The organism is Piscirickettsia litoralis, assembly GCF_001720395.1.
GTDB classification, from domain to species: Bacteria; Pseudomonadota; Gammaproteobacteria; order Piscirickettsiales; family Piscirickettsiaceae; genus Piscirickettsia; species Piscirickettsia litoralis.
In genome coordinates, this window is the sequence record NZ_MDTU01000001.1 from 1375495 (window position 1) to 1433165 (window position 57671).

The following is a 57671-nucleotide window of genomic DNA, read 5'->3' on the forward strand; positions in this document are numbered from 1 at the left end:
ATTCAGCGCTTTAGTAGCGATATCATTATTCCTCAGTATCTAGCACTGATAGAGCGATCCAGGTATAAACCTAAGACTTAAGAAATAATCAGGATAAACCCCTTGACTTTATAAGAAGATTTACATAAAATCTTCCCTCGTTGGCAGATCCCCGATAGCTCAGTTGGTAGAGCAAATGACTGTTAATCATTGGGTCGCAGGTTCGAGCCCTGCTCGGGGAGCCACTTAAAATTTTGATAAGATTATTCCCTGATAGCTCAGTTGGTAGAGCAAATGACTGTTAATCATTGGGTCGCAGGTTCGAGCCCTGCTCAGGGAGCCACTTTCTCGAAGAAACTCCTAATTTTGTATCCCTTACTTCTTGCTACTTTTTTTCATTCATTAGTCACTAAATTCTTCAGCTGCTTGATATGCGCTTGCTGATCCAATTGATACCAATCAATAAAATCACTAGTCACGTTAAATTTTTTCTGTACGGCTTGCTGGATGACTAAAGCAATAGACTCTGGTGTCACTTCATTAACCACCAACCCCAAACCATCAGCAATCAGTTCTTTTGCACCAACCTTGCTGGAGATAATCACCGGTGTCCCACACGCCAGAGCTTCTGGCACAACCAAGCCAAAAGGCTCAGAATGAGAAGGCAACACCATAAAGTCAGCTGCAGTGTATAAACCCGGCATATCATCAACAAAGCCCAAAGAGCGAATATTGCTCGCAGTAACATCAATGGGGTCACCTGCAATCAGTAGCTCAAATTGCCCCTCAGGCAGCAGCTTCATTGCTTCGATTAACTCGTAGGTTCCTTTGCGTTTATGCCCTGTTGAGGGAATCACCAACGTTACTTTTCCTAGGCTACAACCAAATTGCTCCCTTAGTGCTGCTCGATCAGCCTGTCGAGAGCGACTAAATCGCTCAGTATCTATCGGCGGATAAAGCATTTTCACTTTGTCTTCTTTTAATGAATATAGCTCAAGCAAGTCTTGTGCAATTTTCTTTGAGTGAGCAATGACATACTTGACCTCATTAAAACCACGCATTTCAAAATATAAACGCATGCCGCCTAATACGCCTGATCTTTTATTGAGGTCTCGAAGATAGGCAAGATAACTCCCTCCACAAACCATCAAATCCTGCCCCCAAGAGCGCATTAAGCTGATAGAAAGATCATACTCAGACCAATCAATTCGCTTCATCAGCAAGGTAAATACATATTTTCTTAATTTTCTGGGCAACCACCACAGCTTCGTTTGCTTGACGGTTAATCCCACCGGAATCTGTAGGTTCCCATCTTTTTTATAGACATAAAGATCAACAGTATCACCGGCCGCCCGAAACCCATCGATCAAATCGAAAAGATAACGCTCCATCCCCCCTTTGCGTTTATATTGATGATGAACAATAGCAATTCTCATTATTATTCCCTGTTATTTTTTGATTGTTAGGCGGCAAGAAAGCAAAACGATAATAAAACGGTGCTTGCCCAGGCTTAGCACGCAACCAAGATACTTTACTAACGGGCAATACAATTAAATTAGGATAACGCTCTAATAAATATTCAGGGAAACCTGCGCGAGGATCCGGTGAGTCTTTAGTCATTAAAATAAAAGCTGCGCCTTTTTCTCTAAAGTCTTTCATATTAACCCACGGGCTCCAAGTTGAATCCCAACCAATCAAAGCCTGCGGTCGATCCTTTGAATAACGCGCCATATAACTCACCGCCTTATTTGGCCCTGCCACATAAGATAACTTAGTTTGATAACGTTGGTACCAATCTGCTGTCATTTTTGCAGCAATTTCTCGTACAGGGAAATTTGCGCTGCTGTGAGAACCTCTTTTCGTTAAGGACAGAGTGTATCCCAAGCCGATTAATAGTGTCACAACGGCCACAGCGATTAAAAAGCGCTCTAGCTTCGCACAAGTTAGATAGGGCTGAATCATCGCCACCACCACCAGCCCCCAAAGCGACTGAATCGGTGTACCCCACATGGTGTTTAGCTTCCAACCAAAAGCAATAGAAGCTAGCAGTGTCAATACAAATGGCCCAAAACCAACTATCCACAAAAAATTCTGATCAAAAGCGTTTAGTTTTTTCTTTTGGTTAATAAAACCACAGCTAAGATCAAAACTCGGTGACCCTAACCAATCACTCTTGCCTTTCTTGCCCATCACCACAAAAGCAAAAAGTACACAAGCACCTAAAAACGTAAACAATTGAGCAAAGAAAAAATGCAAGGCATAGCCGATATGCCGCTCTAGAAAACTTGCGTGATTATCAACCTTACCAAAGGAATATGTCAAAGTGATGTAATCATGATGCGGCAGCCAAATAAAATGCGGTGCGATAACAACACTAAAGACCAATAAGGCAATATAAACCCCTTTAGACTTAAAACAAGCTCGCCCTGTAGGAGTAGAGAGCATAAAAATCAGCATGGCCAATAATGGCAAAGCAGTATAATACTTTGCCATTAGACCTAAACCTGAAAAAATACCAAGCAAAATCCAGTGTTTTAAGCGATTTGTTGTGCAAGCTCGATACAAATAAAGCGCCATCAACGGCCACAAGGCAATTTCACAAACATTATCATTAAAATCCACGGCCGCAATATTGTAATATTGCAAACCGAATAAAACTAGAACAGCAATTAAAGCCAGCCAAGGCGATAAAATTATTTTACCAAGACGCCAAACTGACCAAAACGCAGCGCCCACAGCAAGCTGTGAAAACAAATAAATCGACCAATCATGGTTATTGCTAATCGTTAAAGCAAGACGTGTTAGCCAGGCATTAAGCCAAGGGTCTCGCGTATAGCCCCAGGTTAGGTACTGCCCCCACATCGCCCCTTCAGTAGAGTCCATCGGCGTGACGTGACGCACAACAGTCGGCAATAAAAACCACAATAACATCTCTGCGAGCACGAAGGTCCAAAACCAGCGCGTAGGTGACCACTGTTTAAAATTCACATCATACTCCTAAAAACTGGCCCTGATTATGCCCTATCCACTGTAAAGGAAACGACCTCATCAAGCCTTTCACTCTCTGTCGCTAACATCACCAAACGATCCACCCCCAAGGCGACTCCTGCACACGCTGGTAGCCCCGACTCTAATGCCGACAATAATCGCTCATCCAGGGGAATATCACGAGGTAAATTATGATGCTGGCGCTCGATCAAATCATTTTCAAAACGTCGACGCTGCTCTTTCGCATCGGTCAATTCATGAAAGCCATTCGCAAGCTCAACACCATTCACATAAACTTCAAAACGCTCAGCAACAGCGCCGCCTTCTTTTTCATTCACTTTTGCCAAAGCAGCCTGGGAAGCAGGAAAATCAAATAAAAAACAAGGCTGACTCATACCCAAGTGAGGCTCTATATATTCAGCTAGTAATAATTGCAACCAGGTATCTTTATCTGCCTGATCTAGCCCAATAACTGTTAAGCCTTTATTATCCGCACAAACCTTTAATTCATCTAAACTTGCCTGATGTGGGTTTAAATCTAAATATTTTTCAAAAGCCATTTGATAGCTTAAATATTCGGCTTTGCCACATTTTAATATCAACTGCAAAAAGTTCATCCATCTCAGCCATCAGCTCAATATGACTAAAGCCAATACGATACCATTCAAGCATGGTGAACTCAGGGTTATGATAACGCCCCTGCTCATCTTGACGAAAGGATTTACAAACCTGGTAAATCGACCCAAAACCTGCAGCGAGCAGACGCTTCATGGCAAATTCGGGCGAAGTCTGCAAATACATTTTCTGCCCTGAAAGCCCCACCTGAATCGAGTGTAATTGCACATCTGTTACTGTCGCCTGCGAAAGCAGAGGGGTTTCAACTTCTAATACATCACGCTCTGCAAAAAATTGCCGGATCTGTGCTAAACACTCGGCACGTTTTTTTAATTTAGAAGCTGTTGCATTGGGCTGCCATAAAGTCATCATTACTCTATTTTTTAAATCAATTTAAAGTAGAAAGAAAATATAAATATACATACAAGCGCATGAGAACAAAAAAGAGCAATCAACATTGCTCTTTCTTTTCATCAATGACTTATAGTTAAGTCAACTTATTTGCTAACGCGACCGACATATTCGCTTTTGCGTGTATCAACTTTTACTGTTTCACCAATCTGAACAAATAAAGGTACACGCACAACCGCCCCCGTTTCGAGTGTCGCAGGTTTTCCACCGCTGCCCGAAGTATCCCCTTTTAGACCAGGATCAGTATCCGTCACTTCCAGCTCAGCAAATTTTGGTGGTTCAACGGATAAAGGTTGGCCATTCCAAAGCGTTAACACACACTCTTCTTGGCCTTTCAGCCACTTCTCAGTCTCACCTACACCTTCTTTATTCATCACATACTGCTCAAAGCTGTTCGGCTCCATAAAGTGCCACTCTGCGCCATCGCTGTACAAGAATTGCACGTCGGTTTCCATCACATCCGCCGCTTCTACAGACTCACCCGACTTATAAGTACGTTCTAAGACACGACCTGTTTTCAAGTTACGCAGCTTCACACGATTAAAAGCTTGTCCTTTCCCAGGCTTCACAAATTCATTTTCAATAATCGAACAAGGGTCATTATCAATAATTAACTTTAGACCACCTTTAAATTCGCTGGTATTATATGTTGCCATTTACACCTCTTTCAAAATCTACACAGGGCTATAATACTGGATGGTTAGCATAATACACGGTTCTGTCCCGAAAGTGCAGGGGCAAGCTTGGCAAAGTGAACTAAAAAGCGCATTTAGATGCCCAAAAAAGCTATTAAGTTATTTAGAGCTTGATCCTGAACGCTACCTGGCAGGAGCCAAAAGAGGTCACCAACTCTTTCAAACCGTCGTGCCATTAAGCTTTGCTAAACGCATAGAAAAAAGCAACCCACACGACCCTTTACTACTGCAAGTTTTGCCCACAGAGCAAGAAACAGCGCTAATCCCAAGCTACAGCCCTGACCCGCTTCAAGAAAATAATTACAGCCCAGTCAAAGGGTTACTTCACAAATATCATAACCGAGTCCTATTTATCACCAGCGGCAACTGTGCCGTCAATTGCCGTTATTGCTTTCGTCGCCACTTCCCTTATGACGAGAACAATCCAGGCAAAACTGGCTGGTTAAAAGCGATTGATTATATTAAGAATCACTCTGAAATAGACGAGGTCATTTTAAGCGGTGGCGACCCTCTCAGCCTAAAGGATAGCGCGCTTGATTGGCTTATCCAACGGCTTGAAACAGTAGCTCATTTAAAATATTTAAGAATACACAGCCGCTTCCCTGTTATGATTCCAAGCCGTATCACCGATGGCCTGATTGATGTTTTAAGAAAAACTCGCTTTATCAGCACGCTAGTCATTCATAGCAATCACCCGCACGAAATCAGTGATTCAGTCAGTACAGCATTATTAAAGCTTAGAGATTCAGGAATAACCGTGCTTAATCAAGGCTTGTTATTAAAAAACATCAATGATAGCAGTGAAATTTTAATCGATCTTAGCCATCGCTTATACCAATCCGGTGTATTGCCTTACTATTTACACTTATTTGACCCAGTACAAGGTGCTGCTCATTTTGATACAACAAAAGAAAAGGCTAAAACATTAATCGAAGAGATGATGAGAAAATTACCCGGTTACCTGGTCCCTAAGCTGGCCTATGAAGAGCCAGGCCGTGCTTATAAAGTTACATTAACGCCCTTTAATTAGACCGGCTGCTGCTCCTTCACCCCTTCACTGCCATCTTGATCAATATCCTCTTCATGCTCAGCGGCGTCAATTGCAGAAGCATCAATAGTAAATTGGTTCACCAGCTTCATTAAGTGCTTAGCCCCTTGCGATAAATCTTTAGCCGACTCAGAAGCATCATGCGTTCCATCTTTCAGCTGATCAATTTCTGATAAAGTCTCTTGCATGTAGTTTTTCACTTCAGTGGTCGATGCTGTTTGTTCAGAAACCGCCGCCGCAATCTCATCGGTCGCACTTGTTACATCTGTAATAGAAGTCACGATCTCATCAAGCATCTCTCCGGCACGCGTGACTTCCTGGACCCCTGCATCCACGCGCTTTACGCCCTCATTCATCTGTTCAACCGACTGCTGAACTTCGGTTTGAATCGAACGTATCACAGGAGCGACCTCATCTGTCGCCTCTGCCGTGCGTATAGCAAGCTTTCTCACCTCATCTGCCACAACCGCAAAACCACGACCCTGCTCCCCAGCACGCGCCGCCTCAATGGCTGCATTTAGAGCAAGCAAGTTAGTTTGACTTGCAATCGTATTAATCGTCTCTATCACACTATTAATCGACTCACCGAGCTCACCCAGAGTACGAATACTCGTCGCACTTTTATTCACCGCATCACTGATGCTATGCATGCTTTCGATGTTGTTCTTAACGATACTACCGCCAGATTGAGCCGTCTTTACCGACTGAGTTGCTTGAGTTGCCGCTCCTCCAGCGAGCTTTTCTACATTAGCGATCGAGCGCTGAACTTCGGCAACAGAATCACCAACAGAGCGCAAGCGATCAGCCTGCACATCCATATGGTCAGCAAGCTCACTGTTAATTGTCTCGATGCGATCAGAACCACGGTTAATACTCGTCGCTCTACTGGCAACAGCCGCAATAATTGTATGAATTTTATCAACAAATAAATTAAAGCCCTTACCTAAGTCACCGATCTCATCCGCTGATTTTGTTTCAACACGCTGAGTCAAATCGCCTTCTCCTGCGGCAATATCATTAATTGCATCAGAGATTTGTTGAAGCGGCTGAATAACAATTCGACGCAGCAATAACGATAAGCAAAGCAACAAAACGATATTTAAGATAATAATTTCAAAAACTATTGCCACCAATCGAGAATTTAACTTAGCAATCACCGCACTTTTATCAATGTATAAAAATAATTCACCTAAGTTATTGATCTCACCATCGCTATCATAAATAACCGCTTGTTTTTTCATCTCATAATTGAGTTTTGTTTTTTTCGACGAATGGCTTTAGTTTCTTACCTTCCTTATAGAAACCAAAACGAGGCTCATCAGGAGCCTTAATCGCAATCCCTGCAACTGATTTTGACAACATTTCAGACTTTAATAGAGCGGCAAGTTGCTCTTGGTCAGCATTCCACATCGGTTCTGCAGAGCTACGCGCCAAACGATTAGCAGTGAGCTTCATCTCATCACCCAACTGCTCAAATAGGGTCGAACGATAGTCTCGATAGCTTAAAATTCCAGAAATGATCAATGTCGCCGTCAATACCACAATGAGCGCTGCGTAAATTTTCAGCTGTAAGCTCTTCCCCAAACCCCACATAAAACGCACTTCCAATGTTATGCACTGCGACTAACAACAATTATCGGCACATGACCCAATTATCTTTAAGCCTAGACTAAAAATAGGCAAAAATGCCAGACAGCATCACGGCAACTGACTGGCACCTCGACTCAATTGAAAGGCTTTCTGGCTTAACTTATTGGTTCTGCCTGCTCGAACTCACCACCAACAGGATTTTCCAACGCACTCGTCGCTGTTTTAGCTTCTTCCATTTCCTCAATGTACTGCATCGTTTTGCCAACGAGTGCTTGTGTTCCCACACCATCTAAGGCTGAGATTTCAAAGACAGGTCCTTGCCAACCAAGCCCTTCAAGAATATGTGCAATCCATTCTTTTTGCTGATCCTCAGGCAATAAATCTGTTTTATTCAGCACTAACCAACGTTCACGAGCAGCGAGTTCTGGGCTGTACTTTTCAAGCTCTGCCACAATCGCTCGTGCAGCATCCACAGGATCGTCATCAACAGGATTAACGTCAACCACATGCCAAAGCAAACGCGTCCGTGCCACATGGCGCAAGAACCTTAACCCTAGACCTGCACCTTCTGCTGCTCCCTCAATGAGACCCGGGATATCTGCAACCACAAAACTCTGGCTCACACCGACACGAACCACACCTAAATTTGGATGCATCGTTGTAAAAGGATAGTTTGCAACCTTAGGCTTAGCCGCCGAAATCGCACGAATCAGGGTGGACTTGCCAGCATTTGGATAGCCTAATAAGCCGACATCGGCCAGCACTTTTAGCTCAAGCTTAAGTTTACGCACCTCACCTGGCGTCCCATTCGTGCATTGGCGTGGCGCACGATTTAAACTACTTTTAAAGCGCACATTACCTAAGCCTCGAAAGCCGCCTTGAGCCACCAATAAACGCTCACCATCCTTAACCAGCTCACCTAAAGTTTCCTCTGTCTCAACATCAATAACCACTGTTCCCTGAGGCACTTTAAGGACAAGGTCATCACCACATTTACCAGTACAGTTACGCGTCTGACCTTTCTCACCGTCTTCAGCAAGGTATTTGCTCACAAAACGAAAATCGGCCAAGGTGTTATAGGCTCGATCCGCTTCTAAATAAACACTGCCACCGTGGCCACCATCACCGCCATTCGGCCCGCCGTACTCGACATATTTCTCACGACGAAAGCTGCAAATACCATTGCCACCTTTACCTGCATGGACTGTAATCAGCGCTTCATCGACAAATTTCATCTCTTATTACCCTAATTTCTATATAAATAAGCTACAAGCTCAACAGATTCAATAACACAATACGACTATTTAACTCATGTAAAGTTCAAATTTTTTAAGCTTCATTAAGCTTTTAAACACAAAAAAGCCCCATCAGATAGGGGCTTTTTAAACGCATGTAATGCCTGTTTTACTCAGCAACGATGCTCACAAACTTGCGCTTGTGTGGACCTTTGATTTCAAACTGAACACGACCATCTGCCTTAGCAAATAGGGTGTGATCCTTACCACAGCCTACATCAGTACCGGCGTGAAAACGTGTTCCGCGCTGACGTACTAAAATGTTACCTGCTTTTACAACTTGGCCGCCGAAGCGTTTCACGCCTAAGCGTTTCGATTCCGAATCGCGACCGTTCCGGGTACTACCACCGGCTTTTTTAGTTGCCATGACGAACTACCTCTTAATTAACCTTGAATTCCGGTGATCTTAACCGCAGTATACCACTGGCGGTGACCCATTTGACGACGTGAGTTTTTACGACGACGGAATTTGATGATCTGAATTTTACGGCCTTTAGCATGCTCTAAAACTTCAGCTGTAACTTTCGCATTCTCAACAGTTGGTGTACCTACCTTTAGGCTCTCACCTTCACCCACCATCAATACTTGATCAAATTCAACACTCGCGCCTTGATCTTTTTCAATTTTTTCGATTTTGAGGATCTGGCCCTCTTTAACTCGATACTGTTTTCCGCCGCTCTTGATGACCGCGTACATAACCCTAGACTCCAAATATGGAAGCACACCCGATTCAGCTTAAATAGAGCGCGCATCAAAATTTCTAAATATTTAAGCGAAGCTATTTTATAGGATATCTAAAAAGGATACAACCCCTTTCCTTTTCCCCCTGAGCTCGTTAACATAAGCTTAAATTGGGTAGCTTGCTGTCTGTAAAATTACAGCCTGTGTGCAAATACTATACATATTAAAATGGCTAGAACATAGAGTATGTCAATTACACTAAAAGAAGTTAAGCAAATTGTCAGCGAAGATTTAGCAGCAACAGATCAGCTTATTATTGAAAGCTTGAGTTCTGATGTCGCGCTCGTTGATCAAATCGGCCACTATATCACAAATAGCAGTGGTAAACGGTTACGTCCTCTACTCGTTCTTCTTGCTGCAAAATCAGTCAATTACAATGGTAAGGCCCATATAAAATTAGCCGCCGTCATCGAATTTATCCATAACGCGACCCTACTTCATGATGATGTTGTAGACGAATCCGATATGCGTCGTGGCAATAAAACAGCTAATGTAGTATGGAATAACGCAGCTAGCATTTTAGTCGGCGACTTTCTTTATTCACGCGCCTTTCAACTAATGACTGAAGTTGGCATCATGCGCGTGATGCAAGTGCTTGCAGATGCGACCAATCAAATTGCTGAAGGCGAGGTCTTGCAGCTTATGCACTGCAACAATCCAGATACCTCAGAGCAAGACTATTATAAAGTCATTGAACGTAAAACAGCCACACTCTTTGCGACCGCCTGTAAGCTTGGTGCCATTATCAACGATAATGACAGCGATACTGAAAACGCATTAGGGCAATATGGCTTACACTTAGGCAATGCCTTTCAAATCATAGATGACGTTCTCGACTATTCAGCAGACAGCAACGCCATGGGCAAAAACTTGGGAGACGACCTAGCCGAAGGCAAACCGACACTGCCCTTAATTTATGCGTTAGCAAACAGCCAAGGCACCGCACAACAACAAATTCATCAAGCCATTACCAGCGGTGGTCTGGAGCATCTTGAGCAAATTCTACAAACAATTAAGCATACTGGCGCACTCGGTTACGCAAGAGACCAAGCCCATCACCAAGCCTCCCTTGCAATCAGAGCACTCGAACCACTGCCATTAACACCCTATAAACAAGCACTGGTTCAAATTGCCGAATTATCACTACAGCGTAACAGCTAAAAACTCATTTTTAACCATTAATAATTAGCAATCACATGAAAACCCTATCAGAATCCAACAAAAATAGACTACTAAACAGTATTCGCAATATTCCAGACTACCCAAAGCCTGGCATTTTGTTTAAAGATATTTCCACCTTACTCAATGACCATACTGCGTTTTCTCTACTCATTGACCATCTTTGTGATTATTATCAGGATCAAAAAATCGACTTTGTCGCTGGCATCGAAAGCCGTGGCTTTATCTTCGGTGCAATTTTGGCCTATAAGCTAAACGCAGGTTTCGTTCCTATTCGCAAACCCGGCAAGCTACCCAGCCAAACCTATCAAAGCGAATACGCGCTCGAGTATGGCACCGATACTTTAGAAATCCATCAAGACGCTTTTCGTGATATAAAATCTGCAAAAGTATTAGTCACCGATGACCTGATCGCGACAGGCGGTACAGCGCAAGCGGCACTAAAACTCATTGAAAAAGCCGGTGGGCAGTGCATAGGCGCATGCTTTGCTATCGCACTACACACTCTGCCAGGCTATCAAGCCCTCTCCAAGCTCACTTCTGTTTACAGTGCATTAGACGGCTAAGATGGCAAAGCCATAGATCTCACGGTATAGTGTAATTATAAGCAGTTAATAATCAGTGCATTGCACATGGATGATAAATATTTACGCTATACCTTAATCATGCTGATAACCGGCCTATTTTCTGGTTATAGCCTTGCCCAAACCACGATACATAGCGAAACACCTTCCCGCACCAACCCAGCGGAGCTGATCGATAATGCAAGTACACTAATTAAGCAAAAACGCTATAAACAAGCGAAAGCCATCTTTCAACTCATAAACCCCCAAACACTGCCTGCTGAAACACGCTTAACTTATTTACTAAAAAAAACACAATTATACTTAGCAAATCACCAAGCCAAGCAGGCTTTAAGTACTTTACAACAGCTTTCACCCCAACGCTTAACCGCCAATAACAAGCGCCAATATTACGAACTCAAAGCCAGTGCGTATAGCCAAGTTAATAATGTATTTGAAACGATTAAAACTAGAATCTCTTTAGGGGATTGGTTAGTCAGTGCAGATGAAATTAAACGCAATCAAGCCATCATCTGGAACGAAGTTGGCCAACTATCAAAACCAGCATTAAGGGAACTTAACCCGAACATTCCCGGCGACCCCACCAGCGCCTGGATGGCCCTTGCATTGATCTACAAAACCCATGAAAAACACCCAGAGCAATTACAAGACCAACTCAAACAATGGCAAAAAGCCTTTCCACAAACATTATCCATTGACACTTTGCCCTATGAAATTCAATCAGCACTCTCAAAGCGTTTTTGGAAAATCAATAAAATCGCCTTATTGCTTCCAAGCACTGGCCCTTATAAAGAAGCAGCCAAGGCAATAAAGCAAGGCGTTCTCACCGCCTATTATCAATCTATGGGCGCGCGGCCCACTCTAGAAATTTATGATACAAATAGCGGTAAACAGGCTTACTCTGTTTACCAACAAGCCATTAAAGAAGGAGCGAACCTCATTATTGGCCCACTCAGTAAACACGCCGTTCAAAGCCTTCAATACCAAAAAATATCCATCCCAACCCTTGCTCTCAATAAGCCAGGCACGAAGCCGAACACTCCTTACCCTCGAGACCTCTACTATTTTAGCCTATCGCCCACCTACGAAGCAGAACAAGCCGCAGATCGCGCCTGGCAAGAAGGTTATCAAAATGCAATCATGCTAACGCCAAATACGGTTCACGGAAAAAGCATTGCCACAGCATTTAAGACGCGCTGGCAAAAGCTCGGCGGCCAGATAAAAAACAGCATGGTTTTCTCATCTCCTCAAGCCATCCATTATGGCTTGAGCAGCCTACTTAAAGTCAGGCAAAGTCAAGATCGTTACAGAAAATTAAGCCGCTTATTAGAAAGCCCACTGCAATTCCAGCCACGCCCAAGAAAAGATATCGATTTCTTATTTTTCGCTGCACGCAACCAAGAAGCGATGCAAATCAAACCACTACTACGCTTTTATTTTGCCGACAAACTTCCTGTCATCAGCTTATCCAATGCCTACACTGGCAATACCGCCGTTAACAGCGATTTAGACGACATTAAAATCATGATCACCCCCTGGTCTTTGGCTAACAACAATAAACTGCAACAACAACTAAACTATGCGAGCCAAATTTGGAATAACACTCTGCGCAATAACAATCTGTTTGCTTTGGGTCTGGATGTCTATGATTTGGCTATGCATATTAACCGAATCCAGAACCATCCGAACTATGTGATGAGAGGCATGACCGGAACACTCAGTCTAAGCCGTCACAATATTATTCGCCCCCACTTAACCTGGGTCACTTATAAAAACGGCAAAGTCCAGACTCTTGTCCAACCTGGAATTCTATCTTCTCGTGCGTACTAAAGGATTTAATGCAGAAAGACAAGCATTGAATTATCTTAAAAGGCAAGGCTTAACCCTCATCTCTCAAAACTACAGCTCACGCTTTGGTGAAATTGACTTAATCATGCAAGGAAAAGCAGAAATCATCTTTATTGAAGTGCGCTATCGAAAAAATAACAACTTCGGTAGCCCTGCGGCAACAGTCAACTTTAAAAAACAACAACGCATTATTAAAACCGCTTATAGCTACCTAAACTCATTGCCCTTCACCCCTCCATGTCGTTTCGATGTCATTGCGATCACAGCCTCAGAACTCGAGTGGATTCAAGACGCTTTTCAGGTATAATCATGGATTGATTAAACAAAAGGTTAAGCAGGCAATATGATAGAGCGGATAGAACAACAATTTCATGAAAGTATTGCAGCCAAAGAGCAAGCTTTAGCCGAATTACCCACAATTATTGCAGGCGCTGCTGCTCTGATCGTGCAAGCCCTCATTGACGGCCATAAAGTTTTAACTTGTGGCAATGGCGGCTCGGCGGGTGATGCCCAACACTTTTCATCAGAAATGCTTAATCGCTACGAGAGAGAACGGCCAGAGCTTCCCGCAATTGCATTGACAACAGACACATCAACTTTAACGGCAATCGCCAATGATTATGATTACAATCAAGTATTCTCCAAGCAAATTCGAGCCTTAGGCAACAGCGGTGATATCTTACTTGCCTATACAACAAGCGGCAATTCTAAAAATATTTTAACCGCCATTCAAGCCGCTCAAGAGCGTGATATTAAAGTCATTGCAGTAACCGGCCGTGATGGCGGCGAAGTTAGCAAAATGCTAAGCGAAGAGGACCTCGAAGTGCGCGTGGCAGCCGATAAAACCGCTCGCATCCAAGAAACACACTTGCTTATTACTCACTGCTTGTGTGATGCGATTGATAATACTTTATTTGGCAACAGCTAAATAAACCACCATAGAAACAATCATTCAGTTACATTTTTGCAAGAATTAAGCAACATAAAAAAAGAGCGTTAACGCTCTTTTTTATTTAACAACTCGTAAAAAGGATCGGTCCGTCTTCTTTACGGTTCCAGCACCCTTCGACGCTTGTTCAGGTGGCGGTGCAATATCACGCCCATCCCCTTCGTTTACCCACATACCTGGGCCATCATCACGAGAATACACACCCATATTATTCTCACGCGCATACAAAGCAAGCACCGCATTAATCGGCACATAAATACGACGCAACACACCACCAAACCCCGCAGAAAAGTGAATACAGCTCTCTTCGATTTCCAGCTCATTCACCGCAGCAGGTGCGAGATTTAAAATAATCTTGCCCTTATCAATATACTCTTCGGGCACATCAACATCGTCGAGTGTCGCATCCACCAACAAATAAGGCGTTAACTGATGAGCCACGATCCAGTCATAAGAAGAACGAATCAAATAAGAACGTAATAATGCCATACCCGCTCCCCTTTAATCACGATATTCACGTTCAAGGTCAGAAAGACTTGCTTGAAAAGCATCACGCGCAAATAAACGATCACAATAGGCGTTCAATGCTTTTGATCGGGCAGGAATTTCAACTCCCAAGCGCGGCAAACGCCACAATAAAACACCTAAACTGCAATCGACCAAAGTAAATTCTTCACTTAGAAAATACTCTTTTTCAGCAAATACCGGCTCAAGCGAGACCAAACTTTCTTGCAGTGCCTTACGCGCTTTTTTCACTTCAGTAGCACTGCCTGACATAATTTTTGCCATGTGCGTATACCAGTCGTAATCTATACGGTGCAGCATTAAACGGTTTTGTGCACGTGCGACTGGATAAACAGGCATCAGCGGTGGATGAGGGAAACGCTCATCTAAATATTCCATAATAATCCGTGATTCATAAAGAACCAGGTCACGATCAACTAAGGTAGGCGCTTGGCCGTATGGATTAAGATCAATTAAATCTTCAGGTTTATTATTTAGGTCAACTTCAATAATTTCAACAGCCGCTCCTTTTTCAGCCAACACGTGACGCACACGATGTGAAAACGGGCACTCTTGATTCGAATACAGCGTCATGACAGAACGCTTGCTTGTTACCGTTGCCATACTCCCTCCAAAAGAGATCATTTTAATGATCTTACTATAAGTGATTCAAATAAAAAGCCCTGCACTTGAAAAAGAACAGGGCTTTTTTAGACTTTGAATAAAGGCAGCTCACATGATTATAAAAACACGGCCACCCCAATAACAAAGTATAAGTCGTTTAACGCTTAGAGAACTGTGTCGCACGACGTGCTTTACGAAGACCCACTTTCTTACGCTCAACTTCACGAGCATCACGAGTCAAGAAGCCTGCTGTACGCATTTTAGAGCGCATCGTCTCATCGTAATCAACAATTGCACGAGCAATACCGTGGCGAATCGCGCCAGATTGACCTGTCGATCCACCACCTGCTACAGTGATATAAACGTCGAATTTTTCTGTCATCTCAGCAAGCTCTAATGGCTGACGAACAACCATGCGTGCTGTTTCACGACCAAAATATTCATCAAGTGGACGCTTGTTCACAGTCACTTTACCCGTACCTGGGCGAACAAAAACACGTGCTGTAGAAGATTTACGACGGCCAGTACCATAATTTTGAACAGTCATATATCCCTCACTTAAATCTCAAGCATACGCGGTTGCTGAGCAGCATGATCATGCTCCGCACCGGCATAAACTTTCAGTTTACGCAACATCGCACGTCCTAAAGGTCCACGTGGCAACATCCCTTTAACAGCAAGTTCGATGACACGCTGAGGATTTTTTTGCTTTCGCTTCATCAAAAGGAAGAGACTTAATCCCGCCAGGGAAACCCGTATGGCGATGATATAACTTGTCTTTCGCTTTGTTACCTGTCACAGCCACTTTATCAGCATTTACCACGATGATGTAGTCACCAGTGTCTACATGTGGAGTATACTCGGGCTTATGTTTCCCACGAAGTCGCTTTGCGATTTCGCTTGCCATACGACCTAAGGTTTTATCAGCTGCGTCTACGACGAACCAATCACGCTTTACAGTCTCTGGCTTTGCACTATATGTACTCATTTCTGGTTCAACTCCAGAAGCCTAAAAAAATAATTCATAATCATTACACTACGCTAAGGCGGCCAATGATACATTATTTCCTACGCTCTCGCAAGCCCTCGCTCCAAAGAGCGCCCTAAAAAAAGCATCTACGTATAGAGAGATTGTAAGCTTTAGAAAAAATCTGTCCGCACTGAGTCTGGTGCTTATATCAAGGCAATTGAGTCAGAAACATAGACAAAGCTGTCTATAATCAAATAAAACAATTGGTTAATATTTAAAGCTAGGGGACCTCCAAATGCAACACCCACACTTGCTACGGCTGCTCACAATTATGTTTTGCAGCGCTTTTCTAACAGCATGCAGCCCGCAACCGAATAAAAAAATGACAGATTCGTATTCTAACGATGCAACGCCTCATGGAGCACATGACCCTTCCCCCCGAGCGATGGATGCAGGTCTTCCCCCTGGAAGCTTAGAGGGACCAATCACTCAACCTGTCCCACCCCCCTTCCCCCATAAATAAAGACAAAACAGATAAAACCAGCTTATCTTATGGTAAAACAACAAAAATTAATCAATCATTAATTTTTATTAACATTAAAACAACGTGATAAAAATGAGAACTATTATCATTTTTATTGCTTCTCCATAAATTAATCGCTACACTACCGGCACAACACTTCTACGATCAAGCCGTTGGTTAGAGATAAATTTATGAGTACATCTTACTTACATGCTGGCAATCACTATAAAGTTAAAAAAATCAATAAGGGCACTGATAAAAATTACCGCCATAAGCTCCTTTCTATGGGCATTATGCCAGGGTCAACATTTCGCATAGATCGTGTCGCTCCTTTAGGCGACCCTTTTTATATAGAAGTCAAAGATTACGCCCTTTGTATCCGTCGCAAAGAGTTAGCCCTGTTAGAGTTGGAATGCCTCTCATGAAGAAACTACAAATCGCCCTACTCGGCAATCCAAACTCAGGCAAAACCACACTTTTCAACCAATTAACGGGCGCTAAACAAAAAGTCGGGAATTGGGCGGGAGTTACCGTAGAGCAAAAAAACGGGGACGTTTTCTTATCGACATCATGAAATAGAACTCATTGATTTACCAGGAACTTATTCGCTGAATGTCGCTTCTGAACAATCTTCTTTAGACGAGCGTATCGCCTGTGAGTATTTACTCAAAGAAAAAGTCGATCTTGTCATCAACATTATCGATGCGGCTAACTTGGAAAGAAATCTCTACCTAACCACCCAGCTTTTAGAAATGCAAATTCCCTGCATCATTGCGCTGAACATGCTGGATATCGCTAAATTACGTAAAATCAATATCGATAGCAAACAACTTTCCAAAGCACTAGACTGCCCCGTCGTTGAGCTTGTCTCTAGCAAAAATAAAGGCATTGACCAACTCAAAAGCGCCATCATTGATCACTCTTTTACCCCATCAGATTTTTCTTCACATTTTTCTGATGATGTAGAGCAGAGCATTACCGCACTCACCACACAGATAGAAACAGACCAACTTACTCCTTTTCATATCAACCGCCCGCGCTGGCTCGCCACGCGCTTGCTCGAACAAGACACACTAGTCACCCACAAATTACCAGAAACTCTGATAGCAACTGCGACTGAGCACTCTGCACAAATTGAAGAGAAAACCGATGAAGAAGCCGACATTTTAATCGCTGATGCGCGCTATCAACGCATTGGTGAAATTATTGCAAATGCGACAGAACGTTCTTCTAAGGCACAACGAACTTTCACACAACGCCTAGACAATATTGTCATGAACCGCTGGCTGGGCATTCCTATTTTCTTATTTTTAATGTACTGGATGTTCTTACTTTCCATCAATATCGGCGGTGCATTACAGCCTTTATTCCAAGGCGTTATTGACACTATTTTCATTGATGGCGCAACTTATCTAGGCCATAGCGCCGGACTGCCCAACTGGATCACAGCAATTGCTGCTCAAGGCTTTGGTACCGGTTTGGATACCGTCGCAGGCTTTATCCCCCAGATTGGTCTGATGTTTTTGTTTTATCCTTCTTAGAAGACTCAGGCTATATGGCGCGAGCGGCCTTTGTTATGGATCGCTTCATGCAAGCCATTGGTTTACCTGGCAAGTCCTTTGTACCTTTAATCGTCGGCTTTGGCTGTAATGTTCCGGCCATCATGGCCACACGTACCCTAGAAACCCGTCGTGATCGCATCATGACGGCGATGATGTCACCTTTTATTTCCTGCGGTGCGCGCCTGGCTATTTTTGCCGTCTTCTCAACCGCATTCTTTACTCAAGGAGGCGCACTCGTTGTCTTCGCCCTTTACTTATTAGGCATCATTGTTGCGATCGGTACTGGATTGCTCCTTAAAAAATCCATCTTGCGGGGCGATGCGACTCCTTTTATCATGGAACTCCCTGCTTATCACGCCCCCCATATGAAGAGTATTTTCATGCTCACCTGGAACCGGCTAAAAGGCTTCGTCATCCGTGCAGGTAAAATCATTGTTCCAGTCTGTATACTCATCGGTAGTTTAAACAGCATTAATCTAAATGGCACGATTGATCCAAATGGTAGCCGTAACTCGATCCTTTCAGAAGCAGGTAAAGTCATTACTCCAGTGTTCCAGCCGATGGGCATCGAACAAGAGAACTGGCCTGCCACAGTAGGGCTAATCACAGGTACACTTGCCAAAGAGGTTGTTGTTGGGACATTAAATACACTTTATTCACAACAAACCCCTGCGCCAGCTGACCAAAATTTCAGCTTTTGGGGCGGCATTAAAGGTGCCTTTACTGACACCTTCGATGGCTTTGCCAGCATGAATGCAGGTACATTTATCAACCCATTTGAAGCAGCAAAAGCCGATGGCGACATGGACTCCAGTGCGATGGGGCAAATGGTCCATTTCTTTGGCAGCCCAATTGCGGCATTTGCCTATTTGGTCTTTGCATTACTCTATATCCCATGCATCGCCACCATTGGTGCTTTATCACGTGAAATTGGCCGTGGCTGGGCGTATCTCTCAACCTATTGGGGCGCGAGCACAGCTTATTCACTTGCAGTCATCACTTACCAAGCCGGTACATTTTCAGCTCACCCTAATTCATCAACAGCATGGATTATCGGTTTCATTTTATTCCAAGCCCTCTCTATCTTTGGGCTTTTGCAATGGTCCAAACGCAGCAGCGTAGATTTAACTCAGCCCGCTTTAGCCAAATCTTGCAGTGCAGACAAGTCCAACTGTTGCGGTTAAGCTTTATTTATCAATTTAAGGAAACGAGCATGATCACACTCTCAAAGTTAAAATCTTACTTACGAGAACGTGGTTATGCGACCTTAAAAGAAATGAGTCTGTGTTTTCAAGCCGAACCCGAACAATTACAATGTATGCTCCAACATTTTATCAATAAAGGCCAAGTTCAAACACGTAATATATCAACGGGTTGCGCTAGAAAGTGCAGCCAAAACTGCCCAATCAAGTCGTCTTTGCTCTACGAGTGGAAAGGCAAACCTGCCCCACTAATGCACTGAAGCCACTAGAGAAACTTCCCTCTCGGCACAAGACTCTAAAACTTTAGAGGAATTTGCCGCCATGTTCGAGTTTAATCAATTTATCAATAGACTATCAGCCAATAAGATCGAGTCCATCACTCAAATTAGCTCTGTTGCTATTGATACTCATGCTAAAGACCAAGATAAACTTGATAACACAACCAGCCAACAACAAACTGGCCCTCAAGAAAAAAAATCAACAGAAAATCAAACAGATAAAAATTTAGTTTTGAGCCCAGCTGAAAAGAAACTGCTATTACAATTAAAAGCGAGAGATGCAGAAGTACGCCGTCATGAACAGGCTCATGCTCAAGCAGCAGGGCCTTATTTACTGCAAGGTCCTCAATTTTCCTATCAAAAAGGCCCTGATAACAAGCTCTATGCCATCGGCGGGCATGTCGCACTGGACATCAGCAAAGGAGCAACTCCAGAAGAAACACTCAAAAAAGCAGCAGTGATAAAACGCGCCGCACTCGCACCTGCAGTTCCTTCCAGCCAAGACCATAACATCGCTCGCCAAGCGGATCAGCTACTCCAAGAAGCACGCCAACAAATACAAAAAGAAAAGCGAGCTAGTCAAACATTCACCGCCCAAGGAAAGCTAGACACCCTGTCAGCTACCAGCCTGTTTATTAGTGTTTCGGTATAAAGTCTCACAGAAACTACAGAGATTATCTGACATAAAGACCAGGTAACACAGCGGCACTGTCGCACAAAGCTTGCTAGATTAAGTATATAGGGATAGAAAGAGACTTCGCCATGCAAACCACCATTGCACCACTAGAGCGCCATAAAGCATTGACCTGCGAGCGTTTAATGCGCCAAATTCCAGAATCTTTTAAAAATGAAGTAACCATTAATCACTATGCACGTCATTTTGAAAAAATGCATATTCTTGCCGCTCATAGTCATCAACGTATTGTTGGCTTTATGGGGTTGCAACAGCATGCACCTGTCACAACAGAAGTCGCTCTTATTGCCATTCTAAAGCCTTATCAGCAACAGGGCATTGGCCTTAGTCTGATCGATGCAGCTGAAAAATACAGTCGCAATATTCGTCATCAGTATTTGGTTGTTAAAACACCTTATGATGAAAATAATACCCCTGCGACTCAGCGCATTGCCGAACGCTTTTATAGTAAAGTTGGCTTTGCTAAACTCATAGACATCCCAGAAATTTGGGCCGGTCAAAGCGGCCAGCTTATGCTCAAAAAAATACTACTTCAGTAACTACTTTTTAATTTTCTCTACGCCCCAAAAACTAGCCTTAAGGGGTGTAGAGCACACCATATCATCAACCGTCAGCCAGCTCGCCCCTTGACTCTCAGTGAGAAATATTTTCTTCTCAACATATTTTGTCAAAAATAAACCAATCAACTCGCTATAAGTCACACAGCTAAGGTGATCTATAAACAAGCACCGAAGAGCCATCAGTACACATACTACATCGGTTCTCTGTATTCAATATCGCACGTATGGTGTGAGAGGTCGCCCCCTACCAAAAAACTTTTGATTATGAGGCTAAAGCACTGCACAACAACCGCTTTCGTCTTCTTGCCCTGGTTCTGACCTTGGCTCCGGAGTCTCCACAGTAGACAAAACTAACGTAGCTGTATTGCTCGGCCCTTTATTACCCAGCCTTGCGCATGGACCTTCTCCATGAACAAACCCCACCACCTCATGAGCTACTGCTGGAATGAGCGGCGTATTTTTTTCTAGTTGATCATGAATTACAGAATCAGCTCTAAGATATTTATCTTCACACCTCTGAAGTAGTTTTTCAGCATATTGGGCAGAAACCGTTAAAATTTCTAAACCCCTGTCTTCTTCTGTATCTCCTGTTGCCCATTCTTTATGAATACTTCGGGCACATTCTGCTCTTCTAGGGTCCGTGAAATCAACAGCGCCTATGCCCATAAGGCTGAAAATCGCCATACGGCCCAGACTTCTCGAATGTGGCTTACTCTCTTTAACATTGATTTGAAGATCTTCTTTCTCATTTTGGGAGATCGCTACATTAACAGACTCTTCTGAATAGCCCGGCTCTTTTTGCATTTCGCTTTTCAACATGCTTGTGATTAATGCAAGATTTTCTGGTGTGAATTTCATAGTTTTTTTCCATGTAATAATTTTTTTAAAAGCTGAAATCATAAGAAAGATAACGGATCACTAGCCCATTCCTTTCATTTGCTCTCAACCAGATTATTATGTTAAAAACCATAATTTTTCCAATGGAGCAAATAACAGAAAGATTTAGATTAACTCATTTGAAAATGTAAATTTTCACATTGAGTCAATGTGTTTTCTAACTTATGTTATATCACATGCTCCTGTCTCTTCCGGTTTTCACTCTAAGCTATAGACATTACAAGCTTATTTATTTAGTGTAAAAGGAGTTTTGATGGACATTAAAGTTTATGGATAAAATAGTTATGAAAACAGTTATGACCCTCGCTTTATTTCTCATTTATCTTCTTGCTGTTGTTTTATTTGAAGTCTACCGAGTGCCAGATATTGCTCGTGCAGCCATTATTTTAGTAGTTGCACTTTCTGTTTGGGGGAGCATAAAAAAGGGAATTATACGCTGGTAAATTTATCGGCTTAGAAAAGAGCGAGTGCTTCACTAACGCTTTTCTTGATAATCAAGTTACTTTGATTGTTATTTAAATGTAATTTCTAAACTGTTATTTTCTTTTTACTCATATCATTGCTCCTAATACCCCTCATTTAAATCCGTTATTTTTCCATAAAATTAATTTATAAAAAAACAATCCACATCTAAATATTTATCAAAAATTCTCCATAACATCGCTAACGACCACATAACATCATAGACAAGTGAGCTTAAAATATTTCATTAATTAACAAAAGGGGCAGTTAATGTATTTAGATATATACTTTGATGGTACTGGCGTTAATCTTAATAGCTCTTCTGAACAAAAGTTTGGAAAAAGTGTTGTTGGCTATGTATTTACAAAAAGTCCTGCAGAAGAAGTTTTCATTGATCCAGAAAACAATGGCAAACTACGCATCAGAGGCGATAGTGACGATGCGAGTAGAAATCCCTACGAGCCTCAGCATGTCAAAATTTACTTTCCAGGCCCTTCTGCTAAAACTTGCACTTACCAAGGTCAACAGTACCTAAGGCCAGGTGAGGAATACAACCCAACTAAAATAAGCTCTCTTCTACTTTCTCAAGACACAACAACAAATCGAAGTGGTCGTTACGGTGATGGTTGGGAGCATAACTTGCAACATGCAGTTATAGTAGCGCTCAATTTTATTCTCGTTCGCCTTCAGCAAAACCCTGACGAACCCATCATAGTTAGGCTTCGTGCATCATATAGTCGGGGAGGCATCACTGCCATCGCTTTCTCTCAGTTATTATCTGAATTATTAGAAGAGATGGGTTTTCCAGACGATAAAGTTTTCATTGAAGAAGTTAACGCAATTGACCCAGTTGCAGGCGAAGGTTATGGAAAGCTACAAGAAACAGCAAAGCGCTCTAAAATCAAGAACGATCTACATTTAGTGAATGCAACGCGTATAGGTAATCGGACACGAAAGTTCAACTGGTATGGTGCGACAGAAGAAAAGCGTAAAGCTTTCGAAGCTCAAGCTCCTGAAGCATTTGCAACAGATAGAGCCATACTCATTCCAGACAACGTTGAGTGTGTGCGTCACTTCAAATATGGATGCCACAAATCCACTGGGCACCCATTAAGGTTAGGGGTTCCACATCAAGCCGGAATTGAAATATTTGAAGAAATCTCGGCATTAGACTTTGATGTACCCGATGGAAAGGAGACAACTTGGAAACATATGGCAGATGAATCCTACCTTAGAAAACGTCAGCGTGTTTTTTCCCAAGAAGCAAGTACAGAATCTCCAGCAAAATCTGAAAACTACACAAACTCTATTTTGTATGATGTTTTTCAATATTTTATGCATGGATGTGAAGACAAGGTCACATTCGAGCAGGCTTTAAAGGAAGCAGGCTACTACTTTAATCCTACTCTAGTTTGGGCTTATAAAAATAGTAATTTTTTCCGGATCACTGGCCTCGCTATTAGCGACCTTACCAGTGAACTTATTGCGCAAGCCGTTCATTGCAAATCAAGACTTGATTTAGTGTTATTTGCTATTCGCTATAATCAAGACCCATCCTCACAACACTATGCGGTTGCAACAAATGCTCAAGTTGAGCACCAAGCATTAGAAGCTATTATTGCAGCGCCTAGAGCAGAACAAGAGACATTTCTTGCTCAACACACCTCTCCATTCACCAGCCTTGAAAAAGATCAGCAAGTTGCACTAGGGGCCGTGCATAATGCAATGGCTCGATTACGTGCAAACTCTGCGAAAGAAAAAATGCCTCACCTTACCTCAGCAGAAGAGCAAATAAAAAAGGCAGCAGATAAAAAGAGCTGTGTTGCAGCTGTTGCTAAAGCTGAAGCGGCAGCAAAACAGCGTACGGCCAGATTCTCTAGCGCTAGAAGCAAACAGGACTCACAAGACTATCGAACTACTGACTTTGAAAAAGCAAAAGAGCACTTTTACCCTACTCCTTCTGATCAGCCGTGCAGACATCCAGATTATAATCAGGCAAGCCCTATTTTCGATCAATTATCAGATGAAACTCATCGACCACCGCCAAATTCAGTTCGGTTATTAGCACATGTTGAATTATTAGCCTGTTAAGTATAAAGGGCCTGTCATGCCACCTTCTGTATTATCGTAATTATTTATTCGAACTTTATGCTGATTGAGCATTCTTACTCTGAATTCATTTATTTTTTATATCCATGGAAACAAATCAAGCTCCGCTGATACAACACCCTGCACCAGTGGAGAAGAAAGAGAAATTAGCGAATCAAGAATCTTTTTTAATCTTTGTAAATTGTATCTGCAGTATTAATCGCCTCATTAATTAAGCGATCAACACTTTTTAAAATCTCATCGCGCGACCCTTTGGTTTTCTGAGTAGTCGAGCCAATCAACATGCCCAAACTGCTTGCCATTAAAGTCGCAATCATATTGGGGTCTTGGGTCATATTTTCCAAACCATGTTGCTTCATTTCAGCAATCACCGCACTCGTCACGCCTTCTGTTAAGGCTAAAAAATTTTTCGATATCGAGCTTATTTTCACTTTCACTCATAATATTTTCTCCAAAAAATAAAAGCCGGGATTAACCCTAACCCCGGCTTTCTAGTGATCTTATTGTAAGTAACTTGACTTACCAGCCAGTCACTTCTTTAATCGCCTGACCCAATTGAGTCGGTGCTTTTACAGTGCGTACGCCCGCCGCTTCAAGTGCAGCAAACTTCTCAGCCGCTGTTCCTTTACCACCTGAGATAATCGCACCGGCATGGCCCATACGTTTTCCAGCTGGCGCTGTAACACCCGCAATATAAGAAACCACAGGCTTTGTCACATTATTTTTGATGTACTCAGCAGCTTCTTCTTCAGCAGTACCCCCAATTTCACCCACCATAATGATCGCTTCAGTTTGTGGATCGTTTTGGAACATCTCTAAAATATCGATGAATGTAGATCCTGGAATTGGATCACCACCAATACCTACACAAGTTGACTGACCAAAGCCTAGGTCAGTTGTTTGTTTTACCGCTTCATACGTCAATGTACCCGAGCGAGAAACAATACCGACTTTACCAGGCAAATGAATATGACCTGGCATAATGCCAATTTTAGATTCACCTGGGGTGATCACACCGGGGCAGTTCGGGCCAATCAAACGTGCTTTAGTATATTTCTCGATGTATTCTTTAGCATCGAGCATATCGAGTACTGGAATACCTTCAGTAATACACACGATGAGTTTAATTCCCGCATCCGCCGCTTCGATAATTGCATCTTTACAAAATGGTGCAGGAACATAAATGACTGTCGCCTCAGCTCCCGTTTTTTCTACGGCTTCTGCAACAGTATTAAATACTGGCAGACCTAAGTGAGTTTCTCCACCTTTACCTGGAGTCACACCGCCAACCATATTTGTACCATATTCAATGGCTTGCTCAGAATGAAAAGTGCCCTGCTTACCTGTGAAGCCTTGGCAAATAACTTTGGTATTTTTGTCTAATAAAACACTCATGGCTCACCCTTATTTAACAGCACTAACAATTTTTTCTGCAGCATCATCAAGATCAGATGCAGGCGTAATATTCAGGTTGCAACTTGCAAGTTTCTCTGCACCTGCCTCGGCATTATTTCCTTCAAGACGAACAACCACAGGAACATTGACATGCACTTCTTCAACAGCCGCAATAATACCTTCAGCAATCATGTCACAACGAACGATACCACCAAAGATATTCACCAAAATACCTTTCACGCTCGTGTCAGACAAAATGATCTTAAAGGCTTCAGCAACACGCTCTTTAGTCGCGCCACCACCGACATCTAAGAAGTTCGCCGGGCTACCATCATGTAATTTAATGACATCCATCGTCGCCATCGCAAGGCCAGCGCCGTTAACCAAACAACCAATATCGCCATCAAGAGCAATATAGTTAAGGTCCCACTCAGCCGCACGTGCTTCACGCTCATCTTCTTGCGTCGCATCACGCATCTCATGAATTTTTGGCTGACGATATAACGCATTACCATCGATGTTAATTTTACCATCTAGGCAGTGCAAATTACCTTCTTTGGTAATCACTAATGGATTAATTTCTAATAGGGCAAAATCATAATCTAAAAACATATTCGCCAGACCTAAGAAAACCTTAGTGAATTGCTTCACTTGATTCACATTTAAGCCCAATTTAAAGCCGACATTACGCGCTTGATACGCTTGTGGCCCAACAAGTGGGTCGATTTCAACTTTAAAAATTTTCTCAGGCGTTTCTTCTGCGACTTTTTCGATTTCTACACCGCCTTCAGTCGATGCCATAAAGGTCACACGACGTGTCGCACGGTCAACAACCGCGCCTAAGTACAATTCGCTATCAATATCAGTGCAGGTCTCAACTAAAATCTTGTGAACTGGTTGGCCTTTCTCATCAGTTTGGAAAGTGACTAGATTTTTCCCAAGCCAATGACTGGCAAAATCTTTAATTTCATCTTTTGATGATGCAAGCTTGACACCACCGGCTTTACCACGACCACCGGCATGGACCTGAGCTTTAACAACCCACGTACTACCACCGATTTGATCCGCTGCGGTCACAGCTTCTTCGATGCTGCTTGCCACAACACCCTTAGAGACAGGAAGGCCATACTCAGCAAAAAGCTGCTTCGCCTGATATTCATGTAAATTCATGACAGTTCATTCCTCAAACAAAAAGATCGATTGAAATGTTTGGTCGGCATTATGCCATAAACATGAAGTTTATGGCACAACAATTTATACGTTCAACAACATACGTGCTGGGTCTTCCAGCATTTCTTTGACTCGCACTAAGAAACGTACAGAACTTGCACCATCGATAATCCGATGGTCATAAGAAAGGGCGATATACATCATCGGACGAATGACAATTTCACCTTTTTCAACCACAGCACGCTCAACAATGTTGTGCATGCCTAAAATCGCGCTTTGCGGTGGGTTAATAATAGGCGTCGACATCATCGAACCAAAAGTTCCACCGTTAGTCACCGTGAAGGTCCCACCCAGCATATCTTCCATTGCCAGCTTGCCATCGCGTGCTTGGTAGGCGTAATTAAGAATAGAAGATTCAACTCCTGCATAGCTAAGCTGATCAACATCACGAACCACAGGCACCACTAGACCACGTGGCGATGAAATGGCAACGCCAATATCATAATAGTTGTGATATAAGATATCAGTACCATCAACAGAGGCATTCACCTCTGGGAACTCTTTTAAAGCCACCACACAAGCTTTCAAGAAAAAGGACATAAAGCCTAAACGCGCATCATGATCTTTTTCAAATTTATCTTTGTATTGCTTACGAAGATCCATAACGGGTTTCATGTTTACTTCGTTAAACGTGGTTAATATCGCGTTATTATGCTGAGCTTCAAGCAGGCGCTCGGCAACACGCGCACGTAAACGTGACATTGGCACACGCTTTTCTAAACGCCCAGCTGCCTCTGGAGCGACACCTAAGATGCTAGAAACATCAACGCCTTCACCGACTTTGCGGCGCAATGATGGACTTAAGTGCCCTTCAATTTCTGGCGCTTTCGCCGCCGCAGACGGTTCAGCCGCTTTGGCTGCGGGTTTTGCAGCAGCAGGTGTTGATGCAGCTTCAGCAGGTTTCTCTGCAACTGCAGGGGCTTCTTTAGCCACAGCACCTTCTTTAATCGTACCAAGAAGCTGCTCGGCAACAACAGTATCTCCTTCATTCGCAGCAATGACTTCTAATACGCCATCTGCCGGTGCAGGCACCTCAAGGACAACTTTATCCGTTTCAATTTCAACAATGGTTTCTTCCTGCTCAACCGCTTCACCTGGCTGCTTATGCCAAGCGACGATCGTACCATCAGTCACAGACTCTGGAAAAACGGGTGTTTTTATTTCAACAGAAGACATGGTCTATTCCTCAAACTTTTACCAAATTCAGTGCATCACACACCAAGCGTTCTTGTTCTATTGCATGGACTTTAGGATACCCTTCAGCAGGGGCAGCCATCGGTGGGCGTCCAGCATAATGTAATTTACAACCTTCACCTATCACGGTGCGAATATGGTGTTGGCTTTGATACCAAGCTCCCTGGTTTCTTGGCTCTTCCTGACACCAAATAAAGTCTTTTACATGGGCATAAGGCTCAAGTATTTTTTTCAATTCAACTTCAGGAAATGGGTACAGTTGCTCGATACGAATAATAGCAACATCTTTTTGATCGCTATTACGGCGCTTGGACAATAAGTCATAATAAACTTTACCACTGCAAAGTACCACTCGATTGACTTTCTTCGCATCAAGACTATCTATTTCTGGAATAATATTATGATAGTGCCCTTTGGCTAAGTCATCTAAAGAAGAGACTGCCAAGGGTGAGCGCAATAAGCTCTTTGGTGTCATGACAATCAGCGGTTTACGACACTTACGCACCATCTGACGGCGAATTAAGTGATAAATTTGCCCTGGGGTTGTCGGCACACACACTTGAATATTATGCTGAGCAGAAAGCTGTAAAAAGCGCTCTAAGCGTGCTGAAGAGTGCTCTGGACCTTGCCCTTCAAAACCATGCGGCAATAACACTGTTAATCCGCACAGCCTATTCCACTTTTGCTCACCGGAGCTGATAAACTGATCAAAAACGACTTGAGCACCGTTAGCAAAATCACCGAACTGCGCTTCCCAGATTGTCATGCTGAGAGGCTCTGCGGTGGCATGGCCGTACTCATAAGCCAGTACTGCTTCTTCAGACAATAAAGAGTCAATAACAATGAATTTACCCTGTTGATTAGCAACATGCTCTAACGGATAGTAAATCGCATCGTTTTCTTGATTATGTAGCTCGGCATGGCGATGTGAGAAGGTACCGCGACCACAGTCTTGACCGGCCAGGCGCACATCAAAACCTTCTGCAAGCAAGGTTGCATAGGCTAAGTTTTCTGCATAACCCCAATCGATGGCTTCTTCGCCCCGGGTCATGTGTGCACGCTTGTCGAGTGTTTTCTTCACCTGGGGCTGTAATTTAAACCCTTCAGGTAATACTTCCATCCGCTCGGCCAGCTCTTTTAGTTTTTCCCTCGGCAAACAATTATCATAAGGCGTGTCCCAATCATTGCCGATATAAGGCCCCCAATCTGCCGCATGATCACGCAAATTTACGCCATCAAGCACACCTGGCGCGACAACTTCTCCCGCCTCTAGTGCGGCACGGTAGGCTTTATTGACCTGATCAATATCAGCACGTTCGAATTCACCCGAATTAATTAAAGTATCGGCATACATTTTACGTGTCGTCGTTTGCTTGCGAATCACTTTATACATTAAAGGCTGAGTTGCAGACGGCTCATCAGATTCATTATGACCATGACGGCGATAGCACACCATATCGATGACAACATCTTTATTAAAGGTCAGACGATAATCCAACGCGAGCTGAGTCACAAAGACAACAGCCTCTGGATCATCACCATTGACATGAAATACTGGGGCTGACGACATCTTCGCAATATCAGTACAGTATTCACCCGAACGTGAACAACGCGGATCCGTGGTAAAGCCCACCTGGTTATTAATAACAATGTGAACTGTTCCGCCAATGTTATAACCCCGTGTGTGTGACATCGCAAAGGTTTCCATCACCACACCTTGCCCAGCAAATGCCGCATCACCATGCACCTGAATAGAGAGTACTTGATTGCGTTGTACATCACCGCGACGTGTTTGCCGTGCGCGCACAGAGCCTGCTGCCACTGGCGAAACAATTTCTAAATGTGATGGATTAAAAGCTAAAGCTAAGTGAACAGGCCCTCCCGATGTTTCTACATCAGAAGAAAAACCCTTATGGTATTTAACGTCACCGGTACCATCAACAGCAATACTTTGCTCAAACTCACCAAATAACTGCTCAGGCGATTTACCCAATAAATTAATTAGCGCATTTAAACGTCCGCGGTGCGCCATGCCCAAAATGACTTCACGCACACTTTTACCGCCAGCACGTTGGATCATTTCATCGAGCATTGGAATTAAGCTTTCACCCCCTTCCAGAGAGAAGCGCTTTTGACCAACATACTTTAAACCTAGATACTTTTCCAAGCCTTCGGCTGCGGTTAGGCGCTCTAGAATGCGGTGCTTTTCTTCACGATTAAAGCTCGGTGTTGCATGGATTGCTTCTAGGCGCTTTTGCACCCACTCACGCTCTTGCTGATCGACGATATACATGTACTCGCTAGCAACATGGCCGCAGTAAGTTTTACGCATAATATCGATAATTTCTTTAAGCTTTAATGGCTGGTGGGTTAAGCCATCAATTTGAAACGACTCTTCAAGATCCGCGGCAGTTAAACCATGGTACTCTGGAGTAAGCTCGGCCATTTTATGGTTACGTGGACGCTTCAGTGGATCAAGATCCGCTTCAAAATGTCCCAAATAGCGGTAGCTACTGATCAAGCCTTTAACACGCGCCAAGGCAGATGAGCCTGATGATGCCTCACCAACAGGAGCTTGTTGCGCTAAAGATTGAAATGCAGCACGCACCTCAGAGTGGGGAATTTCCGGGTTTTGACTTTCTTGCTTTAATTTGGCAAAGTAATTTTGCCACTTTTCATCAACACTGTCTGGATCTTCAATATACTGTTCATAAAGGTCCTCGACATAAGAGCTACTCCCCGCATCTAAAAACGCAGTGTCTTCTAACTCTTTAAGTAAAGATTCTCGCATGTTGGTGCCTCGATTTAATCATCATGCGTTATTAATATATCCTCTAACATTACAGGAAAAGCGGGCGCAATGCCCACTTTTCTGCAACCTCATCACTGAGCTTTTATTATACCGCTCTTTTTAGCATCATCGAACGAATATGACCAATCGCTTTCGTTGGATTTAAGCCTTTCGGACACACATCCACGCAATTCATAATGCCGCGACAACGGAATAAACTAAACTGATCTTCTAGTCCTGCCAAACGCTCATCAACATGACCTTCACGACTATCAGCTAAAAAGCGATAAGCCTGCAATAAACCAGCAGGACCCACAAATTTATCAGGATTCCACCAAAATGATGGGCACGATGTTGAGCAGCATGCACATAAGATGCATTCATACAGGCCATCTAATTTTTCACGCTCTTTAGGGGACTGTAAACGCTCTTTCGCCGGTGCTTCACCTGCTGGCGTTAAATAGGGTTTAACCCGCTCATATTGTTTATAGAACGGTGTCATATCAACCACTAGATCACGAATCACCGGCAGACCCGGTAAGGGTCTAACAACGATAGGGGCTTTTAGTTCAGACAAATGCGTCACACAAGCCAAACGATTTTTACCGTTAATATTCATACCATCAGAGCCACACACCCCTTCACGGCATGAGCGACGAATTGCAATCGTTTGGTCTTCTTCCTTTAAACGCTCAAGTGCATCAAGCACCATCATGTCAGAACCTTTTGGAATATCCAGATCATACTCTTGCATATAAGGCGCTTTATCCACATCCGGGTTATAGCGATAAATTTTAAATTTCATTGCAACTTCCCCTTAGTAGACACGTGGTTTCGGTGGAAAAGCATCCACTTTTTTCGGTTTACGATTCACTTCGCGATAACTAATTTTGTGGTCCTCAGCAAAATAAACCGTGTGCTTTAACCAGTTTTCATCATCACGCTCTGGATAGTCTTCACGGCTGTGCGCGCCACGGCTTTCGGTACGAACAACCGCTGAGTGTGCGGTAGCCAATGCTGTATTCATCAGGTTATCTAACTCAAGCGCTTCAATACGCGTCGTGTTAAAGGTCTGACTATGATCATCCATTTTCGCCGTTTTTAAGCGCTCGCTTAACTCTTCTAGTTTTTTCAAGCCTTCTTTTAATGGCTTGTCTTGACGGAATACACCAAAGTCTTGCTGCATCACCCGCTTCATCTCATGGCGAATCACTTGGAAACTCTCACCTGATTTAGTTTCATTCCAACGATTCATACGTGATAAAGCTTGCTCTAAGTCACTCTCACTGACATCTTCCAAGGCAAAATCATTGATATTTTCAGCAATGTGCTTACCCGATGCGCGACCAAAGACAACTAAGTCTAATAATGAATTAGAACCAAGACGATTCGCACCATGCACAGAAACACAAGCACACTCACCAATCGCATAGAGACCCGGAATAATGTGATCTTGACCTTGAGCATCTTGAGTAATTGCCTGACCATGAACATTCGTCGGCACCCCACCCATCATATAGTGACAGGTCGGTACCACAGGAATCGGGGCTTTAATCGGGTCAACATGAGCGAAGGTCATCGATAATTCGCGAATCCCCGGCAAGCGTTTATTAATGATATCTTCACCCAAGTGCGTCAGGTCCAATTTTACATGATCGACACCATCTGGTGCATAACCATTGCCTTCACGCAACTCTAAAGCAATCGCACGAGACACAACATCACGCGAGGCTAAATCTTTGGCATTCGGTGCATAACGCTCCATAAAGCGCTCACCATTTTTATTAATCAAAAAGCCACCTTCACCACGGCACCCTTCAGTCACGAGTACGCCCGCACCGGCAATGCCGGTTGGGTGAAACTGCCAAAACTCCATGTCTTGCACGGGGACATTAGCACGTAAAGCCATGCCCACACCATCACCGGTATTAATAAAGGCATTGGTTGTTGATTCGTAAATACGTCCTGCACCACCGGTGGCAAGAATCGTTGTTTTCGAGCGGAAGAACGCTGTTTCACCGCTTTCAATACAAACAGCAATCACGCCTGAAATCGAGCCATTTTGCGCTTTGACTAAATCAACGGCATACCACTCATTATAAAAATTGGTATTTACCCGCACATTTTGCTGATACAGAGTATGTAATAAGGCATGGCCGGTGCGGTCTGCCGCAGCACAAGTGCGCTGAGCAATCTTTTCACCATAATTCATGGTTTGACCACCGAAAGCACGCTGATAAATACGACCATTATCTAAACGTGAAAACGGCATCCCCATGTGATCGAGCTCATACATGGCTTGTGGCGCCATCTCACACATATATTCGATAGAATCCTGATCACCGATATAATCCGACCCTTTAACCGTATCGTACATGTGCCAACGCCAATCATCTTGATGGACATTGCCTAATGCTGCTGCCATACCACCTTGAGCAGATACCGTATGTGAACGTGTTGGAAAGACTTTTGTTACGACCGCGATGTTTAAGCCCGCTTGTCCTAACTCATAAGCTGCACGTAATCCAGCTCCTCCGGCACCCACAACAACGGCGTCGAAATCATATGTTGCAATTGTCATGAATTATGCACCCCAGATAATTTGAATAGCCCAAACGACGTAAACGAAAATCGCCAAAATAACGATAACTTGTAGTAAGCCTCGCAATACGCCACACTTAATATAATCAGTAAAGACCGTCCACAGACCAATCCATGCGTGCGCTGCTAAGCTAAACAAAGCAAGCAATGTAAAAATACGCATACAGCTATTAGAAAATAGTGCTTTCCACGCAGCAAAGTCCACCTGCGGGTGAACCAGAAAAAAACCGACGAGAAATAACACATAAACCGCCAAAATAACGGCAGAAACCCGTTGAATAAACCAATCTTTTAAACCGCTTTTTGCAAGCCCTGTAATTGTACTCACCATAGCCAATACCCCAATGCAATAATTAACACTATGGAAACTACAAGAACAAGCACGGCTCCTGCCCGTCCGCCTTGCTTCGTTTCACCAATCCCTATATCCATCAATAAGTGACGCACCCCTGCGACAAGATGGTATAGCAATGCAGACAAAAACACCCACACCCCAAACTTCATCCAACCTGATGCGAATACTTGCACAACAGAACGGAACCCAGCCTCTGATGATAATGACTGCTCTAACCCCCACAGCAATAATGCCATAAGAATAAAAACAAGAATCCCAGAGATTCGATGTAAAATAGATGAAATCGCGGTAATAGGCATGCGAATCGTGGTAATATCAAGATTCACAGGTCGCTTATCACTCATGAAGAATCCCCTCACTTAAATTTTAGCTTTTAAGCCACACCCCAAATTTGGCCATATGCACAGGTAAGTTTTGCGCTGCTACATTCTAACAGAGCACCTCCCTTACGCATACATAAAAGTATGGCGAAACCATCGCGTTTTGCAATGATCACCATAGAAAGTCCTCGCGGATTATAGGCAATTTTCAATCAGGTTTAAACCGGCAAATGCCACAAAGACAGAACATCAAAAACATAAACTCACACTTAGCCTTACAACTCAACGGATTAACGCTGATTTTGTCATACCTTAAAAAATCCTAACAGCTCAGTTAAATTAAAAATACTTACCTTAAGTGCGAAGTTTCGTATAATAACAAATGCTGCACAACAACATATTCAAGCAGTTTGAAAACACATGTAAAAATAAGACTGAGATTACACCATTAATTTTCATTCCTTTTTGCTTTATAGTGAGTGATGTAGTATAAAATGCATAGCAAAACTACTGCACAGCAGCACCTTATAAGAAGTCAAAATCTCGGTAGTTAAACTAGAATTAAAGTAATTTGTGCGTAACTTCTCTTTGCTTATATCAGAGAGTTACGCAACAACACGAGGAGGCTCTCGATGACTCAATCAGCCAAATTAACACTCAACGGCGACGACGTTGAATTTCCAGTCCGTAGCGGCACACTCGGCCAAGATGTTATTGATATCGCAGCACTAGGAAAAACAGGCCACTTTACTTATGACCCTGGCTTTACGGCCACCGCATCTTGCGACTCTAAAATTTGCTTTATCGATGGCGGCAAAGGTCAATTACTCTATCGCGGCTATACCATTGAAGATCTCGCAGATAAATCAAACTTTGTTGAAACTATTTACTTACTGCTTAATGGTGAACTGCCTAATCAAACACAACTCAACGAATTCAAAGGCCAGCTTGCCGAACATCAAAATGTTCCTGGCGTTATTGAAAATGTATTTAAAGGCTTCAATAAAAAGGCTCACCCGATGGCCATGTTGGGTGCTGCGGTCAGCGCGCAATCCGCTTACTACCATGATCAATCACGCATCAATGACAAAGATTACCAATATGAAGCCGCGCTCAATTTAACCGCTCAAATTCCTGCTCTTTCTGCAATGTGCTATCGCCACAATGAAGGTCTGCCCTTTATTGCATCACGTAATGACTTAAGTTATGCAGAAAACTTTTTAAACATGATGTTTGGCTCAGCTGAAAATGGTGGCAAAGTTAACCCAATTTTCGCTGATGCGATGGACAAAATCTTTATTCTTCATGCAGAACACGAGCAAAATGCATCGACATCAACCGTCCGTAACGTCGGTTCTACCGGTGCAAACCCTTATGCTTCTATCGGCGCAGGCGTTGCCGCACTTTGGGGGCCGGCTCATGGAGGTGCCAATGAAGCGGTTGTCAACATGTTGCTCGAGATTGGCGATGAATCACATATTGATGATTATGTGGCTCGCGCTAAAGACAAAAATGACCCTTTCCGCTTAATGGGCTTTGGTCATCGTGTTTATAAAAACTTCGACCCTCGTGCTCATGTGCTCCGTGATGCTTGTGCTTCTGTGCTTGCAGAGCTTGGCGATAGTGATAATCAGCTCCTTAAAATTGCTCAAAAACTTGAGTCTATCGCCCTAGAAGACAGCTACTTTGTCGAGCGCAAACTCTACCCCAATGTAGACTTCTATTCAGGTATTATTTTGCGTGCGCTTGGCATTCCAACAACCATGTTTACCGTATTATTTGCCTTAGCGCGTACCAGCGGCTGGGTATCTCACTGGATTGAGCTTGCCAATGCAGATAACTTCCGCATTACTCGCCCACGTCAGCTTTACCTAGGCTACGATCAACGCCCATTTAAAAATATGGACCAGCGTTAATTTAATTAAAGTCGCCAGAATCAAGCCCGAGTAACCTCGGGCTTTTTTTGACACCTCTATAACAATTAGGTTAAGATCGTCTTCGATCTCTCAATTTTTAAGGCGATTCTTATCGTGACACGTTGTTCTGCTTTACTTTCATGTTGTTGCTGTTGCTGCTAAATCCCAGCACCTCTTTTCTATTGTCACAGTAAACGTAAATAAAGCGAACAAAAAAATGCCCACTCTCCACCCCGCACAATTGCATATTCTCTGTTAATACATAACACACTTTTCTCACGCAGATAAATTCTGCCTTGCTATTAATTACTTACGGTTAAATAGAAGGATCCGTGTTATGCAATTGATCTATAAACGCACGTTAAACTTAACGCTGATAAAGCCTTACTTATTTTTTATTCTTGCCGCTTCATTTTTACTTTATGAGATGGCCGTACAGGTCTCAACTAGCGTCATTACTAAAGAGCTTATGAGCGCATTTGCAATCAATGCCACAGGTGTTGGCTTGCTGTCTTCTTTTTATTATTATTCATACGCCGCTATGCAAATTCCTGCAGGCCTTGCGTTTGATCGACTCAATGCCCGCATTTTAATTACGATCAGCCTAGGCATTTGCGCCATTGGCACCTTACTGTTTAGCCTAACAGACTCTTTCACCCTCGCCGCCCTCGGTCGTTTTTTTACTGGCTTCGGCTCAGCATTTGCTTTTATTGCCATGCTTTTTATCGCCGCCCAATGGTTCCCTACCCGTTATTTCGGCTTAATTGCGGGTATCGGTCAGTTTCTAGCAGCGATCGGCGCACTCGCCGGACAAGGCCCACTTGCCGCCATTGTCAGTAATATCGGCTGGCGCGAGGCCCTAAAAGGTCTCGGCATCATCGGCATTATCCTCGCAGTGATTATTTTATTAATTCTTAAAGACAAACGCCATCACCACAACCAACCGAGCATCAAATCCAAACATAACTCAAATAACACCAAAAGCAGGCTATCTATAAAAAATCAGCTTTCTTTGCTCTTTAAACACCCTGAAACATTTAAAATCGCCCTTTACTCATTTGCAGCCTGGGCGCCGATTACTATTTTCGCATCACTTTGGGGCGTACCTTTTCTACATGCTCACTACAATATCAGCACCAATAATGCAGCGAACTTAAGCTCGATGATTTGGCTTGGCATTGCCATTGGCAGCCCATTAATCGGCTATTGGTCGGATAAAATCCGCCAACGTAAACCGTTATTACTTTTTTCTGCAGTGCTTGGCATTATCTCCTCTATTGTTGTTCTCTATAGCCCAACATTACCTTTAATTTTTCTTTATGTACTCATGTTTATCTTCGGTGTTGGTGCCGCCGGCCAGTCACTTAGTTTTGCTTATATTAAAGACTACCAACAGGATAATATCCTAGGAACAGCAATTGGTTTTAATAACATGGCGGTTGTTGTCAGTGGCGCGCTTTTTCAGCCTCTAGTCGGCTTCATCATGAGTAAACTTTGGGATGGGAAAGTAGCAGGCAATACTCCTATTTATTCGAGCTTAAATTACCAAACTGCCTTAATAATCGTGCCATTAATGTTTATTGTTGCCGCGCTCACAGCAAGATTTTGGCTAAAAGAACAAGAAAAATAAAAGAAACACAACTAAATTTTTTTAAATATAACGGCTATTAAAAACCAGTCACTAATTAATAGCCCTGATATTTTTAATTATTATGCAAATAAATCTACCCCGGAACGCGTCACTGCATAGTGCCGATCATTCAAGTTAATCTCCTTTTCGTCACCAGACACCTCCATCCCACTCGGATCAGACTTTAAATTTTTATTATTGTCACCTGATTCCTGACTTTGTGAAAATGCACCTTGTCCTGAGACACCAGCATCACCTAACTGTAAACCTTGACCTTCAAACATTTCTTTTAACCTAGGCAATTGCTGTTCAATCACCTCTCTCACCGCATCGCTATGCGTGGTAAACATTAAGTGTGTTTTCTGACTCGCATCAACATGGAGCTTTACCATCAACGGGCCTAACTCGGGTGGGTCTAGGGCAATCGTCGCATTATTTAGCTGACGATTGAGCATTATCTGCACCCGTTGACTCAAGGCCGGAGTTAATTCTGCTTCATCCATTAATGGCATAGGCTGATCAAAATGCTGAGCGACTGATATCTGAACACGCTCTTGTTGCAAAGTTACACTTGCGACATTTAACTGGCTATTAGCCAACTGATGACTAATATAACTTTCAGAAATTTTAGCTCCCAACAGCTCTGCACGCTTAGGCATTGCTTCATTTTTAATGGCTTCTACTATATTTGTTAGTTTTTCTTGTGATAAATCCTCACCAATATTTAATTCAGTCATCTTTTTTGCTTCATCATGACTCACTTGTTTGACAAGTGTCGGTGCTGCCGTATTTTCTAAATTAGTAGGATTTACTTTTTTGTCTTGTTGCAAATTAGCGACATTTAATAACTGACTTTTGGCTGGATTAAGCTCTTCTTTAATAATCACGTCTTCAGTTGCATCAACTTCTTTTCGCTGGACATTCTGCTCTGTCGCTAACGGTGTTACTATCTTTTCACTACTATTAATTACTGTTTTAGCATGTAACTCTTCATCAATGAGGCTATTTTCAGTCTCCTCTAAATTACTTTCTTCAATGATTAGCTCTGGATCAAGTTCACTTTCTTCTTCATTATGATCCATCGTTGCTGTTGCAATAAGCCGATCATCAATCACCAACTCTTGATCAGCAAAATCATCTTCTGCTGCTAGCGTTTCTTTTTGCAACGAAATAATAAAGTTCGCAGCAAAAGCCCTTTCTTCACTTTCTACATTGACATCTAAATTTAAAGTCAGATCAGCAAACTCAAGTTCTTCATTGCCTTCATCAGCTAAAAGAGTGATTTGCACTTCTTTAGTCACTGCTTCTTCAAGTTCTACAAGCTCTTCTTGGCTAACTTCTTCCCCCAAAGCCGCATCCACCAATTGACTAAAGTCATTGGTTTCAATCGATAAAGCCTCACCGGTTACAACCTCAGCGGATGCCACGCCGATCAAATCAAGCGCCGATGGCTGATTTATTGTTATCATAATAATTCTCTTTATTTTCCCTCATAATCCCTAGCTCTAAGGCAAGAAACGTACCAGTTTTAACGCGGCCGACTGACATAGTCATCAATCATGCGTTGCTCCTGGCGATCTAGCTCTCTATCTTCTTCATTTTTAAATTTCTGTTGTAAGTGCTTAAAAGACTCAACCTTAGCATGAGCTTCACGCCATTGTTGCTCTTGCTGCTTAATGACTGTTTGAGCATCACTGACTAACTGATTTTGGCGCTTAATCCCTTGTTCTATAGTTAAAATAAAATCTTGATACGTTTTTAACGTCTGATGATTAAGTAACTGGCCTTGTGCTTTAATTTTTGAGAGTTTTTGAAAATAATCATCCAAGTACATATCTAACATTTTTAGTTGCTGTTGATATTGGTTTAGTGTTTGCCTAGAAGCTGCTAAACGTTTTGCCGACTCTTGTTCAGCACGCTCAGCGATTTTAATAATGCTTAGTAGGCGCTTAGAACGCTTCACTCAGAAGCTCTTGTGCTTGTTTGTGTATTAAGCAACTGATTTAAATCAGCCAAGGCTTGATCAAAATGTGCCTCTTCTGTCATCGCTTGCGTTAGAAATTGCTTAATCGCAGGCAACAAAGCAATGACTTTATCAAGTAAAGCATCACTGCCCGCTTGATAAACCCCCATCTGAATGAAGTCTTTATTTTGCATATAATGTGCATAAAGCTGCTTTAATGACCGCGCCAACTCTTGATGCTCAAGGCTGACAATCATTGGCATAATCCGACTAATTGAGGCTTCTATATCGATCGCCGGATAATGCCCTTCATCGGCCAATTGCCTTGAGAGTACAAAATGCCCATCCAATACAGCCCGCGCAGCATCAACAATCGGGTCTTGTTGATCATCCCCTTCTGCCAAAACAGTATAAAAAGCCGTCATGCTCCCTGAGCCACCATCATTACCTGCACGCTCCACCAACATGGGTAAACGTGAGAACACTGAAGGTGGATAGCCCTTGGTTGCCGGGGGTTCTCCCACCGCAAGAGCAATCTCACGTTGTGCTTGGGCAAAACGAGATAAAGAATCCATCAACAAGAGAACATCTTTCCCTTGCTCACGGAAGTATTCCGCAATCGCCGTCGCTCGCATTGCACCATGCAAACGCGCTAGAGGGGGATGATCGGCAGGAGCAACCACCACCACCGAATGCTTTAAGCCCTCTTCACCTAAATTATCTTCAATAAACTCCTTAACCTCTCGCCCTCGCTCACCAATCAAGCCAATCACAACAATATTTGCCGCACAAAAGCGTGCCATCATGCCAAGTAAGACACTCTTACCAACACCACTTCCAGCCAAAAGACCAATGCGCTGCCCTTTGCCAATCGTTAATAAGGCATTGACCGCACGCACTCCAACATCTAAAACTTTTTCAACCGCTTGGCGACTTAACGGGTTGATTGGCTCTCCCGTTAATGCTCTTTTTTCTTTTAGTAATGGCGCAGATTTATCATCTAAAGGGCGTCCCTCACCATCAATGACCCGTCCTAACAAATTTTCACCGACCCCAACTTCTGCCACAGTGCCTAGCGGCGTCACACGCGCTCCTACACTGATTCCCTGCATATTACTAATTGGCATCAAATAAATTGAATTACCTTCAAAACCGACGACCTCAGCCTCTAAACAACAGTGCTCATCGTAAATTAAACAGCGCTCCCCCATCATTGCCTGACAACCTTCAGCTTCTAAAGTCAACCCAACCATACGCGTCAGGTGCCCTTCAACTTTAACTTTAGGGGCTTGAATAATATCTTGATGCGCCTGCAATTTATCACTAATTAAATCAGATAGCGTTTTCATGATCACTCCATCGTTTTATCATCAGAATGATCATTGGAGCTACCGTTAATCTCTATACTATTTTTGTCAGCACTTTTTTACATTATTTTTTCCTTCTATTTTACCATCAACATTTTCCATGTTATTTTTCATAGAATTACCATCAATCTCATCCTGCTTTAATAATTCTTTTTTATGGTCAGAAAAAATCTGTGCAGAAATATTTTTAATCCGGCTTTCTATCGTCATATCGACATGTGAAGCGCCCGCATCAACAATACAGCCACCAACCGTAATATTCTCATCTTGAGTTAACTGGATATTATCCGAAATTAATTCTCTTACCTCTTTTAATCGATCAAAGTCTACTGGATTTAAAAAAACATTAATTTTTTCTGCTGAAAATAGTTTTTCTAAAATTTTATTAATAATATTTTCTAGCCCCTTAGATGATAACTGGCATTGTTCCTTGGCAATTTTCTCACCAATCTGCATCACAAAGTGCAGTAATTTTTCTTTTAGCTCATCGCTGACCTGCTCAAAAGGATGAGCCAGCCCATTAATCATAACAATAAACTGCTGTTTTGCCTCTTCTAGCTCTTGCTCTTTTTGATTGATTTCTGCTTGCGCTTTTTCATAAGCTTCTTGATAGCCTTGCTTTTCTCCTTCACTTTTCCCAACAGCAAATCCTTCATTTTTTCCAAGGGAAACCCCTCTTCATAAGCTTTTTTTGTAACTCTTCAAGGTCTGCGGCAGTCATCGTTACATCTTCAATAACATCCTGCTCAAGCTCTTCGGTTGCCTCTAATAAACCACCTTGATCATGATCGACTTGTTCTGCACTAGTCATGCCTTCCAGAGTCATGTTAGGCCAAGAAACCTTGTCATCTTCATCAACAGCAAATTGACTTGTTTTATTGTCTTTCTCTATATTGGCTGACAGACCTGGAATTTGCCAATGGTCATATTTATCATAATCAGAAATAACTAAAGGTTCACTTTGACGTACTTCCTCCTGAGCAAATGAAGGTGCTTGCCAACTTTCAACAAACGCATCTGTCTCTATGGCTGCCTCTAAAGTCTCATCAATCTCACTAGCATCAATCTCATTCGCATCTGTTTCAGCAGCAATAATACTATCAATATCGACATCTGTAGCATCAATATCTTCATCGCTCAATTAGACCATCTCCTCACCGCCGGCACCGCCGAGAGAAATTTCAGACTGCTCAGCAAGGCGTCTTGCTGTGGCGAGAATTTCTTTTTGTGCCGCTTCTACATCACTTAACCTAGCAGGTGCTGAAACTTCTAAATCTTCACGCAACATCGCTGCTGCTCGCGATGACATATTATTAAAGATTTTCTCTTTCATTGAGTTATCTGCCCCCTTAAGAGCCAGCATCAATTGATCTTGCTCAATATCTGTCAACAAACGTTGCATATCACGATCTGCGATATTAATTAAGTCATCGAATACAAACATCAAATCTTCAATCTGTTGGCCTAACTCTTCATCTGCAGCTCTAACTTCTTCCATAATTTCCCCTTCAATCGTACTATCAAGGAAATTCATGATATCGGCTGCTGTTTTAACGCCTCCAATCGCAGCAGATTGCGCACTTTGCTTGCCAGCAAACTGTTTTTCTAAGATTTCGTTTAGCTCTCGCAATGCAGCGGGTTGTACGGCTTCTAATGAAGCGACACGCATCATTAAATCTGAACGCTGATTCATCGGCAAATTACCGAGCACCTCAGCGGCCTGATCGCCATCAATATAGGATAAAACAATGGACATAATCTGTGGGTGTTCGTAACGAATCACATCTGCAACGGCTCTCGCATCCATCCACTTTAAAGAGTCAAGCCCTTTAGTACTACCACCGATTAAAATCCGCTCAATAACGCCACCGGCTTTATCCTCTCCCATCGCCCCCACAAGCATTTCACGAATGTACTCATCAGAACCAATACCAAGCCCTGTTTGTCTGGCAACTGCATCATAAAAAGTATCGAATACATATTTAACTTCAGATTTTTCAACCTTTGTGGTTTTTACCATTGCCTCACCAATACGCTGCACTTCACGTGGATTTAAGTGCTGCAAAATAGTTGCGGCAATATCCTTACCAATCGTCATCAAAAAGATAGAAGACTTTTGTATACCATCAAGGCTGAAACTGGACTCTTCACTGCTCATCTTCATTCACCCATTCTTTAATGACTTGAGCCACGAGCTTGGCATCTTTTTCAACAAGCTGTTTAACAAAATTAATATTGCGCTCTTGGTCATCAGAGTCTTGCGGTAGGTCCAACGGTCGATCAAATTCATCTACCAACGGCTCTTCTTCTGGAGGAATCGGATTACCATTGGTATCTAATTCAATGCCCACTTCTCGTGCCAACTGCATTTTTTGGTCAAATAGTTCAGATTTAGACTTGCCTGCCAAAGAGCGTAAAGTAGGTTTTAAGATAAAAAAGACTAAGATCAAAATAAATAGACCGCCTAGAATTTGCTTAATTAATGGCGCAAACCAACCTTGCTCCCATAATGGAATACTTGGCGCTTTAATCTCCATCTCAGCGACAAAAGGTAGATTAACCACATTTAAACTATCTCCGCGCGCCACATCAAAACCAACAGCATCGCGCACTAGCTGTGCAATCCGGTTAATCTCCCCTTGCGCTATCGCCTGAGCCGTTGTTTTTCCTTGAGCATCAGTGACTCTTTTATTATTAAGAACAACGGCAACCGTTAGCCGTGTCACTCGACCAAGCTGCCCTTTAGTATGACTAATCAGGCGATCCACCTCATAATTACGCGTAGATTCATTTTTCCTACTACTCGGAGTCTGTTGTGTTTTCGTCGCATTATTATCACCAGCCGCTTGCTCGGGTGCCACACCTGCTCCAGGAGGCTCATTACTGAGCGCCCCCGGAATCCCTCCAAGACCTGCTTCACCGCTTCTTTCTTCGTTGAGCAAAAACTCACTGCGTACTGCCTTCATATCAGGGTTAAAGGTCTCTTGCGTTTTTTCAGACTTAGTAAAATCAACATTCGCAGTAACCTGAGCTCGCACATTACCAGCACCGACAATCGGTTCTAAAATATTCATAATCCGCTGCACATAAGCAGACTCAACCTGGCGCTGATAAGAAAACTGCCGTTCGGTCGCTGCAAAACCACTACTTTCCATTGAGTTTGTCAGTAAATTGCCATGCTGATCGACAACTGAAACTTGATTCCTTTTTAAATTCGGCACACTAGAAGCGGTTAAGTTAACAATGGCTGCTACTTGTGATTTATCAAGATATCCTCCTTGCAAATTAACAAAAACAGAAGCACGTGCTTCCTTTTGTGATTTTAAAAAAGAGGATTGCTTAGGAATTGCCAAATGAACGCGTGCACTGCGTACTCCCTGAATAGATGCAATAGTCCGCGATAATTCACTTTCTAAAGCATGACGGTAGCGCACTGTTTCCATAAACTGACTGGTGCCAAAACTAGAGTTTTTACCTAGATTTTCAAAGCCTGTATTCATGCGTCCACTGACGCCATTTTCAGCAAGGACAATGCGCGCTCTATTCACATCGCTTTTAGATACTAGCACTAAATTTCTTTTTTCGTCGAGCTTAAAGTCAATATTACCTTGTTTTAACGACTGAACAATATGCGGCAAACTCAAAGGATCACTACTAGAAAAAACAGGCTCATAATTCGAGGTTTTTGTCCACATGATCACAGCAACACCGAGTGCAATACTCACCGCCAAACCAACCATCAGAGCGACTTGCTTTAGCCAGTTTAGGCGATTAAAGCCTTCTATAACCTGTGATGCCGACTCTAGATTCATTGCCATAAACTAAAACCTAATGCTTATACCGGCATATTCATCACTTGACGATATGCATCAATTAATTTATTACGCACTTCTTTTATTGCTGTAAATGATACGCTGGCTTTTTGCATAGCAACGATAACCTCAGGTAGTGTCGCCTCACCCACTTCAAATGATTTTTGTAATTTAGCTGAAGTCATTTGATGCTGATTAACTTCGTTTAAACTCGATTTAAGCAAATTAGAAAATGTACTCGAGTTATTAATCTCTGCTGTTTTTTCATTTGCTGCTTGTGATGCAAGTTGCTGCATTAACTTTAATACAGCCTGCTCTGCTCCGGTATTTTGTATTTCACTCATCGACTTATCCTTAATTTATCCTTCTGCCTTCTCTGCTTGTCCTCCAGGTATTGCTATTCCTGCTTCTCGCATTTTTGCTAATTTATAGCGTAATGTTCTACTACTAATATCAAGATCTTCAGATACTTTTTTGCGAACGCCATTATGCTTTTCTAAAGATTTTAAAATAATATCAAACTCATGATTTTTCATTTCATGACTTAAGTTATCTAATTTTTTATCTTCATCATTATTTTCAATCGGTTTCTTGACGACACTTCTTGATTCTTGATGCTCTTCACTTTCAGAGCCATGCCAATCAGAATCCAGTTGAATATCATCGACTTCGATCTTGTCACCAACATGCAAAATAATAGCGCGTTGAATCACATTATCAAGCTCTCTAATATTTCCTGGCCATGAATACTCAATCAGTTTTTTCTCCGCTTGTTTAGTTAATATTGGCACTTCTTCTTTATGAATATGCTGATTAATTAAACGATTTGCCAACGGCACAATATCATTAATTCGACTCCTTAAAGGGTGCCACTGTAACGGGAAAACATTTAAACGATAATATAAATCTTCACGAAAACGCCCATCTTTGATATATTCTTGAATTTTTCTATTCGATGTTGCGACAATTCTTACATCAAGCTGAATGAGTTTGCGGCCACCTAAACGCTCAACTTCCCTTTCTTGTAAAACTCGCAACAGTTTCGCTTGTAAATTTAAATCCATTTCTGATATTTCATCAAGTAACAATGTTCCACCGTTAGCCTGCTCAAACTTTCCAGGGCAGGCTTGATATGCTCCTGTAAATGCACCTTTTTCATAGCCAAATAATACAGCCTCCAGCATATTTTCAGGAATAGCCGCACAATTAATAGCAACAAAACTATTTTTATTTCTAGATGAATGATGATGAATAAAACGGGCTAAAACTTCTTTTCCCGTGCCACTTTCTCCTGTCACCATCACCGATGCATCCGTTGCTGCTACATTTTTTAGCAAGAGAAAATAATTTCTTAGTTGATGGATCTTCTGCGATTGGATGAGTTTCATCATGAATTTTTTTATCAATAAAGTGCTGGACCCTTTCAACCAAATACTGAGGCTCAAACGGCTTTGCAATATAATCTGCAGCACCATCGCGCATGGCTTGCACTGCACCTTCAATATTGCTAAACGCAGTCATTAATAAAACTGGGATATCAGATTGATAACGCTTAATTTGCTTTAGTAATTCATGACCACTTAACCCTGGCATATTAATATCACTAATCACGAGTTGAATGTTATAACGCTTTATTTTTTCTAGCGCTTCTTCTGCATTATGCGCAATGACACTTTTAAAATTTGACAACAATAATGTTTCTTCAACGGCCTCTGCCAAGGCTGCTTCATCTTCAACAATTAAAACAGTTCCTTGACTCATGATTTAACTCCTGATGTAGTTAATGTCGGTATCAACAAATTAATCACCGTGCCAACACCTTTACAACTTTGTAATGATATTTTCCCCTGATGCGCATGCAAAACAGCCTGCACAACCGCAAGCCCCAACCCTGTTCCCTGAGGCTTGGTCGTAAAAAAAGGCTCTAATGCTTTTTGCTGTTCTTGCTCTGTCATACCAACACCATCATCAACAATCTGTATGTTTAAATAATTATTTTCTTTATTTCCAATAATTAAATAAATATGTCCATTATTACTATTAATTGCCTGCTCAGAGTTTTCAATTAAATTAACAATTGCACTTGCAAGTGTTTTAACATTTCCCAAAAAACTAGCATGTAACGAACCTTCACTGATATCTATACAAATTACTAAGTTTCCCTGATAGCAGTTTATCACCTCATTCATTAATGATCTTGCATTAATTTTATCTACACACTGATTACCACCATGGGCAAATAACAGCATGTTATTTAATTGGTTCTCAAGGATTTTTAGCTGACTATTTATTTTTTCACAAAAATAAATCTTTTTTTCATCGGATATCGTTTTATTAATTAAATTTCCAGAATAAAGCAACGCGCTTGCTAATGGTGTTCTAATTTGATGAGCGATTGCTGCACTCATTCGCCCTATTTCAGACAAACGCTGATAACGACTTAATGATTCTTGCAAACTGCGCGTTTCTGTCAGATCAGTTAAAGTAATGAGTTGCCCACCCTGGGGTTTTAATGGATGAGTTGCAACATTAACACGCTCGCCGGTAATCAATGAAATCTCATGACCATCATCACTACGCGCATGAAATTTATGCTGAATAATATCAAGCCAAGGTTCACCCACCAGAGGTTCTCCAAGCAAGCTATGCGCTGCCGGATTTGCTTCATAGACCAGGCCAAACTTATCAAGTAAGATTACGCCAACCGGCATAATATTTAAGATAGATTGCAAATTATCAATCTGATCAGACTTATCAATCTTTTTTCTTTATTTAGCTCTGAAGCAATATCCAAAACACCCGTACTCCTCACTGCCTAGCCAATAAACCCGTTATAAAGCTATAGAGCAACATATTATTTAATAAATAACAGCAAAAGCCATGCCGTAAAAATTAACAATTAAAATACATAGAGTTAAAATAAAGCTGTCAGACTTTTGACAGCTCTTCAGATTCTGTTAAATTTAATTTCCGTATTTTTTCGACCAATGTTGTGCGTCGGATCGACAAACGTTTTGCTGCGTGTGCAACCACCCCGTTTGATTGATCTAATGCGGCTTGAATTAAACTTGTCTCGATCGCCGTTAAATAAGCTTTAAGATCAATGCCTTCAGCCGGTAGAGAGGTTACCGCTGCTGTTTCGATATCGGTAGAAATTACCTCATCACAAAGCTCATTTAATTCTTCAAGCTCATTTAATTCTTCAATATCTTCTGAGCTTAAAAATTTATGAGGTAAATGCTTCACATCTACCCAACGATTGGCATAACTCACGGTCAAGCGCTCGACCAAATTCGCGAGTTCACGCACATTGCCCGGCCAGCTATAGCGTTTTAGCCGCTCCAAAGCTTCGGCGGTAAAGCGAATCACACCACGACCTTCTTGCTGGATACGCGAGGCTAATTCTTTAATCAATAATGGAATATCCTCACTGCGCTCGGCGAGCGAAGGCATTTCTATCGGAAATACATTCAAACGATAGAATAAATCCTCGCGAAATTGACCTTCTTCGATTAACTCTTCTAAATTACGATGCGTTGCGGCAATGACTCGAACATCACAACTTAACGCCTTATTACTGCCCACGCGCTCAAAAGTTCTTTCTTGCAAAACTCGTAAGAGTTTAACTTGCATATTCGCAGGCATATCACCGATTTCATCTAAAAACAAAGTTCCTTTTTGAGCAAGTTCAAAGCGGCCTTGGCGACTGGATATCGCCCCGGTAAAAGCCCCTTTTTCATGCCCAAACAGCTCGCTCTCCAATAAGTCTGCTGGTATTGCCCCACAATTAACAGGCACAAACGCATGCTGGCAACGTTCTGAGGCGCGGTGAATCGCTTGTGAAACCACCTCTTTCCCTGTTCCTGAACATCCTAAAATTAAGACGTTCACTTCAGACTGAGCAACCTGACGAATAAGCTGGCGAATGCGCCTGACCGCACGACTTTTACCAACAAGAAGCTGGTTTAGTTCATCTTGAACCTCTGCCAGTGCAGGAGGATGGTCTCCACTTCTCACCCCCTGCAAAATACGGTCAAGCTGCTCGTATGTATAAGGCCTCGTCAAATAGCCACAAACATCAGACTCTGCCAAATCTTTATCAGCATAATGGCGCTTGACCAGCTCAGGCTCAGCGACGATCACTAAACGGCATTCATGTTTTATCTTATTTTGACCTTTCAAATCACCATATAAAGCTAACACATGGCTTAAGACATCTTGAGTGACGCATAACAATAAGGGGGTATTTTCATTGAATAATTTAAGCCAATCATCATTTAAACAAACCCTAACATTCTCGCCCATAAACTCAAAAAGTAACTTTAAATCCCTGACGCTTTCTTGGTGTTGACTAACAATAACAACTCTCTGCTTAAGCATATCTTCCCCTTAAGCACAGCACTCTCTCCGTTACTTTGATTAATAGACCTGATAAAAATCACCTGCAAGCGACATTCGCTAATCTCGCACACTCACTAACAATATCTTCTTGTTTTCAATGGGAATGAAAAAAATTAAAAATTTCGCCTTGACAAGGCAGAGTTGGCAGGCTGACTAAAAGACTTTACAATAGTTACACTTAAAGCAAAAAGGATGAGAATATGAAGCTGTTATCTGGCGATATTGGTGGCACAAAAACATGGTTACAACTCGCGCATTTTGATGGCAACACCCTCACTGTGCTCGCCCGTCAAAAATACGTCAGTAGCGCCTATAATAACGCCGCCACAATGGTGAGCGAGTTTCTCACTGAGACCGGCCATCAAGACCTTAAAATCGACGGAGCTTGCTTTGCCGTCGCAGGTCCTATCATCAACGGTCGAGTTCAACTTACTAACCTACCTTGGGATGTCAATGAGTCCACAGTTGCCAAAGAGCTCAATATTCCCTGTGTTGTCCTAATCAACGACTTCCAAGCCATCGGCTATGGTACAGACGCTTTAGAAGAAAAAGACCTACACACTCTACAGACAGGCTCACCGCGCCCGCAAGCCACTCGTGCTCTGATTGGTGCAGGAACCGGTCTCGGTGTTGCCCTCATGTCTAACGATGGTGAGAAATACACCGTCATGCCTACTGAAGGCGGACACGTTGATTTTGGTCCAACTAATGATATTCAAATGGAATTACTAGCTTACTTGCGCCGCAAGCTACACCGCGTCTCAGTTGAGCGTGTACTCTCCGGCCAGGGCCTCGTCAATATTTATAAGTTTATCTGCGATAATCCTTTATATGGTGAAGAAGAAAGCCGCGAGCTTCAATTTGCCATGCACAATGAAGACCCGGCTGCGGCCATCTCACGCTTTGCCACCGAAAACAATGATCCTATGGCACGTCGCGCTTTAGATATTTTCGTTGACCTCTATGGTGCCCAAGCCGGTAATCTTGCCCTCATGTCCTTGCCCTATGGCGGTATTTATATCGTCGGCGGCATTGCACCGAAAATGTTGCCGCAGTTAACCGACGGGCGCTTTATGAAAGCCTATAGTGACAAAGGCCGCATGTCGCGCATGCTCGATGATTTTCCGATTCATATTGTCCTTGACACTCAGATCGGCCTAAAAGGTGCAGCCCTTTATGCCGCGCGAGTGTGCTCGCAGTAAAGCAGCGCTCAATCATCTCTTCATCATAAAAAAGCCAGAAATGCTCTGGCTTTTTCTTTTTTACTCAACAGCTATAAAGAGTAACTCTACCAACCAAACGTCGAGCGTTTTTGTAGTTTGCGAATCTGTTTCTGTCCTTGCCACTCAACAATGCCAGTCTGAATATTAATTAGGCGCAGAGTAAATAAGTAATATAAACTCGTTTCACTGCTATTCGATTGGCGAATACTGCTTAAGCTGCCGGTTAAGATAAACTGAGCACCGATTTGGCGGCCCATCGCAACAGCGGTTTTTTGATCAACCATACCACTTTCATGCTGGAATTTAAGCTGTTTACGCAATGAAGCCACAGAAGCCATATCTACGTAGCGGAACTTACCAGATTCTATCAACTTGGTCGAAATAGTATTTTTGATACCAGAAATATCAATATGCTCATCGGTTTGGTTACTAATGCCACCGTATGTAATTACTGGGCGCTGCTTGGCTGTAAGCTGCACTATCGGTGGGAAGGTTAGCAAAGAATCAACCATCTTCGCTGAAATCGACTGCAAATCTGTCGAACTAAAATCAATCGATGTTGTACTCACCGCATTTGGGTCTTGATAAGATACTTGCTGACTAGCACAGCCTGCCAGAGCTAACGCCAGCACCGACAGAACAATGACAGGTTTTACTGTTTTTTTCATCATAATCTCTCTTAATTTCCTAGTTTTAATTTCATTTCATTTTAAATATCATTACTTTTGGCAAATACGAATACGATAACTATCCGCCGTTGGATTGGGTGCCACCGCTTGCAAGAATTGATTCGAATTACTATATAACGTAAAGGGTTGAAATGGTGTTTTACCGATTGGGAAACCATTTTTGTTATACCAGGTGAATTCATATTCCATATTATTTGCGCGTGTACTATGGCTTTGCACTTTCACTCCGGCCCGCATTAAATCACCATTTTTTTCAGCCGACAAGCTAGTAATATCTAGGCGACCATGAAAAGTATTTAGCTGCTGCGGTTTAACTTTTACTGCTTTTGCCATTTGTGGGTAATTAACTTCAGTGCAATTCGGTGCTGAAGCACAACCTGTGAGTAAAGCTGCTGAACCCAACACTACCGTGCCAAGTATAACACGCTTATTCATGCGCTACTCTCCTTTGTTTGGGTAATTTGTTTAGGTAATGAATGAATCTCTAAATGGTGACCTATGGCAATAACCCATAACACAGTCATTTGCCCAGGCTTAATATCAACAGATGCCTTTTTAGTGAGCCCTTGATAATTCAATGTGAGTTCTTGGTGGCCTTTTCGCATTATTTTTTGCAAAACTTGCGCCTGGCGCGGTAACGTCAACCAGCTGCGTAAATCCGCTTGGGCGGAAACCACATTATATAGACTACTCATAAAAGCCGCTAAGCCATCACCCTCTTTTTGTAATTTATAAGTAATTGCTGCTTTGGCAATCGAACGCGCCACCTCTCTGGCAATAATCCATGGCATTTTCTCTTGTAATGCTTTCGCTGCCAACGCCTGCACAGAAACCAGCATCGATGTTTTGCCAATTACGTGATTATTTCCCCCAGTGATCCTTAAAGGCACGGGATTTTGCCAGGGCGTACTATAATAGGGAATTGCAATGGCAATGACCCCAGCTCCTGTCGGCAAGGGCAGTTTAAACTGCTGTTTTGCCGGCACAAATCCAGATTCAAATAAAACGACGAGTGTTCCCTGATTAGCAGCTGGTGTAATTACTTTACGCTTTAAATACTTACGATAATAACTTAAGTCATTATCCATATTCAGCAGCTTAGCTAAGCGCAAAACATCTTCTTGCAGGTAAGGGTTATTTGGCTCCAACTTCAATGCTTTTTTATAGTCAATATAAGCATCATTTAAACTGCCTGATAATTCATAAAGCAAGCCTGAAAAATAAAAAGTATAGGCATTTAGAAACGAGCTGCGCACTTTTGCAGCAACCGCATTAAACGAGTCAAATTGCTTTTTACTCCAAACTTGACTCTCATCATAATTTTGCTTGGCAGCGACTTTTTTCGCTTCATCCAGCTCCTTTTGATTACGTTCTAACGCTTTGCGCTGTACTTCATCAGCACGACGCACTTCAACTAAAGCACCACTTAAATTGCCTAAAGCAAAATAATTTAGAGCTTGATATTGATGAGCCATGACTTCTTCATAACTACTTGATGTGAACGGAATCGCATTATCATTGGTTAAAAACGATGCGCCTGTCACACCGATATGAGATAACTGCACAATCGGCTTTTGATGATTTTTATCAATCATGCCAATCGCTTTTTGATAGGTTTTTAAGCTCTTTTCATACTGACCGGCCAACTGCTGGGTTCGGCCTAACTCTAATAGATAAAGCAGGCCATCTTTACTGGTCGTATCTGGCAACAAATACTTTTCAGCCGCCTGATAGTTTTGCTGGACGAGGTCTTTTTTAACCGTCTTCGCCGAACTTGGATAAGACTCAAAAACGCTGGTCGTCGCGCAACCTGACAAGCCTAATGCGATGACAACAACACTCAACAACCCGAAAGGCTTTACCATTGTAATGGGCTCGCACTCGACCCTGGCGTATTCTCTAAACCACCCCCTTGTGGTGTAGGCACTTTCTTTTTCGCAAGCGCTTTAACAACGGCATCTACCATCTGCTGACTATTGCCTGAAATAATCACCGCTTTCGCAAATTTTGGCTCTATCGCTTCTATGCGCACTTTACCAATCGAAGACTCCGTATAACCTAAAAATTGCCCTGTTTGATTATCCGTCAAGCGCTGGCCTTGCTTAAAGACAGCTAGCTCATCACCTACCTTAAAGTTCGCACCAACACCTCGATTAATATAAACGTGATCACCCGTCACTTTAATAATATTCAAAGGAAAAACAGTCAGTAAAATTTTATTCGCCGCAACCTGAGTTGTCTTATCTTTGAGTTGCTGTAAAAAATAACCGCGACTTCTTAGAATCTCATTGTCTTGTTGCCATTGACTTTTCTCGATATTTTGTGTTTTCGAAACTTGCACAGGATAAGCAGCAACAATTTGACCAGTATGCGCATCGATCACCTGAATATTTGCCACCAATAAGCCATAACGCTGTCTTTTCACTTCATGAGTATAAGGAATTTTTTCCCGGCGCATTTTCGTTTCTAACATTTGAATACTGCCAGTGACAAGGTAATCCGCTCCTAGTAGTTTACCCGTTTTAACCGCTTGTTCGGGTGATACATAGCCTGATTCAGCGAATTTCTGTTCATTAATAACACTGGTCACACGATCCCGAGTTAATACTTTAAATTTATGGCTAGATACGAGGGTATTAATCAGTCCATCCGTTAACATATTAGTCATTGCAGAATACTCTTCAGGGACCACAGCAAGCTGACCACGATCTCTAACCGTCACATCACCTGAAACACCATCTTTATGTTTTACTTTATGATTTTGCCAATACAGCACCAGTGCTTCTTTATTTACATTAAACTTTAATACCGCGATTGTCGGCATGCTATTTTGTGCAAAAATCATCATTGGCAAGGTCATTAAGATGATTAATAACAGTTTAAACTGACGCATACATCCCCCATAAAGTCTGCTTTTGGTTTAAAATTAAACCATGTCCAGTATATTGTATCTATAGGGATTAAGGAAATATTACCAAGAACAAATATTAGATAAAAATTTAATCGTCGCTTTATAGATAAAGCTTCATCCCGTCATGTGTGGCTTCAAAACCCAAACTATCGTAAAACTGCTTAGCACGCGGCCGTAATTTATTCGTTGTTAACTGAATAATAGTTGCTCCCTGAACTTGCCCCCAATCAATGGCAAATTCCATCATACTTTTTCCTAGCTGTTGACCTCGCACAGATTCAGCAACTCGAACCGCTTCGATTTGCATTCGTGTCGAGCCTATAAAGCTCAATGAAGGCAACAAGGTTAAATGACACGTTGCAACCACTGCCCCCGCAATCTCACCAACAACTAAATGTTGATTTTTATCCATATCAATACGATTAAATGCTTTGAGATAACGCTCATCAAGCTGACTATCATCATCGAATACAGCACGTTCTCGTGCTTGGCCAAGGTCATCTTCAATCAATAAAGTGACAATAGCGGCCAAATCACTCCGTTTCGCCTTTCTAAATCTAAGCTTATCATGCATCCTTCCGCCCTTTATTATTTGCACCAACCTTCCTAAGCACAGGATTCATGATGAAAATCGCGAAGTAAGCTTTCATTTAAGCTGCCATGGCGTGTTAATACGGCCATACAGAAAATAATCATACTAAACAGTGCAATTACCAGAAAATCCCAACCAAAAGGTAAAATATCGATACCGCCAAATGTGCCAAAATAAGAAATAATCGCAATACCCGCTAAATAAGGTATAAGCCATAACGCAGAATAAATATCAAGACGTTGCACCTGCTTCAACTTATTCTTCATTACAAAGAAGATGATAAGCCCAATAATAATCGCAACCACCAAGCTTTTTACCGTATACCAGCCTGACCAAAAAACAATCAAATTGCAAATATAAAAAGAAAATAAACACAGAAATCCAGCACAGGGCAATTTAAATTCACGCCGCCTTTCAGGGGATTGATAGCGCAAAGATAGTAAACAAATCGATCCCATACCGTAAGAAATCACTACAGCAGAAACCAAAAAGCTAATCATCCCTTGCCAACCAGGAAAAGGCAAAAACAATAATAAACCGACGAAAGAATTTAAAACAATCGCCCAAACAGGAATCCCTCTCTTCGTTAATTTTAAGAAAATACTTGGAAAATAACGATTTTTACTCATCGCATAAACAATGCGTGACGTTGACGTAACATAAACAAGAGCTGCCCCCAAAGGCGAGACAGTCGCATTCAAATAAATAAGTGAAACTAGCCAAGATAAGCCTAATAATGCAGCCAAACCGACAAAAGGTCCAGCTTCACTAGTAAAGTGTAAACCTTGCCAACCTTGGCTCAGATTTTCAGGTTTTAAAGCGCCAATAAAGGCAACTTGCAATAAAAAATACAGCAAAAAGCAAAATACAATCGAGCCGATAATCGCTAAAGGAATTGCAACGCGAGGACGTTTGGCCTCTGCTGCCAACTCAACGCCATGACGAAAACCAGTAAAAGCAAACACAATCCCACCTGTAGAGATTGCTACAAGAATGCCATGCCAACCCACAGAGCCACTGCCATTAGTATCAGTCATAGAAAAATTACCAATATCAAAATGAGTAAAGAGCAGCGCCACACCCAACAGGACAATAATACCCACTTTAATCAAGGTCATAATGAAATTCGTTCTAATCAATTTTCTTAAATCAATCATATTGATCCAAGAAATTAAAGCCATTAAAATCACCGCCCACAACATGCCAAAGCCCGTTAAATTATAATGGCCTTGAGCATTATAACTTAAGCTTGGGAAATACACTGAAGCATAACGAAGAACGGCTTGCACTTCAATCGGCGGCATCGTCACACAAGACAGCCAAGCAATCCACCCCATCACAAAACTTGTCGTTGTTCCATGAGTTAGCTGTGGTATGCGCGCAACGCCTCCAGCCACTGGGAATAACACCGATAGCTCAGCAAAGGTGAAAGCAATTAAAACAACAGCAGCCGCACCTAGTCCCCAGGCAATTAAGGAAGCAGGGCCTGCGCTTTTTGCAGCATAAAAAGGTCCAAACAGCCACGCTGAACCAATCATGCCGTTAATGGAAATAAAAAGAAGAGCCCAGGGGGAAAAGTGATTTTTTCAACTGCTGCATATCAAACTGCTCGCACAACCTATTGTTACATCGAAGCTTTATAGATACACGAGTGTCTAATTTTAAGCAATCCTAAAATAGTCAGTTATTAATGAGTTTCATATTATCAAAAAGTCAATTTTGACTATTCTTAGAGTGAAGGATAAAGAAAGACTAGATATCACACTAACCATGCTATCCATATCAACCTATCCATATTTTGAGAGTCAACCATGAGATCATTGGACCTATCTGTCTTTGTCAACTTTCAATGTTTAACCTATTTATTCACATTCAGTTTGATTTTGACTCTACTCTCTTACTTTAATTCAAGTTTTGCTCAACCACGACTACAACCCCAACAGCAGTGCACAGAGGTTATTATTGGCGGCCATCCTTCTTACCCCCCGATAGAATGGGTGGTGCATAATAAAGTTGAAGGCGCTGGCATTAATATTGCCAAGACGATTTTCAAAAAACTCGGCATCGCTGTCACCACAACAAATTTAGGCAGTATTCCTGCCACACTCAAAGCCCTTAAAGAAAACCCAGCAATTAGCATGACTGCCGGCATCTTTTACGCCCCAAATCGTACGGGCTATTTGCACTATATCAAACCGGCATATGCGTATGATGAACTTTCAGTATTCACGCGTAAAAATGAAGCAGTTTCTTTTAATTCCTGGCATGACCTTAAAAATAAAGCAGGTGCTAGCGCCCTTGGTAAAACTACCGGTAACCCAGAGTTGGACCATATCCTTAACCAAGAACTACAAGTTCAACATATCGAGCGCGTCAACCTCGCCTTTCATAAGCTTGCTAAACATCGGCTCGATTACGTCATTGCACCTAAATTTACGGGCATTATCGAAATAAAAAAAGAGTTTAAAAATAAAATTATCGCCCTAGAGAAACCATTTTCAGCGGCAGGCATTTACTTTGCCTTCGCCAAACACGCCGCTTGCGATGCGATTTACCAACGCTTTAGCCAAGAACTCGCAAAAATGATCAAGCAAGGTCACATCAAGCAATTTATTAATCAGGCTTACGCAAGCTATGTCTATCAAGACCGTCTGGGCATCATTACTAAAGAATATGATGAATCTGAGAAATAAATACTTTCAAAAGCCAACTGCTAGGAATACTTGGGAATATAAATATTGTGCAAAAAGCTGATTATTATGCACCCTTTTTCTGACCCTAAAATTAAACAACCTAGCAAATACTGCAATCAGCAATACCATAAAACAGTGAGCCAGTCACAGCCTGAACTCACTCCAGAGCTTACACACCCCGTTACCCAATTTAAAATCTATTAAAATCAATCAAGTATAAAATTCAAATGATAGCAATATAAATAATTTTCAGACAGAAATGAAAAAACATATAAACTCGC

Annotated in this window: 61 protein-coding genes, 2 tRNA genes and 2 pseudogenes (2 of these 65 only partly in view); 22 read left to right on the forward strand and 43 right to left on the reverse strand. The window is 42.3% G+C overall.

Going from position 1 to position 57671, the window contains the following annotated elements:
• The 3 genes from BGC07_RS19355 to BGC07_RS06650 form a co-directional block, all read left to right on the forward strand.
• Window positions 1-81, forward strand: partial view of a glycosyltransferase gene (locus BGC07_RS19355; protein ID WP_235603375.1) — the 3' end only. 423 nt of this gene lie to the left of the window's left edge; 81 of the gene's 504 nt are visible here — the last part of the coding sequence; the start codon falls outside the window, past its left edge; it ends in the stop codon at window positions 79-81.
• 67 nt (window positions 82-148) lie between these two features.
• Window positions 149-224 (forward strand) — tRNA-Asn (locus BGC07_RS06645).
• Between the two features lie 22 nt (window positions 225-246).
• Window positions 247-322, forward strand: a tRNA-Asn gene (locus tag BGC07_RS06650).
• Between the two features lie 52 nt (window positions 323-374).
• Here the strand turns inward: BGC07_RS06650 and BGC07_RS06655 are convergent.
• The 5 genes from BGC07_RS06655 to efp all read right to left on the reverse strand — a co-directional run bounded on the left by BGC07_RS06655 (window position 375) and on the right by efp (window position 4649).
• Entirely contained in the window at window positions 375-1415 is a 1041-nt protein-coding gene (locus BGC07_RS06655; protein ID WP_069312457.1) for a glycosyltransferase family 4 protein, read from the reverse strand.
• Entirely contained in the window at window positions 1384-2967 is a 1584-nt protein-coding gene (locus BGC07_RS06660) for a glycosyltransferase family 39 protein (RefSeq protein WP_069312458.1), read from the reverse strand. The genes BGC07_RS06655 and BGC07_RS06660 overlap by 32 nt, the downstream gene beginning before the upstream one ends.
• Window positions 2968-2993: 26 nt before the next feature.
• A complete protein-coding gene (locus BGC07_RS22000; RefSeq protein ID WP_235603002.1) occupies window positions 2994-3527 on the reverse strand; it encodes an amino acid--tRNA ligase-related protein in 534 nt (177 codons plus the stop codon).
• Complete coding sequence (locus BGC07_RS22005; protein ID WP_235603003.1) at window positions 3517-3954, reverse strand: amino acid--tRNA ligase-related protein; 438 nt, start codon at window positions 3952-3954, stop codon at window positions 3517-3519. The genes BGC07_RS22000 and BGC07_RS22005 overlap by 11 nt, the downstream gene beginning before the upstream one ends.
• Window positions 3955-4079: 125 nt before the next feature.
• The gene (gene efp, locus BGC07_RS06670) at window positions 4080-4649 is read right to left on the reverse strand and encodes an elongation factor P (RefSeq protein ID WP_069312459.1); all 570 of its coding nucleotides are present in this window, start codon (window positions 4647-4649) and stop codon (window positions 4080-4082) included.
• Window positions 4650-4689: 40 nt separating this feature from the next.
• On the opposite strand from efp, the gene epmB reads away from it, so the two are divergent.
• Window positions 4690-5718, forward strand: a complete 1029-nt coding sequence (epmB, locus tag BGC07_RS06675; RefSeq protein ID WP_069312460.1) for an EF-P beta-lysylation protein EpmB — start codon at window positions 4690-4692, stop codon at window positions 5716-5718.
• Here epmB and BGC07_RS06680 read toward each other — a convergent pair.
• The 5 genes from BGC07_RS06680 to rplU form a co-directional block, all read right to left on the reverse strand.
• Window positions 5715-6977 carry a methyl-accepting chemotaxis protein gene (locus BGC07_RS06680; RefSeq protein WP_235603004.1) on the reverse strand — a complete coding sequence of 421 codons (1263 nt, stop codon included), beginning with the start codon at window positions 6975-6977 and terminating at the stop codon, window positions 5715-5717. The genes epmB and BGC07_RS06680 overlap by 4 nt on opposite strands.
• A gap of 1 nt (window position 6978) precedes the next feature.
• Entirely contained in the window at window positions 6979-7329 is a 351-nt protein-coding gene (locus BGC07_RS22010) for a hypothetical protein (RefSeq protein WP_235603005.1), read from the reverse strand.
• 152 nt (window positions 7330-7481) lie between these two features.
• Window positions 7482-8561, reverse strand: coding sequence for an Obg family GTPase CgtA (gene cgtA, locus BGC07_RS06685; RefSeq protein WP_077216795.1), 1080 nt, complete (start codon window positions 8559-8561; stop codon window positions 7482-7484).
• Window positions 8562-8730: 169 nt separating this feature from the next.
• Window positions 8731-8988 carry a 50S ribosomal protein L27 gene (rpmA, locus tag BGC07_RS06690; RefSeq protein ID WP_069312461.1) on the reverse strand — a complete coding sequence of 86 codons (258 nt, stop codon included), beginning with the start codon at window positions 8986-8988 and terminating at the stop codon, window positions 8731-8733.
• 17 nt (window positions 8989-9005) lie between these two features.
• The gene (rplU, locus tag BGC07_RS06695) at window positions 9006-9317 is read right to left on the reverse strand and encodes a 50S ribosomal protein L21 (protein WP_069312462.1); all 312 of its coding nucleotides are present in this window, start codon (window positions 9315-9317) and stop codon (window positions 9006-9008) included.
• A gap of 231 nt (window positions 9318-9548) precedes the next feature.
• Between rplU and BGC07_RS06700 the strand changes: the two genes are divergently transcribed.
• The 5 genes from BGC07_RS06700 (at window position 9549) to BGC07_RS06720 (ending at window position 13901) form a co-directional block, all read left to right on the forward strand.
• Window positions 9549-10523, forward strand: a complete 975-nt coding sequence (locus BGC07_RS06700; protein WP_069312463.1) for a polyprenyl synthetase family protein — start codon at window positions 9549-9551, stop codon at window positions 10521-10523.
• A gap of 35 nt (window positions 10524-10558) precedes the next feature.
• The gene (locus BGC07_RS06705) at window positions 10559-11107 is read left to right on the forward strand and encodes an adenine phosphoribosyltransferase (RefSeq protein ID WP_069312464.1); all 549 of its coding nucleotides are present in this window, start codon (window positions 10559-10561) and stop codon (window positions 11105-11107) included.
• A gap of 66 nt (window positions 11108-11173) precedes the next feature.
• The gene (locus BGC07_RS06710) at window positions 11174-12955 is read left to right on the forward strand and encodes a penicillin-binding protein activator (RefSeq protein WP_069312465.1); all 1782 of its coding nucleotides are present in this window, start codon (window positions 11174-11176) and stop codon (window positions 12953-12955) included.
• Complete coding sequence (locus BGC07_RS06715) at window positions 12945-13280, forward strand: YraN family protein (RefSeq protein WP_077216796.1); 336 nt, start codon at window positions 12945-12947, stop codon at window positions 13278-13280. The genes BGC07_RS06710 and BGC07_RS06715 overlap by 11 nt, the downstream gene beginning before the upstream one ends.
• A 36-nt stretch (window positions 13281-13316) precedes the next feature.
• Entirely contained in the window at window positions 13317-13901 is a 585-nt protein-coding gene (locus BGC07_RS06720; protein WP_069312466.1) for a phosphoheptose isomerase, read from the forward strand.
• A gap of 81 nt (window positions 13902-13982) precedes the next feature.
• Here the strand turns inward: BGC07_RS06720 and BGC07_RS06725 are convergent, their stop codons facing one another.
• The 4 genes and pseudogenes from BGC07_RS06725 to rplM all read right to left on the reverse strand — a co-directional run bounded on the left by BGC07_RS06725 (window position 13983) and on the right by rplM (window position 16038).
• Window positions 13983-14411, reverse strand: a complete 429-nt coding sequence (locus BGC07_RS06725; RefSeq protein ID WP_069312467.1) for a stringent starvation protein B — start codon at window positions 14409-14411, stop codon at window positions 13983-13985.
• Between the two features lie 12 nt (window positions 14412-14423).
• Window positions 14424-15050, reverse strand: coding sequence for a stringent starvation protein SspA (gene sspA, locus BGC07_RS06730; RefSeq protein ID WP_069312468.1), 627 nt, complete (start codon window positions 15048-15050; stop codon window positions 14424-14426).
• Window positions 15051-15207: 157 nt separating this feature from the next.
• Window positions 15208-15597 carry a 30S ribosomal protein S9 gene (rpsI, locus tag BGC07_RS06735; protein ID WP_069312469.1) on the reverse strand — a complete coding sequence of 130 codons (390 nt, stop codon included), beginning with the start codon at window positions 15595-15597 and terminating at the stop codon, window positions 15208-15210.
• 11 nt (window positions 15598-15608) lie between these two features.
• A pseudogene (gene rplM / locus BGC07_RS06740) lies at window positions 15609-16038 on the reverse strand (50S ribosomal protein L13).
• Window positions 16039-16734: 696 nt separating this feature from the next.
• On the opposite strand from rplM, the gene BGC07_RS06745 reads away from it, so the two are divergent.
• The 7 genes from BGC07_RS06745 to BGC07_RS06765 all read left to right on the forward strand — a co-directional run bounded on the left by BGC07_RS06745 (window position 16735) and on the right by BGC07_RS06765 (window position 20818).
• Window positions 16735-16968: a FeoA family protein gene (locus tag BGC07_RS06745; RefSeq protein WP_069312471.1), complete on the forward strand. Its 234-nt coding sequence runs from the start codon at window positions 16735-16737 to the stop codon at window positions 16966-16968.
• Window positions 16965-17117 (forward strand): FeoB small GTPase domain-containing protein, encoded by a 153-nt coding sequence (locus BGC07_RS23155; protein WP_268801625.1) that lies wholly within the window; start codon window positions 16965-16967, stop codon window positions 17115-17117. The genes BGC07_RS06745 and BGC07_RS23155 overlap by 4 nt, the downstream gene beginning before the upstream one ends.
• A gap of 10 nt (window positions 17118-17127) precedes the next feature.
• Window positions 17128-18084, forward strand: coding sequence for a FeoB small GTPase domain-containing protein (locus BGC07_RS23160; protein WP_268801700.1), 957 nt, complete (start codon window positions 17128-17130; stop codon window positions 18082-18084).
• Window positions 18085-18098: 14 nt separating this feature from the next.
• Window positions 18099-19289 carry a ferrous iron transport protein B gene (gene feoB, locus BGC07_RS22025; protein WP_235603006.1) on the forward strand — a complete coding sequence of 397 codons (1191 nt, stop codon included), beginning with the start codon at window positions 18099-18101 and terminating at the stop codon, window positions 19287-19289.
• Window positions 19290-19318: 29 nt separating this feature from the next.
• Window positions 19319-19567: a FeoC-like transcriptional regulator gene (locus BGC07_RS06755; protein ID WP_069312472.1), complete on the forward strand. Its 249-nt coding sequence runs from the start codon at window positions 19319-19321 to the stop codon at window positions 19565-19567.
• Between the two features lie 61 nt (window positions 19568-19628).
• Window positions 19629-20237 carry a putative metalloprotease CJM1_0395 family protein gene (locus BGC07_RS06760; RefSeq protein ID WP_069312473.1) on the forward strand — a complete coding sequence of 203 codons (609 nt, stop codon included), beginning with the start codon at window positions 19629-19631 and terminating at the stop codon, window positions 20235-20237.
• 110 nt (window positions 20238-20347) lie between these two features.
• Window positions 20348-20818 carry a GNAT family N-acetyltransferase gene (locus tag BGC07_RS06765; RefSeq protein WP_069312474.1) on the forward strand — a complete coding sequence of 157 codons (471 nt, stop codon included), beginning with the start codon at window positions 20348-20350 and terminating at the stop codon, window positions 20816-20818.
• Here the strand turns inward: BGC07_RS06765 and BGC07_RS23165 are convergent, their stop codons facing one another.
• Both BGC07_RS23165 and BGC07_RS06775 read right to left on the reverse strand, forming a co-directional pair.
• Window positions 20819-20950, reverse strand: a complete 132-nt coding sequence (locus BGC07_RS23165) for a hypothetical protein (protein WP_268801626.1) — start codon at window positions 20948-20950, stop codon at window positions 20819-20821. It abuts the gene before it with no gap.
• 159 nt (window positions 20951-21109) lie between these two features.
• On the reverse strand, window positions 21110-21739 hold the full coding sequence (locus BGC07_RS06775; protein ID WP_069312476.1) for a hypothetical protein: 630 nt from the start codon (window positions 21737-21739) through the stop codon (window positions 21110-21112).
• A gap of 281 nt (window positions 21740-22020) precedes the next feature.
• Here BGC07_RS06775 and BGC07_RS20575 point away from each other — a divergent pair, with 281 nt between their 5' ends.
• Together BGC07_RS20575 and BGC07_RS06780 are read left to right on the forward strand one after the other, a co-directional pair.
• A complete protein-coding gene (locus tag BGC07_RS20575; protein ID WP_158006886.1) occupies window positions 22021-22179 on the forward strand; it encodes a hypothetical protein in 159 nt (52 codons plus the stop codon).
• A gap of 289 nt (window positions 22180-22468) precedes the next feature.
• On the forward strand, window positions 22469-24289 hold the full coding sequence (locus BGC07_RS06780) for a hypothetical protein (protein ID WP_069312477.1): 1821 nt from the start codon (window positions 22469-22471) through the stop codon (window positions 24287-24289).
• Window positions 24290-24474: 185 nt separating this feature from the next.
• On the opposite strand, the gene BGC07_RS06785 is transcribed toward BGC07_RS06780, so the two are convergent.
• The 9 genes from BGC07_RS06785 to sdhC all read right to left on the reverse strand — a co-directional run bounded on the left by BGC07_RS06785 (window position 24475) and on the right by sdhC (window position 34217).
• Window positions 24475-24744 carry a hypothetical protein gene (locus BGC07_RS06785; RefSeq protein ID WP_235603007.1) on the reverse strand — a complete coding sequence of 90 codons (270 nt, stop codon included), beginning with the start codon at window positions 24742-24744 and terminating at the stop codon, window positions 24475-24477.
• Window positions 24745-24826: 82 nt separating this feature from the next.
• Window positions 24827-25702, reverse strand: a complete 876-nt coding sequence (gene sucD, locus BGC07_RS06790) for a succinate--CoA ligase subunit alpha (RefSeq protein WP_069312478.1) — start codon at window positions 25700-25702, stop codon at window positions 24827-24829.
• A gap of 9 nt (window positions 25703-25711) precedes the next feature.
• Complete coding sequence (gene sucC, locus BGC07_RS06795) at window positions 25712-26872, reverse strand: ADP-forming succinate--CoA ligase subunit beta (protein WP_069312479.1); 1161 nt, start codon at window positions 26870-26872, stop codon at window positions 25712-25714.
• Between the two features lie 84 nt (window positions 26873-26956).
• Entirely contained in the window at window positions 26957-28108 is a 1152-nt protein-coding gene (gene sucB / locus BGC07_RS06800) for a dihydrolipoyllysine-residue succinyltransferase (protein ID WP_069312480.1), read from the reverse strand.
• 10 nt (window positions 28109-28118) lie between these two features.
• On the reverse strand, window positions 28119-30917 hold the full coding sequence (locus BGC07_RS06805; RefSeq protein WP_069312481.1) for a 2-oxoglutarate dehydrogenase E1 component: 2799 nt from the start codon (window positions 30915-30917) through the stop codon (window positions 28119-28121).
• A 106-nt stretch (window positions 30918-31023) separates the two neighbouring features.
• On the reverse strand, window positions 31024-31722 hold the full coding sequence (locus tag BGC07_RS06810; protein ID WP_069312482.1) for a succinate dehydrogenase iron-sulfur subunit: 699 nt from the start codon (window positions 31720-31722) through the stop codon (window positions 31024-31026).
• Between the two features lie 12 nt (window positions 31723-31734).
• Window positions 31735-33498 carry a succinate dehydrogenase flavoprotein subunit gene (gene sdhA, locus BGC07_RS06815; RefSeq protein WP_069312483.1) on the reverse strand — a complete coding sequence of 588 codons (1764 nt, stop codon included), beginning with the start codon at window positions 33496-33498 and terminating at the stop codon, window positions 31735-31737.
• Between the two features lie 3 nt (window positions 33499-33501).
• A complete protein-coding gene (gene sdhD, locus BGC07_RS06820) occupies window positions 33502-33849 on the reverse strand; it encodes a succinate dehydrogenase, hydrophobic membrane anchor protein (protein ID WP_069312484.1) in 348 nt (115 codons plus the stop codon).
• Window positions 33843-34217 carry a succinate dehydrogenase, cytochrome b556 subunit gene (gene sdhC / locus BGC07_RS06825; protein ID WP_069312485.1) on the reverse strand — a complete coding sequence of 125 codons (375 nt, stop codon included), beginning with the start codon at window positions 34215-34217 and terminating at the stop codon, window positions 33843-33845. The genes sdhD and sdhC overlap by 7 nt, the downstream gene beginning before the upstream one ends.
• Window positions 34218-34825: 608 nt before the next feature.
• Between sdhC and BGC07_RS06830 the strand changes: the two genes are divergently transcribed.
• The gene (locus BGC07_RS06830) at window positions 34826-36109 is read left to right on the forward strand and encodes a citrate synthase (protein WP_069312486.1); all 1284 of its coding nucleotides are present in this window, start codon (window positions 34826-34828) and stop codon (window positions 36107-36109) included.
• A 337-nt stretch (window positions 36110-36446) separates the two neighbouring features.
• On the forward strand, window positions 36447-37739 hold the full coding sequence (locus tag BGC07_RS06835) for an MFS transporter (RefSeq protein WP_069312487.1): 1293 nt from the start codon (window positions 36447-36449) through the stop codon (window positions 37737-37739).
• An 80-nt stretch (window positions 37740-37819) separates the two neighbouring features.
• Here BGC07_RS06835 and BGC07_RS06840 read toward each other — a convergent pair whose 3' ends face one another.
• The 11 genes and pseudogenes from BGC07_RS06840 to BGC07_RS06890 all read right to left on the reverse strand — a co-directional run bounded on the left by BGC07_RS06840 (window position 37820) and on the right by BGC07_RS06890 (window position 49261).
• Window positions 37820-39208, reverse strand: a complete 1389-nt coding sequence (locus BGC07_RS06840; protein ID WP_069312488.1) for a flagellar hook-length control protein FliK — start codon at window positions 39206-39208, stop codon at window positions 37820-37822.
• Window positions 39209-39267: 59 nt separating this feature from the next.
• Window positions 39268-39702 (reverse strand): flagellar export protein FliJ, encoded by a 435-nt coding sequence (gene fliJ, locus BGC07_RS06845; protein WP_069312489.1) that lies wholly within the window; start codon window positions 39700-39702, stop codon window positions 39268-39270.
• A complete protein-coding gene (gene fliI, locus BGC07_RS06850; RefSeq protein WP_069312490.1) occupies window positions 39699-41051 on the reverse strand; it encodes a flagellar protein export ATPase FliI in 1353 nt (450 codons plus the stop codon). The genes fliJ and fliI overlap by 4 nt, the downstream gene beginning before the upstream one ends.
• Window positions 41052-41117: 66 nt before the next feature.
• On the reverse strand, window positions 41118-41597 hold the full coding sequence (locus tag BGC07_RS20080) for a FliH/SctL family protein (RefSeq protein WP_069312491.1): 480 nt from the start codon (window positions 41595-41597) through the stop codon (window positions 41118-41120).
• Window positions 41598-41721: 124 nt separating this feature from the next.
• Window positions 41722-42210: a hypothetical protein gene (locus BGC07_RS20085; RefSeq protein ID WP_069312492.1), complete on the reverse strand. Its 489-nt coding sequence runs from the start codon at window positions 42208-42210 to the stop codon at window positions 41722-41724.
• Window positions 42211-43233: a flagellar motor switch protein FliG gene (fliG, locus tag BGC07_RS06865; RefSeq protein WP_235603008.1), complete on the reverse strand. Its 1023-nt coding sequence runs from the start codon at window positions 43231-43233 to the stop codon at window positions 42211-42213.
• The gene (fliF, locus tag BGC07_RS06870; RefSeq protein ID WP_069312494.1) at window positions 43217-44887 is read right to left on the reverse strand and encodes a flagellar basal-body MS-ring/collar protein FliF; all 1671 of its coding nucleotides are present in this window, start codon (window positions 44885-44887) and stop codon (window positions 43217-43219) included. Before fliF ends, fliG begins: the two co-directional genes overlap by 17 nt.
• 17 nt (window positions 44888-44904) lie before the next feature.
• Window positions 44905-45225 (reverse strand): flagellar hook-basal body complex protein FliE, encoded by a 321-nt coding sequence (fliE, locus tag BGC07_RS06875; protein WP_069312495.1) that lies wholly within the window; start codon window positions 45223-45225, stop codon window positions 44905-44907.
• Between the two features lie 15 nt (window positions 45226-45240).
• Window positions 45241-46642, reverse strand: a pseudogene (locus tag BGC07_RS06880) (sigma-54-dependent transcriptional regulator).
• Entirely contained in the window at window positions 46639-47613 is a 975-nt protein-coding gene (locus BGC07_RS06885; RefSeq protein WP_077216797.1) for a sensor histidine kinase, read from the reverse strand. The pseudogene BGC07_RS06880 and the gene BGC07_RS06885 overlap by 4 nt, the downstream one beginning before the upstream one ends.
• A 196-nt stretch (window positions 47614-47809) precedes the next feature.
• A complete protein-coding gene (locus tag BGC07_RS06890; RefSeq protein ID WP_069312497.1) occupies window positions 47810-49261 on the reverse strand; it encodes a sigma-54 interaction domain-containing protein in 1452 nt (483 codons plus the stop codon).
• Window positions 49262-49482: 221 nt separating this feature from the next.
• On the opposite strand from BGC07_RS06890, the gene BGC07_RS06895 reads away from it, so the two are divergent.
• Window positions 49483-50484, forward strand: a complete 1002-nt coding sequence (locus BGC07_RS06895; RefSeq protein WP_069312498.1) for a glucokinase — start codon at window positions 49483-49485, stop codon at window positions 50482-50484.
• Window positions 50485-50570: 86 nt separating this feature from the next.
• On the opposite strand, the gene lpoB is transcribed toward BGC07_RS06895, so the two are convergent.
• The 6 genes from lpoB to BGC07_RS06925 form a co-directional block, all read right to left on the reverse strand.
• On the reverse strand, window positions 50571-51176 hold the full coding sequence (lpoB, locus tag BGC07_RS06900; protein ID WP_069312499.1) for a penicillin-binding protein activator LpoB: 606 nt from the start codon (window positions 51174-51176) through the stop codon (window positions 50571-50573).
• 48 nt (window positions 51177-51224) lie between these two features.
• Entirely contained in the window at window positions 51225-51629 is a 405-nt protein-coding gene (locus BGC07_RS06905) for a YcfL family protein (protein WP_069312500.1), read from the reverse strand.
• The gene (locus tag BGC07_RS06910; RefSeq protein WP_069312501.1) at window positions 51626-53059 is read right to left on the reverse strand and encodes a COG3014 family protein; all 1434 of its coding nucleotides are present in this window, start codon (window positions 53057-53059) and stop codon (window positions 51626-51628) included. Before BGC07_RS06910 ends, BGC07_RS06905 begins: the two co-directional genes overlap by 4 nt.
• Window positions 53053-54087, reverse strand: coding sequence for a CsgG/HfaB family protein (locus BGC07_RS06915; RefSeq protein ID WP_069312502.1), 1035 nt, complete (start codon window positions 54085-54087; stop codon window positions 53053-53055). The genes BGC07_RS06910 and BGC07_RS06915 overlap by 7 nt, the downstream gene beginning before the upstream one ends.
• Window positions 54088-54205: 118 nt before the next feature.
• Window positions 54206-54679, reverse strand: a complete 474-nt coding sequence (locus BGC07_RS06920; RefSeq protein WP_069312503.1) for a GNAT family N-acetyltransferase — start codon at window positions 54677-54679, stop codon at window positions 54206-54208.
• A 32-nt stretch (window positions 54680-54711) separates the two neighbouring features.
• A complete protein-coding gene (locus BGC07_RS06925) occupies window positions 54712-56235 on the reverse strand; it encodes an APC family permease (RefSeq protein WP_069312504.1) in 1524 nt (507 codons plus the stop codon).
• Between the two features lie 273 nt (window positions 56236-56508).
• Between BGC07_RS06925 and BGC07_RS06930 the strand changes: the two genes are divergently transcribed.
• Window positions 56509-57390 (forward strand): substrate-binding periplasmic protein, encoded by an 882-nt coding sequence (locus tag BGC07_RS06930; protein ID WP_069312505.1) that lies wholly within the window; start codon window positions 56509-56511, stop codon window positions 57388-57390.
• Between the two features lie 249 nt (window positions 57391-57639).
• Here the strand turns inward: BGC07_RS06930 and BGC07_RS06935 are convergent, their stop codons facing one another.
• Window positions 57640-57671, reverse strand: the 3' end of a protein-coding gene (locus tag BGC07_RS06935) for an MAPEG family protein (protein ID WP_077216798.1). It continues 367 nt past the right edge of the window; the window shows 32 of its 399 coding nt (coding positions 368-399); the start codon falls outside the window, past its right edge — the gene reads right to left on this strand; the stop codon is at window positions 57640-57642.

Bases quoted from the DNA above. Each gene is read 5' to 3' on its own strand.
- BGC07_RS06835 (WP_069312487.1), top strand. From the start codon at position 36,447: ATGCAATTGATCTATAAACGCACGTTAAACTTAACGCTGATAAAGCCT.
- lpoB (WP_069312499.1), bottom strand. From the start codon at position 51,176: ATGATGAAAAAAACAGTAAAACCTGTCATTGTTCTGTCGGTGCTGGCG.
- BGC07_RS22005 (WP_235603003.1), bottom strand. From the start codon at position 3,954: ATGATGACTTTATGGCAGCCCAATGCAACAGCTTCTAAATTAAAAAAA.
- sspA (WP_069312468.1), bottom strand. From the start codon at position 15,050: ATGGCAACGGTAACAAGCAAGCGTTCTGTCATGACGCTGTATTCGAAT.
- sucC (WP_069312479.1), bottom strand. From the start codon at position 26,872: ATGAATTTACATGAATATCAGGCGAAGCAGCTTTTTGCTGAGTATGGC.
- BGC07_RS06710 (WP_069312465.1), top strand. From the start codon at position 11,174: ATGGATGATAAATATTTACGCTATACCTTAATCATGCTGATAACCGGC.
- BGC07_RS06775 (WP_069312476.1), bottom strand. From the start codon at position 21,739: ATGATTTCAGCTTTTAAAAAAATTATTACATGGAAAAAAACTATGAAA.
- fliF (WP_069312494.1), bottom strand. From the start codon at position 44,887: ATGGCAATGAATCTAGAGTCGGCATCACAGGTTATAGAAGGCTTTAAT.
- BGC07_RS06905 (WP_069312500.1), bottom strand. From the start codon at position 51,629: ATGAATAAGCGTGTTATACTTGGCACGGTAGTGTTGGGTTCAGCAGCT.
- BGC07_RS23155 (WP_268801625.1), top strand. From the start codon at position 16,965: ATGAAGAAACTACAAATCGCCCTACTCGGCAATCCAAACTCAGGCAAA.
- fliI (WP_069312490.1), bottom strand. From the start codon at position 41,051: ATGAAAACGCTATCTGATTTAATTAGTGATAAATTGCAGGCGCATCAA.
- efp (WP_069312459.1), bottom strand. From the start codon at position 4,649: ATGGCAACATATAATACCAGCGAATTTAAAGGTGGTCTAAAGTTAATT.
- BGC07_RS06895 (WP_069312498.1), top strand. From the start codon at position 49,483: ATGAAGCTGTTATCTGGCGATATTGGTGGCACAAAAACATGGTTACAA.
- epmB (WP_069312460.1), top strand. From the start codon at position 4,690: ATGGTTAGCATAATACACGGTTCTGTCCCGAAAGTGCAGGGGCAAGCT.
- BGC07_RS06805 (WP_069312481.1), bottom strand. From the start codon at position 30,917: ATGCGAGAATCTTTACTTAAAGAGTTAGAAGACACTGCGTTTTTAGAT.
- rplU (WP_069312462.1), bottom strand. From the start codon at position 9,317: ATGTACGCGGTCATCAAGAGCGGCGGAAAACAGTATCGAGTTAAAGAG.
- BGC07_RS06745 (WP_069312471.1), top strand. From the start codon at position 16,735: ATGAGTACATCTTACTTACATGCTGGCAATCACTATAAAGTTAAAAAA.
- BGC07_RS06810 (WP_069312482.1), bottom strand. From the start codon at position 31,722: ATGAAATTTAAAATTTATCGCTATAACCCGGATGTGGATAAAGCGCCT.
- BGC07_RS06755 (WP_069312472.1), top strand. From the start codon at position 19,319: ATGATCACACTCTCAAAGTTAAAATCTTACTTACGAGAACGTGGTTAT.
- BGC07_RS06780 (WP_069312477.1), top strand. From the start codon at position 22,469: ATGTATTTAGATATATACTTTGATGGTACTGGCGTTAATCTTAATAGC.
- sucD (WP_069312478.1), bottom strand. From the start codon at position 25,702: ATGAGTGTTTTATTAGACAAAAATACCAAAGTTATTTGCCAAGGCTTC.
- feoB (WP_235603006.1), top strand. From the start codon at position 18,099: ATGGCGCGAGCGGCCTTTGTTATGGATCGCTTCATGCAAGCCATTGGT.
- BGC07_RS06930 (WP_069312505.1), top strand. From the start codon at position 56,509: ATGAGATCATTGGACCTATCTGTCTTTGTCAACTTTCAATGTTTAACC.
- sdhC (WP_069312485.1), bottom strand. From the start codon at position 34,217: ATGAGTGATAAGCGACCTGTGAATCTTGATATTACCACGATTCGCATG.
- sdhD (WP_069312484.1), bottom strand. From the start codon at position 33,849: ATGGTGAGTACAATTACAGGGCTTGCAAAAAGCGGTTTAAAAGATTGG.
- BGC07_RS20575 (WP_158006886.1), top strand. From the start codon at position 22,021: ATGAAAACAGTTATGACCCTCGCTTTATTTCTCATTTATCTTCTTGCT.
- BGC07_RS06890 (WP_069312497.1), bottom strand. From the start codon at position 49,261: ATGCTTAAGCAGAGAGTTGTTATTGTTAGTCAACACCAAGAAAGCGTC.
- BGC07_RS06925 (WP_069312504.1), bottom strand. From the start codon at position 56,235: ATGATTGGTTCAGCGTGGCTGTTTGGACCTTTTTATGCTGCAAAAAGC.
- BGC07_RS22000 (WP_235603002.1), bottom strand. From the start codon at position 3,527: ATGGCTTTTGAAAAATATTTAGATTTAAACCCACATCAGGCAAGTTTA.
- BGC07_RS06700 (WP_069312463.1), top strand. From the start codon at position 9,549: ATGTCAATTACACTAAAAGAAGTTAAGCAAATTGTCAGCGAAGATTTA.
- BGC07_RS06760 (WP_069312473.1), top strand. From the start codon at position 19,629: ATGTTCGAGTTTAATCAATTTATCAATAGACTATCAGCCAATAAGATC.
- BGC07_RS06680 (WP_235603004.1), bottom strand. From the start codon at position 6,977: ATGAAAAAACAAGCGGTTATTTATGATAGCGATGGTGAGATCAATAAC.
- BGC07_RS06705 (WP_069312464.1), top strand. From the start codon at position 10,559: ATGAAAACCCTATCAGAATCCAACAAAAATAGACTACTAAACAGTATT.
- fliG (WP_235603008.1), bottom strand. From the start codon at position 43,233: ATGAAGATGAGCAGTGAAGAGTCCAGTTTCAGCCTTGATGGTATACAA.
- sdhA (WP_069312483.1), bottom strand. From the start codon at position 33,498: ATGACAATTGCAACATATGATTTCGACGCCGTTGTTGTGGGTGCCGGA.
- BGC07_RS06830 (WP_069312486.1), top strand. From the start codon at position 34,826: ATGACTCAATCAGCCAAATTAACACTCAACGGCGACGACGTTGAATTT.
- cgtA (WP_077216795.1), bottom strand. From the start codon at position 8,561: ATGAAATTTGTCGATGAAGCGCTGATTACAGTCCATGCAGGTAAAGGT.
- BGC07_RS20080 (WP_069312491.1), bottom strand. From the start codon at position 41,597: ATGATTAATGGGCTGGCTCATCCTTTTGAGCAGGTCAGCGATGAGCTA.
- BGC07_RS22010 (WP_235603005.1), bottom strand. From the start codon at position 7,329: ATGTGGGGTTTGGGGAAGAGCTTACAGCTGAAAATTTACGCAGCGCTC.
- BGC07_RS06725 (WP_069312467.1), bottom strand. From the start codon at position 14,411: ATGGCATTATTACGTTCTTATTTGATTCGTTCTTCTTATGACTGGATC.
- sucB (WP_069312480.1), bottom strand. From the start codon at position 28,108: ATGTCTTCTGTTGAAATAAAAACACCCGTTTTTCCAGAGTCTGTGACT.
- BGC07_RS06655 (WP_069312457.1), bottom strand. From the start codon at position 1,415: ATGAGAATTGCTATTGTTCATCATCAATATAAACGCAAAGGGGGGATG.
- BGC07_RS06720 (WP_069312466.1), top strand. From the start codon at position 13,317: ATGATAGAGCGGATAGAACAACAATTTCATGAAAGTATTGCAGCCAAA.
- BGC07_RS06840 (WP_069312488.1), bottom strand. From the start codon at position 39,208: ATGATAACAATAAATCAGCCATCGGCGCTTGATTTGATCGGCGTGGCA.
- BGC07_RS06920 (WP_069312503.1), bottom strand. From the start codon at position 54,679: ATGCATGATAAGCTTAGATTTAGAAAGGCGAAACGGAGTGATTTGGCC.
- BGC07_RS06765 (WP_069312474.1), top strand. From the start codon at position 20,348: ATGCAAACCACCATTGCACCACTAGAGCGCCATAAAGCATTGACCTGC.
- BGC07_RS06910 (WP_069312501.1), bottom strand. From the start codon at position 53,059: ATGGTAAAGCCTTTCGGGTTGTTGAGTGTTGTTGTCATCGCATTAGGC.
- rpsI (WP_069312469.1), bottom strand. From the start codon at position 15,597: ATGACTGTTCAAAATTATGGTACTGGCCGTCGTAAATCTTCTACAGCA.
- fliE (WP_069312495.1), bottom strand. From the start codon at position 45,225: ATGAGTGAAATACAAAATACCGGAGCAGAGCAGGCTGTATTAAAGTTA.
- rpmA (WP_069312461.1), bottom strand. From the start codon at position 8,988: ATGGCAACTAAAAAAGCCGGTGGTAGTACCCGGAACGGTCGCGATTCG.
- BGC07_RS06915 (WP_069312502.1), bottom strand. From the start codon at position 54,087: ATGCGTCAGTTTAAACTGTTATTAATCATCTTAATGACCTTGCCAATG.